General features: G+C 73.5%; 51 protein-coding genes and 1 pseudogene (1 of these 52 cut by a window edge). 30 read left to right on the top strand and 22 right to left on the bottom strand.

Annotated elements, in window-relative coordinates; genetic code table 11:
* Both TR48_RS04460 and TR48_RS04455 read right to left on the bottom strand, forming a co-directional pair.
* Positions 1-893, bottom strand: partial view of an alcohol dehydrogenase gene (locus TR48_RS04460; protein WP_042364540.1) — the 5' portion only. It extends 127 nt beyond the left edge of the window; 893 of the gene's 1,020 nt are visible here — the first part of the coding sequence; the start codon lies at positions 891-893; its stop codon lies beyond the left edge, outside the window.
* Positions 894-976: 83 nt separating this feature from the next.
* Positions 977-3,133 (bottom strand): ATP-binding SpoIIE family protein phosphatase, encoded by a 2,157-nt coding sequence (locus TR48_RS04455; protein WP_042364539.1) that lies wholly within the window; start codon positions 3,131-3,133, stop codon positions 977-979.
* 164 nt (positions 3,134-3,297) lie between these two features.
* Between TR48_RS04455 and TR48_RS04450 the strand changes: the two genes are divergently transcribed.
* Together TR48_RS04450 and TR48_RS04445 are read left to right on the top strand one after the other, a co-directional pair.
* Positions 3,298-6,072, top strand: coding sequence for a SpoIIE family protein phosphatase (locus TR48_RS04450; protein WP_084728778.1), 2,775 nt, complete (start codon positions 3,298-3,300; stop codon positions 6,070-6,072).
* Positions 6,073-6,429: 357 nt separating this feature from the next.
* Entirely contained in the window at positions 6,430-7,296 is an 867-nt protein-coding gene (locus tag TR48_RS04445; RefSeq protein ID WP_084728776.1) for a universal stress protein, read from the top strand.
* Between the two features lie 43 nt (positions 7,297-7,339).
* Here the strand turns inward: TR48_RS04445 and TR48_RS04440 are convergent, their stop codons facing one another.
* Positions 7,340-8,140 (bottom strand): ribosome hibernation promotion factor, encoded by an 801-nt coding sequence (locus TR48_RS04440; protein ID WP_042364536.1) that lies wholly within the window; start codon positions 8,138-8,140, stop codon positions 7,340-7,342.
* A gap of 369 nt (positions 8,141-8,509) precedes the next feature.
* On the opposite strand from TR48_RS04440, the gene TR48_RS04435 reads away from it, so the two are divergent.
* From TR48_RS04435 to TR48_RS04405, 7 genes are all read left to right on the top strand, one after another.
* A complete protein-coding gene (locus TR48_RS04435) occupies positions 8,510-9,085 on the top strand; it encodes a universal stress protein (protein WP_052442390.1) in 576 nt (191 codons plus the stop codon).
* 165 nt (positions 9,086-9,250) lie between these two features.
* Positions 9,251-10,192 carry an ATP-binding cassette domain-containing protein gene (locus TR48_RS04430; protein WP_236652005.1) on the top strand — a complete coding sequence of 314 codons (942 nt, stop codon included), beginning with the start codon at positions 9,251-9,253 and terminating at the stop codon, positions 10,190-10,192.
* Complete coding sequence (locus TR48_RS04425) at positions 10,189-11,019, top strand: ABC transporter permease (RefSeq protein WP_236652004.1); 831 nt, start codon at positions 10,189-10,191, stop codon at positions 11,017-11,019. Before TR48_RS04430 ends, TR48_RS04425 begins: the two co-directional genes overlap by 4 nt.
* A 311-nt stretch (positions 11,020-11,330) precedes the next feature.
* Positions 11,331-11,651 (top strand): hypothetical protein, encoded by a 321-nt coding sequence (locus tag TR48_RS04420; protein WP_042364534.1) that lies wholly within the window; start codon positions 11,331-11,333, stop codon positions 11,649-11,651.
* A complete protein-coding gene (locus tag TR48_RS04415) occupies positions 11,648-12,157 on the top strand; it encodes a DUF1269 domain-containing protein (protein ID WP_042364533.1) in 510 nt (169 codons plus the stop codon). Before TR48_RS04420 ends, TR48_RS04415 begins: the two co-directional genes overlap by 4 nt.
* A gap of 117 nt (positions 12,158-12,274) precedes the next feature.
* The gene (locus TR48_RS04410) at positions 12,275-13,105 is read left to right on the top strand and encodes an oxidoreductase (protein ID WP_042364532.1); all 831 of its coding nucleotides are present in this window, start codon (positions 12,275-12,277) and stop codon (positions 13,103-13,105) included.
* A 314-nt stretch (positions 13,106-13,419) separates the two neighbouring features.
* A complete protein-coding gene (locus TR48_RS04405; RefSeq protein ID WP_042364531.1) occupies positions 13,420-14,145 on the top strand; it encodes an HAD family hydrolase in 726 nt (241 codons plus the stop codon).
* A gap of 9 nt (positions 14,146-14,154) precedes the next feature.
* Here the strand turns inward: TR48_RS04405 and TR48_RS04400 are convergent, their stop codons facing one another.
* Positions 14,155-15,201, bottom strand: coding sequence for a zinc-binding alcohol dehydrogenase family protein (locus tag TR48_RS04400; RefSeq protein WP_042364530.1), 1,047 nt, complete (start codon positions 15,199-15,201; stop codon positions 14,155-14,157).
* A gap of 173 nt (positions 15,202-15,374) precedes the next feature.
* On the opposite strand from TR48_RS04400, the gene TR48_RS04395 reads away from it, so the two are divergent.
* The gene (locus tag TR48_RS04395) at positions 15,375-17,795 is read left to right on the top strand and encodes a glycoside hydrolase family 65 protein (RefSeq protein WP_042364529.1); all 2,421 of its coding nucleotides are present in this window, start codon (positions 15,375-15,377) and stop codon (positions 17,793-17,795) included.
* A gap of 39 nt (positions 17,796-17,834) precedes the next feature.
* Here TR48_RS04395 and TR48_RS04390 read toward each other — a convergent pair whose 3' ends face one another.
* The 5 genes from TR48_RS04390 to TR48_RS04370 form a co-directional block, all read right to left on the bottom strand.
* Positions 17,835-18,668, bottom strand: coding sequence for a universal stress protein (locus TR48_RS04390; protein ID WP_042364528.1), 834 nt, complete (start codon positions 18,666-18,668; stop codon positions 17,835-17,837).
* 102 nt (positions 18,669-18,770) lie between these two features.
* Positions 18,771-19,778 (bottom strand): Acg family FMN-binding oxidoreductase, encoded by a 1,008-nt coding sequence (locus tag TR48_RS04385; RefSeq protein WP_236652003.1) that lies wholly within the window; start codon positions 19,776-19,778, stop codon positions 18,771-18,773.
* An 89-nt stretch (positions 19,779-19,867) separates the two neighbouring features.
* A complete protein-coding gene (locus TR48_RS04380) occupies positions 19,868-20,719 on the bottom strand; it encodes a universal stress protein (RefSeq protein ID WP_042364527.1) in 852 nt (283 codons plus the stop codon).
* Between the two features lie 259 nt (positions 20,720-20,978).
* Entirely contained in the window at positions 20,979-21,509 is a 531-nt protein-coding gene (locus TR48_RS04375) for a hypothetical protein (protein WP_152627791.1), read from the bottom strand.
* 62 nt (positions 21,510-21,571) lie between these two features.
* On the bottom strand, positions 21,572-23,323 hold the full coding sequence (locus tag TR48_RS04370; protein WP_236652002.1) for a sensor histidine kinase: 1,752 nt from the start codon (positions 23,321-23,323) through the stop codon (positions 21,572-21,574).
* A 243-nt stretch (positions 23,324-23,566) separates the two neighbouring features.
* Here TR48_RS04370 and TR48_RS04365 point away from each other — a divergent pair, with 243 nt between their 5' ends.
* Complete coding sequence (locus TR48_RS04365; RefSeq protein ID WP_042364526.1) at positions 23,567-24,439, top strand: universal stress protein; 873 nt, start codon at positions 23,567-23,569, stop codon at positions 24,437-24,439.
* Between the two features lie 142 nt (positions 24,440-24,581).
* Positions 24,582-25,313 carry a response regulator gene (locus TR48_RS04360; RefSeq protein WP_042364525.1) on the top strand — a complete coding sequence of 244 codons (732 nt, stop codon included), beginning with the start codon at positions 24,582-24,584 and terminating at the stop codon, positions 25,311-25,313.
* 45 nt (positions 25,314-25,358) lie between these two features.
* On the opposite strand, the gene TR48_RS04355 is transcribed toward TR48_RS04360, so the two are convergent.
* A complete protein-coding gene (locus tag TR48_RS04355; protein ID WP_152627790.1) occupies positions 25,359-25,901 on the bottom strand; it encodes an Rv1733c family protein in 543 nt (180 codons plus the stop codon).
* A gap of 520 nt (positions 25,902-26,421) precedes the next feature.
* On the opposite strand from TR48_RS04355, the gene TR48_RS04350 reads away from it, so the two are divergent.
* The 3 genes from TR48_RS04350 to TR48_RS04340 are packed head-to-tail and all read left to right on the top strand — an operon-like array spanning position 26,422 to position 28,669.
* On the top strand, positions 26,422-27,396 hold the full coding sequence (locus TR48_RS04350; protein WP_042364523.1) for an Acg family FMN-binding oxidoreductase: 975 nt from the start codon (positions 26,422-26,424) through the stop codon (positions 27,394-27,396).
* A 38-nt stretch (positions 27,397-27,434) separates the two neighbouring features.
* Positions 27,435-27,785: an acetate--CoA ligase family protein gene (locus tag TR48_RS04345; RefSeq protein ID WP_042364522.1), complete on the top strand. Its 351-nt coding sequence runs from the start codon at positions 27,435-27,437 to the stop codon at positions 27,783-27,785.
* Positions 27,786-27,811: 26 nt separating this feature from the next.
* Complete coding sequence (locus TR48_RS04340; protein WP_042364521.1) at positions 27,812-28,669, top strand: universal stress protein; 858 nt, start codon at positions 27,812-27,814, stop codon at positions 28,667-28,669.
* A gap of 115 nt (positions 28,670-28,784) precedes the next feature.
* On the opposite strand, the gene TR48_RS04335 is transcribed toward TR48_RS04340, so the two are convergent.
* On the bottom strand, positions 28,785-29,342 hold the full coding sequence (locus TR48_RS04335; protein WP_152627789.1) for a hypothetical protein: 558 nt from the start codon (positions 29,340-29,342) through the stop codon (positions 28,785-28,787).
* A 185-nt stretch (positions 29,343-29,527) separates the two neighbouring features.
* Here TR48_RS04335 and TR48_RS04330 point away from each other — a divergent pair, with 185 nt between their 5' ends.
* The 5 genes from TR48_RS04330 to TR48_RS04310 all read left to right on the top strand — a co-directional run bounded on the left by TR48_RS04330 (position 29,528) and on the right by TR48_RS04310 (position 34,635).
* On the top strand, positions 29,528-30,043 hold the full coding sequence (locus TR48_RS04330; protein ID WP_042364519.1) for a hypothetical protein: 516 nt from the start codon (positions 29,528-29,530) through the stop codon (positions 30,041-30,043).
* 282 nt (positions 30,044-30,325) lie between these two features.
* Complete coding sequence (locus tag TR48_RS04325) at positions 30,326-31,189, top strand: universal stress protein (protein ID WP_042364518.1); 864 nt, start codon at positions 30,326-30,328, stop codon at positions 31,187-31,189.
* 112 nt (positions 31,190-31,301) lie between these two features.
* Positions 31,302-32,294 (top strand): ABC transporter ATP-binding protein, encoded by a 993-nt coding sequence (locus TR48_RS04320; RefSeq protein ID WP_042364517.1) that lies wholly within the window; start codon positions 31,302-31,304, stop codon positions 32,292-32,294.
* 5 nt (positions 32,295-32,299) lie between these two features.
* Complete coding sequence (locus TR48_RS04315; protein WP_042364516.1) at positions 32,300-33,469, top strand: ABC transporter permease; 1,170 nt, start codon at positions 32,300-32,302, stop codon at positions 33,467-33,469.
* Positions 33,466-34,635: an ABC transporter permease gene (locus TR48_RS04310; RefSeq protein WP_042364515.1), complete on the top strand. Its 1,170-nt coding sequence runs from the start codon at positions 33,466-33,468 to the stop codon at positions 34,633-34,635. Before TR48_RS04315 ends, TR48_RS04310 begins: the two co-directional genes overlap by 4 nt.
* An 83-nt stretch (positions 34,636-34,718) precedes the next feature.
* Here the strand turns inward: TR48_RS04310 and TR48_RS04305 are convergent, their stop codons facing one another.
* Positions 34,719-36,656 carry a transglycosylase domain-containing protein gene (locus TR48_RS04305; RefSeq protein WP_052442388.1) on the bottom strand — a complete coding sequence of 646 codons (1,938 nt, stop codon included), beginning with the start codon at positions 36,654-36,656 and terminating at the stop codon, positions 34,719-34,721.
* A gap of 495 nt (positions 36,657-37,151) precedes the next feature.
* On the opposite strand from TR48_RS04305, the gene TR48_RS04300 reads away from it, so the two are divergent.
* From TR48_RS04300 to TR48_RS04285, 4 genes are all read left to right on the top strand, one after another.
* Complete coding sequence (locus TR48_RS04300) at positions 37,152-37,853, top strand: response regulator (protein ID WP_042364514.1); 702 nt, start codon at positions 37,152-37,154, stop codon at positions 37,851-37,853.
* 158 nt (positions 37,854-38,011) lie between these two features.
* Entirely contained in the window at positions 38,012-39,511 is a 1,500-nt protein-coding gene (locus tag TR48_RS04295; RefSeq protein WP_042364513.1) for a sensor histidine kinase, read from the top strand.
* Positions 39,508-40,038 (top strand): hypothetical protein, encoded by a 531-nt coding sequence (locus TR48_RS04290; protein ID WP_052442387.1) that lies wholly within the window; start codon positions 39,508-39,510, stop codon positions 40,036-40,038. The genes TR48_RS04295 and TR48_RS04290 overlap by 4 nt, the downstream gene beginning before the upstream one ends.
* 441 nt (positions 40,039-40,479) lie before the next feature.
* The gene (locus TR48_RS04285) at positions 40,480-40,851 is read left to right on the top strand and encodes a hypothetical protein (protein WP_042364512.1); all 372 of its coding nucleotides are present in this window, start codon (positions 40,480-40,482) and stop codon (positions 40,849-40,851) included.
* A 54-nt stretch (positions 40,852-40,905) separates the two neighbouring features.
* Here the strand turns inward: TR48_RS04285 and TR48_RS04280 are convergent, their stop codons facing one another.
* The 3 genes from TR48_RS04280 to TR48_RS04270 all read right to left on the bottom strand — a co-directional run bounded on the left by TR48_RS04280 (position 40,906) and on the right by TR48_RS04270 (position 43,993).
* Complete coding sequence (locus TR48_RS04280) at positions 40,906-41,325, bottom strand: TOBE domain-containing protein (RefSeq protein WP_042364511.1); 420 nt, start codon at positions 41,323-41,325, stop codon at positions 40,906-40,908.
* 492 nt (positions 41,326-41,817) lie between these two features.
* Entirely contained in the window at positions 41,818-42,897 is a 1,080-nt protein-coding gene (locus tag TR48_RS04275) for an NADH:flavin oxidoreductase/NADH oxidase (RefSeq protein WP_042364510.1), read from the bottom strand.
* A gap of 43 nt (positions 42,898-42,940) precedes the next feature.
* Entirely contained in the window at positions 42,941-43,993 is a 1,053-nt protein-coding gene (locus TR48_RS04270; RefSeq protein ID WP_042364509.1) for an NAD(P)-dependent alcohol dehydrogenase, read from the bottom strand.
* Positions 43,994-44,112: 119 nt separating this feature from the next.
* On the opposite strand from TR48_RS04270, the gene TR48_RS04265 reads away from it, so the two are divergent.
* Together TR48_RS04265 and TR48_RS04260 are read left to right on the top strand one after the other, a co-directional pair.
* Positions 44,113-45,099, top strand: a complete 987-nt coding sequence (locus TR48_RS04265) for a helix-turn-helix transcriptional regulator (RefSeq protein WP_042364508.1) — start codon at positions 44,113-44,115, stop codon at positions 45,097-45,099.
* Between the two features lie 131 nt (positions 45,100-45,230).
* Entirely contained in the window at positions 45,231-45,476 is a 246-nt protein-coding gene (locus TR48_RS04260) for a hypothetical protein (protein ID WP_042364507.1), read from the top strand.
* Between the two features lie 64 nt (positions 45,477-45,540).
* Here the strand turns inward: TR48_RS04260 and TR48_RS04255 are convergent, their stop codons facing one another.
* From TR48_RS04255 to TR48_RS04245, 3 genes are all read right to left on the bottom strand, one after another.
* Positions 45,541-46,599 (bottom strand): NAD-dependent epimerase/dehydratase family protein, encoded by a 1,059-nt coding sequence (locus TR48_RS04255; protein WP_042364506.1) that lies wholly within the window; start codon positions 46,597-46,599, stop codon positions 45,541-45,543.
* A gap of 249 nt (positions 46,600-46,848) precedes the next feature.
* Positions 46,849-47,631 (bottom strand): dioxygenase family protein, encoded by a 783-nt coding sequence (locus TR48_RS04250; RefSeq protein WP_042364505.1) that lies wholly within the window; start codon positions 47,629-47,631, stop codon positions 46,849-46,851.
* 519 nt (positions 47,632-48,150) lie between these two features.
* A complete protein-coding gene (locus TR48_RS04245) occupies positions 48,151-48,438 on the bottom strand; it encodes a DUF1905 domain-containing protein (protein ID WP_042364504.1) in 288 nt (95 codons plus the stop codon).
* Positions 48,439-48,535: 97 nt separating this feature from the next.
* On the opposite strand from TR48_RS04245, the gene TR48_RS04240 reads away from it, so the two are divergent.
* Complete coding sequence (locus TR48_RS04240) at positions 48,536-48,850, top strand: hypothetical protein (RefSeq protein ID WP_152627788.1); 315 nt, start codon at positions 48,536-48,538, stop codon at positions 48,848-48,850.
* Positions 48,851-48,907: 57 nt separating this feature from the next.
* On the opposite strand, the pseudogene rho reads toward TR48_RS04240, so the two are convergent.
* From rho to TR48_RS04225, 3 genes and pseudogenes are all read right to left on the bottom strand, one after another.
* Positions 48,908-50,032 (bottom strand): annotated as a pseudogene (gene rho / locus TR48_RS04235) (transcription termination factor Rho); the annotation flags it as partial.
* A gap of 359 nt (positions 50,033-50,391) precedes the next feature.
* Positions 50,392-51,039 (bottom strand): CBS domain-containing protein, encoded by a 648-nt coding sequence (locus tag TR48_RS04230; RefSeq protein ID WP_042364502.1) that lies wholly within the window; start codon positions 51,037-51,039, stop codon positions 50,392-50,394.
* Positions 51,040-51,144: 105 nt separating this feature from the next.
* Entirely contained in the window at positions 51,145-52,362 is a 1,218-nt protein-coding gene (locus tag TR48_RS04225; protein ID WP_042364501.1) for a PucR family transcriptional regulator, read from the bottom strand.
* A 142-nt stretch (positions 52,363-52,504) separates the two neighbouring features.
* On the opposite strand from TR48_RS04225, the gene TR48_RS04220 reads away from it, so the two are divergent.
* From TR48_RS04220 to TR48_RS04210, 3 genes are read left to right on the top strand one after another with little or no spacing between them, the layout of a single operon-like run.
* The gene (locus TR48_RS04220; protein ID WP_042364500.1) at positions 52,505-54,052 is read left to right on the top strand and encodes a flavin-containing monooxygenase; all 1,548 of its coding nucleotides are present in this window, start codon (positions 52,505-52,507) and stop codon (positions 54,050-54,052) included.
* Positions 54,052-54,885 carry an SDR family NAD(P)-dependent oxidoreductase gene (locus tag TR48_RS04215; RefSeq protein ID WP_042364499.1) on the top strand — a complete coding sequence of 278 codons (834 nt, stop codon included), beginning with the start codon at positions 54,052-54,054 and terminating at the stop codon, positions 54,883-54,885. The genes TR48_RS04220 and TR48_RS04215 overlap by 1 nt, the downstream gene beginning before the upstream one ends.
* A 30-nt stretch (positions 54,886-54,915) precedes the next feature.
* Complete coding sequence (locus TR48_RS04210) at positions 54,916-55,980, top strand: alpha/beta hydrolase (protein ID WP_084728770.1); 1,065 nt, start codon at positions 54,916-54,918, stop codon at positions 55,978-55,980.
* 6 nt (positions 55,981-55,986) lie between these two features.
* Here TR48_RS04210 and TR48_RS42935 read toward each other — a convergent pair.
* A partial coding sequence (locus TR48_RS42935; protein WP_042364498.1) for a hypothetical protein occupies positions 55,987-56,276 on the bottom strand: 290 nt, incomplete at its 5' end.

Below are 56,276 nucleotides of genomic sequence, written 5' to 3'. Positions count from 1 at the left end.
GTGTCCTCGACGTCCTGGGCGGTGCCGGAGGGGTGGCCGCGGACGATCCGCGCGGGCATGATCAGCTGTCCGGGGTTGATCGTCAGCGGCACCGCGTCGATGCCGACCACCACCAGCTCGCCGCGGGGCGCGAGACCGTCCACGGTCGCACTGATGGCCTCGGAGTTGGCGGCGGTGGCGAGCACGACGTTGGCCCCGCCCAGCGACTGCAGGGCCGACGCGACGGCGGAGGGGTCGCTGCTGTCGACGTAGTGGTGCGCGCCCAGCTCCTTGGCGAAGTCCGCCTTGGCCGCGCCGCGCGCGATCGCGATCGTCTCGAACCCCATCGCGACCGCGTACCGCACCGCGAGGTGGCCGAGGCCGCCGATGCCGAGGATCGCCACCCGGTCGCCGGGCCGTGCGCCGCTGCTGCGCAGCCCGTTGAAGGTGGTCACGCCCGCGCAGCCCAGCGGCGCCGCGTCCTCGGCCGAGAGCCCGTCCGGAATGCGGGCGAGGGCGTCGAAGGGCACGACCACCGACTCCGCGTATCCGCCGTCGTACGCCCATCCGGGGACCTTGAGGTGGGGACAGACGATGAAGTCGCCCTGCCGGCACGGGGTGCAGACCCCGCAGCTGCCGCCGAACCAGCCGACCCCGACCCGGTCGCCCACCGCCCACACGTCGGGCGTCCCCTCGCCCACCTCGGCGATCCGGCCGGCGATCTCGTGGCCGGGGACCAGCGGGTAGCGCAGCCCGGGGAGGACGTTGTTGACCATGTACACATCGCTGTGGCAGACGCCGCAGGCCTCCACGGCGATGCGCACGTGCCCGGGGCCGGGCGGCACGAGCTCCCGGTCGACGACGGCGAACCGCTCACCCGCGGCCGCGACCTGTGCGGCTCTGTACGTTCCCATAGGCTTCCTCCTGTCGGGTCGCCCCCCGGGCCAGTAGACGCCCCGCCGCCCACCCGCGCACGCCGACCCGCGCCGTCGCCCGTTCAGTCTTCGGGGACGGACTGCTCGGCCCAGATCGTCTTGCCGCGCGCGACGTAGCGGGTGCCCCAGTTGTCGGCGAGCTGCGCGACCAGGAACAGGCCCCGGCCGCCCTCGTCGGTGTCGCCGGCGTGGCGCAGGTGCGGCGAGGTGCTGGAGCTGTCGGAGACCTCGCAGATCAGGGACCCGTCGCGGATCAGACGCAGCCGGAACGGCTCCCTTCCGTGGCGGAGCGCGTTGGTCACCAGCTCGCTGACGATCAGTTCGGTGAGCGGCGCCGCCTCGTCCAGCCCCCAGGACGCCAGCTGCCGCGAGGTCTCGGCGCGGGCGCGGGAGACCTCGGCCGGGTCGGCGGACAGGTCCCAGGTGGCGACCCGGTCGGGCGGCAGGATCCGGGTGCGCACCAGGACCAGGACGGCGTCGTCGCCGGGATCGCGGGACGTGAGCGTCGCGTCGACGGCGCTCTGGCACAGCTCGTCGAGCGACCTGGCGTGGGCGGTGAGCCCGGCGAGCAGGCGCGGCACGTCGAGGCCGGGCTTCGGCCGCCGCTCCTTGACGAGTCCGTCCGTCCACAGGGCCAGCACGCTTCCGTCGGCCAACTCGAGGTCCGTCGCCTCGAACGGGAGCATGGCCAGCCCCAGCGGAGGCCCGGGCACGAGGTCGACGGGGCGGGCGCTGCCGTCCGGCCGGACGACGATGGGAGGCGGGTGCCCGGCGCTCGCCACGCTGGCACGGCCGGTCACCCGGTCGTAGACGAGGCACAGGCAGGTGCCGCTGATCCCCGGCGTCTCGGGCTCCTCGGGGGTCCGGATGGCCGTCGGCGTGTCGATCTGCCGGTGCACCAGCGCGTCGAGTCGCCACAGCAGCTCGTCGGGCGGCAGATCCATGGTGGCCAGGGTGCGGATGGCCGTGCGCAGCCGCCCGGCGCGGGCCACCGCGTGGATGCCGCGGCCGGTGACGTCGCCGACGACCAGGGCGACCCGGGCGCCGGAGAGCGGGATCACGTCGAACCAGTCCCCGCCCACGCCCGCGTGGGCCTCGGCGGGCAGGTACCGGTGCGCGGTCTCCAGCGGGCTCGGGTCGGGCACGTTGCCGCGCAGCAGCAGGCTGCGCTGGAGGGTCAGCGCGGCGCGGTGCTCCTCGGTGTAGCGGCGCGCGTTGTCGATGCTGACGGCGGCGCGGCCGACCAGGTCCCGGGCCAGGGCCAGGTCCTCCTGGTCGAAGGGGCCCGGGAGCCGCCAGCGGTAGAAGTGCGCGAGGCCCAGGGTGACCGTGCGGGCCTTGAGCGGCACCGTGATCAGCGAGTGCGTGCCGGCGGCCAGGATCTTGGCGGCCCGTAGCGGGTCCTGGGCCAGCCAGTCGGCCGCCCGGTCGAGCACCGGCAGCAGCAGCGGCTGCCCCGACGCCAGGCACCGGGCGTACGGCGTGGCGGGGTGGTAGCTCATCACGGTGCCGACCGGGACGGACGCCTCCGGCGCGTCGTCGGTCACCGAGCGGTGCGCGGCCCGGCGCAGCACCGCCGTCCCGGAGACCGGTCCGAGCGGCGCGGGCGCGCCGCGCTCGACGCCCTCCAGGAGGTCGACGGCGACGAAGTCGGCCAGCCTCGGCACGGCGACCTCGGTCAGCTCCTCGGCGGTGCGGGTGACGTCCAGCGTGGAGCCGATCCGGTCGGCGGCCTCCCTCAGCGCGAGCAGCCGCTCCCGGGCGTGGTCGCGCTCGGTCACGTCGACGACGGCGGAGGCCACCCCGAGGATCCGGCCGTCGGCCGCGGTGAGCCGGAACGAGGTGACCGCCCAGACGTGGTCGTGGTCCGGGTCGGCCGCCGTCCGGGCCCGGTGCTCGGTGGTGAGCACCGGGGTGCCGGTGTGCAGCACGGTCCGCAGCCGGGTCGCTATCCGCTCGCCCTCGGCGCTGGCGATCAGATGCTCTGCCTCGGCGTCGGCGAAGAGCTCGTCGGCCCGCCGCCCGAGCACCTGCGCGGCGGGCGCGTCGAGGATCCGCTCCAGCGCGGCGTTGACCCGGACCAGCCGCAGCTCCGTGTCGTAGACCGCGAGACCGTTGGGCGTCCCCTGGAAGACGCTCTCGAGCACCTCCGTGAGGGCGGCGTCCGTGAGGCTGGCCTCGTCACGGCCTGGCGCCCCCGGGCGGCCGTGCTCGTGCATCGTTCCCGTGTCCAATCGCCGGCCGGCCGGCGGCTGCGAGCCGCAGCGTCGGCCCGGGGTCGTGGAACCCCTGCCTCCATCCTGCACGCGGGCGGAGAGGCGCGCGCTCCCGGAGCGGCTCCGGCCCGTTGGCCTCCCGCAGGCGGGCAGTGTTTCATAGGCGTATGGCCCGGTTCTGGGGTCGATCCCGGGCCCCCGAGGGGGCCGGTTCCACCGGTGGGAACCCGACGGACCGGGGCCGACCGCGCCCGGAGCGGGATCAGGAGAGCGACGGGCGCCCGGACCCGCGCCTTCCCCCCGAGCGACGTCGCCGGGCGATCCTCGGCATGCGCAGCGTCGCCGGACAGGTGTTCATCCTGCAGGTGGTGATCATCCTGGTGCTGGTGGTGGCCGCCGGGATCGACATCTTCGTCCAAGCCCAGCAGGACACCACGGTGGAGGCGCGTAACCGGTCACTCGCCGTCGCCCAGACCTTCGCCAACTCGCCCGGGATCGTGGCGGCGATGGAGTCCGCGCACCCGACCGCGCTGCTCCAGCCGCGCGCCGAGGCCACCCGCCTGGCGACCGGGGTCGACTTCGTCGTCGTCACCGACGACCACGGGATCCGCTACACCCACCCGATCCCCAACCGGATCGGCAAGAAGTTCGTCGGCGACATCGGCCCGGCCCTGGCCGGGCAGACGGTGACCGAGACCATCAACGGCACCATCGGACCGCTGGTGCAGGCGATCGTGCCGGTGTTCGACCCCCACCACAAGGTGATCGGCGCGGTCTCGGCCGGCATCACCATCAAGAAGATCAGCAGCGCCTCCCAGCACCGGGTGCCGGTCGTCCTCGGCGCGGGCGCCCTGGCGCTGGCGCTGTCCACCGCGGGGACGTGGCTGGTCGTGCGGCGCCTGCGCCGACAGACCCACGGCCTCGGGCCGGCCGAGATGACCCGGATGTACGAGCACCACGACGCGGTGCTGCACGCGGTCCGCGAGGGCGTGCTCATCGTCGGGGACGACGGGAGGGTGCTGCTGGCCAACGACGAGGCCTGCCGTCTGCTCGACCTTCCCCTGGGCGAGCAGGACAGCCCGCCCGTCACCGCGCTGGGCCTGGATCACCGGCTGGCCGAGCTGCTGGCGTCCGGACGGCCCGTCACCGACGAGATGGTGAGCGCCGGCGACCGGCTGATCGTGGTCAACGTCCGCACCACCGACCGCAACGGCGGGCCGCCCGGGATCGTCGCCACGCTGCGCGACTCCACCGAACTGCGCGCCCTGTCCGGAAAGGCCGACCAGGCCCGCAAGCGTCTCAAGCTGCTCTACGAGGCCAGCGGTGCGATCGGCACCACGCTGGACATCACCCGCACCGCCGAGGAACTGACCGAGGCGGTCGTCCCCCGGTTCGCCGACTTCGCCAGCGTCGACCTGGCGGAGGCGCTGCTGCACGGCGACGAGCCCGACCGGGGCCAGGTGGTGCACCTGCGCCGCGCCGCGCTCCACGGCGCCCGCCCGGACATGCCGTTCTTCCAGGTCGGCTCAGCCATCCCGCTGACGTCCGGCACTCCGCACGCCTGGGCGCTGGACGGGCGCTCGGTCCTGGAGGCGGACCTGTCCGACCCGGCGTCCGACTGGCGCCGCACCGACCCGGCCCGCACCGGGCGGCTCATCGACCAGGGCATCCACTCGCTGATCACGGTGCCGCTGCTGGCTCGCGGCACGCTGCTGGGCGTGGCGCACTTCTACCGCGCGCAGAAGCAGGAGCCGTTCGACGCGGACGACCTGTCGGTAGCCGAGGAGCTCGGGGCTCGCGCCGCGGTCTCCATCGACAACGCCCGCCGGTACACCCGCGAGCACCGGATGGCGGTCACCCTGCAGCACAACCTGCTGCCCGGCCGCCTGTCCGAGCAGAGCGCCCTGGACGTCGCCTACCGCTACCTGCCGGCCCACGCGGGCGTCGGCGGCGACTGGTTCGACGTCATCCCGCTGCCCGGCGCCCGGGTCGCGCTGGTCGTCGGCGACGTCGTCGGTCACGGACTGCACGCCGCGGCCACCATGGGCCGACTGCGCACCGCGGTGCACAACTTCTCCACCCTGGACCTGCCGCCGGACGAGTTGCTCGGCCATCTGGACGTCCTGGTCAACCAGATCGACCAGGACAGCGCCGCCGCCGACGGCGAGACCTCCATCACCGGCGCGACCTGCCTCTACGCGATCTACGACCCGGTCTCGCGGCGCTGCAGCATGGCCAGGGCCGGGCATCTGCCGCCCGCGCTGGTGCGTCCCGACGGGACGGTCGAGTTCCCCGACCTGCCGGCCGGGCCTCCGCTGGGCCTGGTCGGCGTGCCCTTCGAGACCGTCGAGCTGGAACTGCCCGAGGGCAGCCGGCTGGTGCTCTACACCGACGGCCTGGTCGAGGACCGCTCCCGGGACATCGACGTCGGTCTGGAGCGGTTGCGCGTCGCGCTGTCCCAGCCGGTCAGCACCCCGGAGGAGACCTGCCAGGCGGTGCTCGACGAGCTGCTCCCGGCCCACCCGACCGACGACGTGGCCCTGCTGGTGGCCAGGACCCGGGCGCTGCGGGCGGACCAGGTCGCGGTCTGGGAGGTCCCGCCCGACCCGGCGGCCGTGGCCGGGGTCCGCGCGAAGGTCGCCGAGCGGCTGGCCGAGTGGGGCCTTGACCTGCTGGAGTTCACCACCGAACTGATCATCAGCGAGCTGACCACGAACGCGATCCGCTACGCGGCCGGGCCGATCCGGGTCCGGCTGCTGCGCGACCGCGTGCTGATCTGCGAGGTCACCGACGGCAGCAGCACCTCGCCGCACCTGCGCTACGCGGCCAGCACGGACGAGGGCGGACGCGGGCTCTTCCTGGTCGCGCAGCTCTCCGAGCGCTGGGGCACCCGGTACACCGCCGACGGCAAGGTGATCTGGGCCGAGCAGCCGCTGCCGTGATCAGGTGCCCCCCACGGGCCGCTCAGCACGGAAGGGGCACCCCGCGCCCCGGCCGCCGCCGGGGCCCGCCCACGTGAACCGGCGTCCGGCACGGCGAGACCGCGCTACCGCGTGGCCCGTCACCGCCCGGACGCCGATCCCGGGCGCCGGCCGATCCCGACGCCCTGGCAGGGCCGGGGGAACCCTGCGCACCCGATCCTTCTCCCCGCCCCGGCCCGAGGTATGGGCCTGCCGGCCCTGCCCGGCCGCCGGACGGCCCCATTCCGCGCACGCGCATGCGGATGCGGGGCGGGGGCGCCGGGTCGAAGCTGGAGACGCCGGGCCGGAACCGGAGCCCACCCGTGACGGGAGCCAAGGATGAGCACTGCGCCGTCGAAATCCGTCCTCGTCGGACTCGACCAGTCCGACGGGGCGAGAGCGGCAATGGACTGGGCCGCCGCCGAGGCTGCGCTGCGCGGGGCGCAGCTGTTGATCGCCACCGCCTGGAGCGGGCTGGAGAACGAAGGCCCCGAGGGCGAGGAGTACGAGCCGAACATCGCCGATCCGGTCCACCGCGCCGCGACCCAGTTCCTCGAGGACGCCGCCGCCGACATGCGCAAGCGGCATCCCGGCCTGGACGTCGACACCGCGCTGATGGGCGACGAGCCCGTCGAGGGGCTGATGCGGCTGGCCGAGGACGCGGGGCTGGTGGTCGTGGGACGGCGCGGCATGAACAGCATCCTGCGGGCGCTGATGGGCTCGGTGAGCCAGCAGCTCGTGGCCCACTCCCCCGCGCCCGTGGCCGTGGTGCCCGAGTCGACCGCGCCGATCGCCGAGCGCGGGCCGGTGGTCGTCGGCGTGGCGCGCGACGTGTCGGAGCCGCTCGCGTTCGCGTTCGCCGAGGCGGAGACCCGGGGCGTGCCGGTGCTCGCCGTGCGGGCGTGGACGCTCTCCAACCCGTACATCGCCAGCAACCAGGAGGCGGTGAACGGGATCGAGGACGAGGAGGAGCGCGAACTGCGCACGCTGGTGGACCAGATGCGCGAGCCGCACCCCGGCGTCGAGGTCCGCACCCAGGTCGAGTTCGCCACCGCCGAGGCCGCGCTGATCAACGCCTCCGAGGGGGCCTCGCTCATCGTGGTGGGCCGTCACCGCCGGCACTCCCGCTACGGCCTCCCCTTCGGACGCGTGCCGCACCGCGTGCTGCACCTGTCGGACCTCCCGGTGGTGGTCGTGCCCAACTGACGCTCCGGCGGCGCCGACGCGGCTGACCGCTGCACCGGCGGCCTCAGCCGGCCGGAGCGATCAGTCCGTAGTGACCGTCGTAGCGGTGGTAGAGGATGTTGCCGCGCCCGGTCTGCGCGTCGGCGAAGAAGACGAAGGGCAGGCCGGTGATGTCCAGCCGCTTCTTCGCCGCGGGCAGGTCCAGCACGGGTGCGGCAGTCGGACTCACGGTCAACGGGGCGACGACGGGCCCGAGACGGGGCTCGGGGTGGACCTGGGCAAGCCGGTAGCCGTGCGAGCCGGTCCGGTAGATCACGCTGTCCTCACCGGTGGCGAGGTCGGTGAACAGGTGGAAGGCGTAGTCCATGCTGTCCATCTCGAACGCGGCCTCGTCCGCGGTCTCTTGGGCGAGGGCGAAGGACTTGTGCCGAACGACCTCGCGTTCCTCCGGCGGGCGTGGGAAGTGTTCGGGGCGGCGCGCAGGCTCCTCCCCGTGACGCCATTCGTGCTCGCCCGGCGTCGGCAGGGCGCCGCGCCGGGCTTCCCAGTGCCGACGCAGGCGGCCCACCTGGAGGGTGAGCCGGTCACGGAGCAGGTCGACGGCCTCGGTCATGGTCGCGGCGGCGACGTGGGCTCGGGCGGGGCGGCCGTTGACGTCGAGGCTGGCCTGGGCGAGGCAGGGACGCTCCGTCGAGGGGTTCCGCATCCGGGAGAGCCTGATCCGGACGTACAGCACCGGGTCACTGATCTCGTCGAGGACAGCCTGAACCTTGGCACGGGCACGCTCGGCGGTCCCGGGCGGCAGATCACCTTGAACCTCGACCTGGATTTCGGGCCCGGGGCGCTTCACTGGGGTTTTCGCCATGGCTGCGGCTCCGATTCTCCGGCGGTGTCCTCCGTCGACGCCCCCCCGCGGGCCCAGGCTGATCGCGCGCCGACAACACCACAGTGGGCGGAGACACGGCCGTGTCCAAGGTCCGGTCGGCTCCGGTCGCCGGGCCACCCGGCCCTGCTTGCCGGGCCGCCGTCGGACGTCCGGACGTCCGGCCGAGGCTCATACTGCCGGGCTTCTTCAGCACCGCCACCGTGCCGGGGACCTACGGTCCTTTCGGCAGGACCGGACGCCCCTCGTCCGGCGCGGTGGGCCCGGCCAGTCTGAAGATGGGCGTTTCGCGGAACCCGGGGCGGGCGGTCACCCCTCGGCCGGCCGTCGAGGCGAGGACGGTGATCGACCATGCAGGATCGGGACGCAGGACAGGTCGTCGTCGGCGTCGACGACTCGCTGGCCGGCCTGCGGGCGCTGCGCGAGGCGGTCGACCTGGCACGTCGTGGCGGCATGGAGGTGCGCGCGGTCCGCAGCTACCGTCCGCCGCCCGAGACGGGAGGGGGCTGGTGGTATCCCGGGATCGGCCCACGTGCCTTCTGCGACACCGCGAACGACGAACTGCGGGAGGGGCTCAGGCGGGACGCGATGGCGGCCGTGATGCGCGCCTTCGACCTCGCGATGGGCGGCGCCCCGCGGGACGTCGTGGTGTGCATCGAACCAGAGGATGTGCCGCTGTGCCGAGCCCTGCCCGCGGCCGCCCACCGGGAGGACGACGTGCTGGTCGTCCCCGTGCCCGGGCGGCGTCACTGGTGGTGGCCGCACGGCCGGACACTCGCCCGGCGCTGCCTCGACCGGGCCGTCTGCCCGGTTCTGCTCGTCCCGTCCCCTGAGGCCGCCCGCGAGCTCGACGGCCGCTGGACACCGTGGCGCCGCCTCCGGCGCCGCCGCGAACTCGCCGCGATCCTCGACGAGCTCGCCGCGTAGCGCACGAGCGCCCGGCGGGCGAGCCTCGACGCGGGGGCGGAGGATGGAACCTGGCCCCGGGCCCGAACAGCCCGGAGGACCGGGGCCCGACTCCGGAGCAGGTGGGTCCGCTTGGTTTCGTCGACAGCGATCAGCGCTCAGGGCCTCACCAAACGGTTCGGGTCGTTGACGGCACTGGACGGGGTCGACCTCGCGGTGCCGGCCGGGATGGTCTTCGGCCTGCTGGGGCCGAACGGCGCGGGCAAGACCACCGCGATCCGCATCCTCACCACCATCCTGCGCCCCACGGCCGGACGAGCCGAGGTCCTCGGCCACGACGTCGTGCGGGAACCGGCCGTCGTCCGGGGACTCATCGGTCTGGCCGGTCAGTACGCGGCCGTCGACCCCAACCTCACCGGTCGCGAGAACCTGCGCCTCATCGGCCGGCTCACCCGGCTTCCGAGAAGGCGGTTCCGGCCCCGGGCCGACGAACTCCTCGAACGCTTCGGTCTGGCTGACGCCGGTGACCGAACCGTCCGCACCTACTCCGGCGGCATGCGGCGGCGGCTGGACGTCGCCGCCGCCCTCGTGCCGCACCCGCCGGTGCTCTTCCTGGACGAGCCGACCACGGGACTGGACCCGGCGAGCCGACTGGCCCTGTGGGAGATGATTCGCGAGCTGGTGGGCACCGGCACCACCGTGCTGCTCACCACCCAGTACCTGGAGGAGGCCGACCGGCTGGCAGGCCGGGTGGCGGTCATCAGCGCGGGTCGGGTCATCGCGGACGACGAGCCCGCGCTGCTGAAGGAGCGGCTCGGCAACACCGTCATCGAGCTGCGGATGCCGGACGAGGACCGCGCCCGCCTGGCGACCGGGATGATCGCCCAGCGGTTCGCCCACGCTCCGGAGCAGCAGGACGCCGTCGTACGGATCGCCTCCCGGGACGGCTCCCGGCTGTTGCTGGACGTCCTGCACCTGCTGGACCAGCACGCGCTGACCCCGCGCAGCGTCACCGTCCACGAATCCAGCCTCGACGACGTCTTCCTGGCGCTGACGGGGCATCATGCCGGAAACACTCCCGCCGACGACCCGCCGCCGTCCGGCGCCCGCAGGGCCGGCTCGCCGTGACCGCCGGGCAGGTCACCGAGCAGACCGCCGCGGTGCGCGCGACCGGAAGCATGCGGGAGCGCGTGGCGGCCCCGGTCCGCGACGGGCTGGCGGTCGCCGGACGGAACCTCGTCGGCCTTGTCCGGGTGCCGCAGCTCCTGGTCTTCTCCACCATCCAGCCACTGGTCTTCGTACTGATGTTCCGCTACGTGTTCGGCGGGGTCATCGGCAGGAGCATCGTCTCGGTGCCGTACGTCGACTATCTGATGCCCGGGATCTTCGTGCAGACCGCCGTGTTCGGCGCGATGAACACCGCCATCGGGTTGGCGACCGACATGCAGACCGGCCTGATGGAGCGCTTCCGCTCGCTGCCGATGGCACGTTCTGCGGTCCTGTCCGGCCGCACGCTCGCGGATCTGGCCCGGAACGTGTTCGTGGTGGCCCTGATGACCGCGGCCGGATTCGCGGTCGGTTTCCGGCTGCACAGCTCCGTGGTGGCGTTCCTCGCCGCTGTGCTGCTGGTGGTGGCCTTCGGCTTCACGATGTCGTGGATCTTCGCCGTGGTCGGCCTGTGGGTCGGCGACCCCGAGACGGCCCAGGCCGCCGCCTTCCCGCTCCTGGTCCCGCTGGTCTTCGCCTCGGGGGCCTTCATCCCGGTCGACACCATGCCCGGCTGGCTCCAGGCGTTCGCCCAGCACCAGCCCGTCACCCGGACGGCTCAGGCAGTGCGAGACCTGGTGCTCGGGGCTCCTGCGGCCAGCGACATCTGGCTGGCGCTCGCGTGGGACGCGGCCATCATCGCCGCCTTCGCCCCGCTGGGGGTCTGGCTGTACCGCCGAGCCGTGTGACCGTCCTGCCCCCGACACCCTCGCAACACGGTCCGCGACCGCCTGACGCCGCAGGCGGTCCGGCGCGGCTCGTGCCCCTTCCTCGCTCACTCCTTCGGCCTGCTGCCTCCCTCCGTCGCTCCCTGCTCCCACGCTCTCCAGCCGGACGCGAACGGGCTACGGCCGAGCGGGCACACGGACAGGACCAAACGGCCCTCACGGCGTCCCGGACGACCCAAGCCGACGGGTGGACGATCGCGTCAAGCTGGGGTGTGACGCGCTCCCGCGCGAGACGCCCACGGGACAGAACGACCCCGACGGAGGTGGCGACGATGACTCAGCTGATCATTCCGAGAGTGTGGCTCACACAGGACACGCTGCTGGTCTCCACGGACACGCTGTCGGGGCTCGTCCGCGCGGTGGCGGCGGAGGTCACCGGCTGGGAAGGCCAGGGCGCCGATCCCGCCACGCTCCGTGCCTTCGACCAGATGCTGCAGAGCCTCGCCGACCGGATCGACGTCGAGTGCATCGCTCTGGCCTCAACGGTCGCGGAAGGCGATGGATGGCCCAGAGCACGAGAGCCGAAGGGAACCCGTCGCCTCGCGTATCCCAAGGACGCAAGGCGACCAGGACAGAAGGGACAGCAGACATGACGAAGCCTGACACGGTGTTCATCTACATCGGAACCTACCCGAGTGAGGGCGAGGCACTGAGCGATTTCGACGTCGTCAAGGACCTTCACGCCGAGGGCACGATCGGCACCTACGACGCCGCAGTCGTCACCAAGGACGCGTTCGGCAAGGTGCACGTCCACAAGGAGGAGATGGCCACCCGGCACGGCGCGTGGGGCGGCGCCGCCACCGGTGCTCTGATCGGGCTGCTCTTCCCTCCGACGATCATCGGGACCGCTCTCGTCGGTGCGGCCGTGGGCGGAGTGAGCGGCCATCTGTGGCGGGGCTTGTCCCGAGGAGACATCAAGGAGCTCGGGGAGATCATCGACGCAGGCCAGGCCGCCGTGGTCGTCGTCGGTGAGAGCAAGCTGGCGGAGGCGATCGAGAAGGCCGAGCTCACGGCAGCTCAGCACGTGGCCAAAGAGGTGGACCTGAGCCCGAACCAGATCGACACCGCAGTCCAAGAAGCAGCAGGGCAGGTCGCCTGACCGCAGACTCGGCCGGGCCGCCTCCCCGCGCGGCCGGTTTGTGGGCGGGATCCTTGGCTGACCGGACTCCAGGAACCCCGGGGTGCGGATGGACGCGGTGGCCAGGACGATGAGGACATGCCCACCAAGACTGTGCTCGTGACCGGCGCCTCGTCCGGCATCGGCGAGGCCACCGCGGTCAAGTTGCAAGCCCTCGGCTGCACCGTCTACGCGGCTGCCCGGCGCACCGGACGCATGGCGCACCTCGCCAACCGCGGCATCCGGGTACTGGAGCTCGACGTCACCGATCCGACCTCCTGCCGCGCTGCGGTGGACCGGATCACCGAGGAGGCCGACGGCGTCGACGTGCTCGTCAACAACGCCGGCTACGGCTCCTACGGCGCGGTCGAGGACGTACCGCTGCGTGAGGCGCGTGACCAGTTCGCCGTGAACGTCTTCGGCGCCGCCGAGCTGATACGACTCGTCCTGCCCCGGATGCGCGAGCGGCACAGCGGCCGGATCGTCAACATCAGCTCGATGGGCGGACGGATCCACACCCCGCTGGGCGGCTGGCACCACGCCACCAAGTTCGCCCTGGAAGGGCTCAGTGACTGCCTGCGGCTGGAGTTGAAGCCCTTCGGGATCGACGTGGTGCTGGTCGAACCGGGCAGCATCCGCACCGAGTGGGGAGGTATCGCCGCGAGCAAGCTCCGCGAGACTTCGGGACAGGGCCCGTACGCCCGGCAGGCCGTGGCCATGGCCATGACCCTCGAGGGCGAGGCCAACGCGCGTTTCACCTCCCCGCCGTCCGTCGTGGCCGACGCGGTGGCCCGCGCGGTGACGGACCGTCGCCCCCGTACCCGCTACGTCGTCGGGGCGGGCGCGCGACCGCTGATCCTGCTGCGGACCTTCCTGCCGGACCGGGCCTCCGACACCCTCATGCGCGTCGGTAGCCGCCTGCCCCGCTGAGCCGACCGCAATGGCCCAGGCGACCGAAGGTTCAGGTTCCGACGGGCTCGGAACGCGCGACAGCCAGGTCGTAGGCAGCCGCCTCCGACCGCGGCTCCGTCTCCCACTGCGCCACGCCGCGCGTTGCCTGTCCAGGGCCGTTCGGGCACCGGTCGGGGCGCGACCGGTCTCCGAACGAGGTCGAGCATCCTCTCGCCCGGCGCGATGGCCGGAGGACCGCTGAGGGCCGTTCCCTCGCGTGCACGGTCAGCAGCGGCACTCGACCGGCCCTGGTCCGGGCCGCGCGCGACGGTCGGCGGTGCTGTACTGGCCGTGTGATCGCGATCGACTGCCTCGCCGGCGCCGCCTTCGACACCGACGGCGTGCTCACCGACACCGCGGCGCTGCACGCCATGGCGTGGAAGGCGGCCTTCGACGACCTGCTGCGGGCACTCCCGCCGGACACCCCGGAGGCGGCGCGGGCGCCGTTCGACATCGCGACGGACTATCCGCGCCACGTCGACGGCCGCTCCCGCGAGGACGGGGTGCGGGCCTTCCTCGCCTCCCGGGACCTGACCGGTCTCGGCCCGGAGGCCATGGAGCGGCTCGCCACCCGCAAGGACCGGATCTACCTTGCGCTGCTGCGGCACCAGGGCGCGCCGCCACGGCCGGGCGTGGTGGACCTGCTGGTCGCGCTGCGCGAGCAGGGCGTGCCGACGGCGGTGGTGTCGGCGAGCAGGCACTGCGCGCGCGTGGTGGAGGCCGCCGGGCTGACGGATCTCTTCGACGCCCGGGTGGACGGGGTGGACGCCGCGCGGCTGCGCCTGGCAGGCAAGCCTGATCCGGCGCTCTTCCTGGAGGCGGCGCGGCGGCTGGGCGCCGAGCCAGGCCGGACGATGGTGGTCGAGGACGCGCTGGTGGGCGTGCAGGCCGGACGACGCGGTGGTTTCGCGCCGGTCGTCGGGGTGGACCGGGGCGCGGGCGCGGACGACCTGCGGGAGAACGGCGCCGACGTGGTCGTGAAGGACCTCACCGAGCTGATGCCGCTGCTGGGGCTGTGATCCCGGTCCTCACACCCTGAGGTCGAGCACGGCGACACCGGTCACCCGGTCGGCGGCGAGGTCGGCGAGCGCGCGGTCCGCGTCGGCGAAGCCGTAACTGACGCTGTGCACCTTCAGCGGCAGGCCGGCCACCTCCTCAAGGTAGGCCCGTCCGTCCTCTCGGGTGTTGGCGGTGACGCTGCGCAGGGTCCGCTCCTGGAACAGGTGGTCGGCGTAGTTCAGCACCGGGATGTCGGTCAGGTGGATCCCGGCCACCGCCAGCGTGCCGCCCCGGTCCAGGGCGGCGAGGGCGACCGGAACGAGGTCGCCGACGGGCGCGAAGAGGATCGCCGCGTCCAGCGGTTCGGGCGGGGCGTCGTAGGCGTCCCCGGCCGAGGCCACGCCGAGTTCGAGCGCCAGCCGCCGCGCCTGTTCGGCGCGGGTGAGCACGTGCACGGTCGCGCCGCGCGCCAGCGCCAGCTGAGCGGTCAGATGCGCGGACGCGCCGAAGCCGTAGAGGCCCAGCCGTCCGCCCGGCGGCAGCTCGGCGCGCTGCAGGGCACGGTAGCCGATGATGCCCGCGCACAGCAGCGGCGCGGTCTCGGCGTCGTCGCGCCCATCCGGCGGCAGCGGGTAGACGTAGCGGGCGTCCGCCGTCAGGCACCGGGCGAATCCGCCGTCTCGGTCCCAGCCGGTGTAGCGGGACTCGGGGCACAGGTTCTCGTGGCCCGCACGGCAGTAGCGGCAGACGCCGCAGGTCCCGGCGAGCCAGGCCACGCCGACGCGGTCGCCGATCCCGGGGCCCGGAGCACCGGACCGCCCTACGGGCCTCGGGCCGACGGCGACCACGCGGCCGACGGCCTCGTGGCCGGGGGTGCGGCCCGGGGCCCGCGGGGCGAGGTCGCCTTCGGCCAGGTGCAGGTCGGTGCGGCACACCCCGCACACGTCCACCTCGATCAGCAGCTCGCCGGGGCCGGGATCCGGGACGGCCTTGCGGACCAGCCGCAGCGGACGCGTGGCCATGGGGCCCGGCCGCTCGACGGCCCAGGCATCGGTCTCGCGTCCTGTCCCGACCACCGGCCCACCTGCTCCCGCTCGCCGTCCGCCTTCTTCGACGGTCCCCCCGCGCGCGACGCGCCGCAAGCCCGCGGCGACGGCATCGCCACGGGCGGCGGGCGGCGACGCCGAGGTGCGGCGGCTCACCCGGGCGGGGACGATGAGGGCATCTCCGACCAGCACCTGGAGCCACCGTGAGCGGCGACGCCTGGACCCTGCGGTACGAGGGTCTCGAGCCGTCCGAGGTGGGTCTGCGCGAGGCGCTGTGCGCGGTCGGCAACGGCTACTTCGTCACTCGGGCCGCCGCGCCCGAGGCGTCGGCGGACGGCGTGCACTACCCCGGCACCTACCTGGCGGGCTGCTACCACCGCGCGAGCTCGACCCTGCACGGGCGGACGGTCGTCAACGAGGACCTGGTCAACGGCCCGAACTGGCTGCCGCTGACCTTCCGGCCCCTCGCGGGGCGCGGTGAGGACGAGGGCCCCTGGTTCGGCGAGCCCGGCTTCGCCACCCGCGACCAGCGCCTGGAGTTCGACCTGCGCCACGCGGTGCTCACCCGGCGCCGCCGCTGCCGCGACGGCGCGGGCCGGACCACCGACGTCACCCAGCGCGTCTTCGCCCACATGGGACGGCCCCACCTCGGCGTGCTGGTCACCCAGCTGACACCGGTGGACTGGTCGGGAACGGTCGAGATCCGCTCCGGCTTGGAGGGCCGCGTGGTCAACGACGGCGTGGCCCGCTACCGGGGCCTGACCTCCCGCCACCTCGTCCCCGTCGGGCAGGGCGCCGAGGGCGAGGTCCTCCGGCTCCAGGTGGCGACGGAGGACTCCGGCCTGCGGATCGGGGTGGCCGCCCGCACCCGCCTGCGGTCGGGCGACACCGAGCCGCCCGCCGACGTCGCCGACCGGCTCGACGTGGCGGGCCGGGTCGACCGGACCTTCACCGTGGCGGTTCGTCAGGGCCGCACGCTGACCGTGGAGAAGACCGTCGCGCTGTTCACCTCCCGCGACGGTCTGGCCGCCGAGCCCGCCGCGAGCGCCGCCGACCTGGTCGCCGGCGTCGAGGACGCCGCCGAGCTGGAGCGCGGGCACCGGCTGCGCTGGCAGGAGCTGTGGCGCCGGTGCCGCGTCGGCGCGGACTTCGAGGGCGCCGGGACCGTCCACCTCTACATCCTGCATCTGCTGCAGACCTTCTCGGCGCACTCGGTCGACCTCGACGTCGGCCTGCCCGCCCGGGGCCTGCACGGCGAGGCGTACCGGGGGCACGTGTTCTGGGACGAGCTGTTCGTCCTCCCCTACTTCAACCGGCATCTGCCCGAGCTCAGCCGCGCCGCGCTGCGCTACCGGTACCGCCGCCTGGACCGGGCCCGGCGCGACGCGGCCGCGGCGGGCCGACGCGGCGCCATGTTCCCGTGGCAGAGCGGCAGCGACGGCGGCGAGGAGACCCAGGAGCTGCACCTGAACCCCGACTCCGGCCGCTGGCTGCCGGACCACAGCCGCCTGCAGCGCCACGTCGGATCGGCGATCGCCTACAACGTGTGGCTGTACCACCGGGTCACCGGCGACCTGCCGTTCCTCTCCCAGGCCGGGGCCGAACTCGTCCTGGAGGTCGCCCGGTTCTGGGCGGACGCGGCGGAGTACGACGAACGTCTCGGCCGCTACCGGATCCGCGGCGTCATGGGCCCGGACGAGTACCACGACGGGTATCCGTGGAGCGAGCGCCCCGGGCTGGACGACAACGCCTACACCAACGTCATGGCGTCCTGGACCCTGCACGCGGCGCGCGAACTCCTGGGAGAGCTCCCGGCTTACCGGCGCGGCGAACTGCTGGAGGCCCTCGGGGTGGACGCGGCGGAGCTGGCCGGCTGGGACCGGATCGCCCACCGGCTGCACGTCCCCTTCCACGACGGGGTGATCAGCCAGTTCGACGGCTACGAGCGGCTGGAGGAGCTGGACTGGGCCGCGCTGCGCGCCCGTCACGGCGACATCCGGCGACTGGACCGGATCCTGGAGGCCGAGGGCGACTCGGTCAACCGCTACCGGGCCTCCAAGCAGGCCGACGTGCTGATGCTCTGGTATCTGTTCCCGCCCTCGGAGGTGCGGCGGCTGCTCACCCGCCTGGGCTACCGGGTCGATCCGGGGCTGATGGAGCGCACCGTCGACTACTACCTGGCGCGCACCTCCCACGGGTCGACCCTGAGCGCCGTGGTGCACGCCTGGGTGCTGGCCCGGCGCGATCGCCGCGCCTCCTGGCGGTTCTTCCGCGAGGCCGTCGCCGCCGACGTCCACGACGTCCAGGGCGGCACGACCGCCGAGGGCGTGCACCTGGGCGCGATGGCGGGCGTCATCGACCTGCTGGAGCGCTGCTACTCCGGCCTGTCGGTGCGGCGCGAAGCCCTGGTGCTCGACCCGGCGCTGCCGCCCCAACTGGGTCAGCTCGACCTGACGCTGCACTACCGCGGCCACGGCGACGTCCTGGTGCGGCTTTCGCACCATCACGCCTCGATCACCGTGCCGCCCGGCATCGCGCCGCCGATCCACGTCGTCGTCCGCGGCACGGAGGCGACGCTGCGCGCGGGCGAGGTGGTGCGGGTCGATCTCCCCCCGGGCGGGTGACTCCCGTCGGGGCCGGCGGCGTGGCGGTCGGGCCGGGCGTCAGCTCGCGGGGACCACGGCCACCGGGCAGTTCGCGTGCTGGACTACGGCCAGGCTGACCGACCCGAGCCGCTTCAGCGGCCCGGCGCGGCGGCCCTGACGCCCCACGACGACGAGGTCGGCCTCGGCCGAGAGGGTGACCAGCGGCTTGGCGGCGCCGGACTTGACGCTCTCGAAGGTCACCGGCACCGAGGGGAACTCCTCCCGCCAGCCGGCCAGCACCTCGGCGAGGGTGCGTTCCTGTTCCGCCTCGATGTGGCCGCGCTCGTAGACCGGCGGAAACCCGCGTCCCTGGGTGATCAGCGGATAGCGCCAGGCGTGGACCGCGCGCAGGGAGAGCTCGCGGCGCTCGGCCGCCTCGAAGGCGAAGCGCAGGACGTCCTCGTCGGGGTCCTTGGCGTCCACGCCGACGACCACGCCCCCGGTCCGTTCCACGGCCGCGCCGCCCCGGTCGGGGACGACCACCACGGGACAGCCGGCCGTCCCGGCCGTGTGCAGGCTGGTCGAACCGACCAAGAGCCCGGGGAACCCGCCCGCGCCGCGGGCCCCGACCACGAGCAGCGCCGCCGTCTGAGCCGCGGCGGCCAGCACGTCGCGGGCCTCGCCGTCCACGGCCTCGACGGAGACCGCCAGCAGTCCGGGGCTTCGCTTGCGCACCACCTCGGCCAGCTCGTCGGCCGCCTGGCGGGCGTAGTCCGCCACGGCCCCGCCGGTCGCGGTCAGCAGCGTCAACCCGGCGCCGCGCAGCGTGGCCTCCGACTCGGCCCAGGCGACGGCGGGCCCGTCGGCGGCCTGTTCGTCCACGCCGAGCACGATGGGACCAGGACCAGACATGGCTTCCTCCCGGGGTGAACCCGCCCGTGTCGAAGACCGGCAGTTCCAGTGTGCCCCTGAGCGGCGAACCCACCAGCGCGGAGCGGCCGTGGCGCGGCGCGTTCAGCCCAGGCTCAGGATCTCGGCGACCGGCCGACGCGGGGTCACCGCGCCGGGCGGGCCGTAGCCCAGACGCAGGATGATCTGCACGTAGCCGGGGCCGGTCTCCGGGTCACGCAGCTGCCAGCGGGTGTCGGGCCACTCGACGGCCTGGTGCAGCACCGAGCAGCGCAGGCCGTTCAGCGTGGCCAGCAGCCAGACCCGTTCCAGGGCCATGCCGGTGCGGACCCAGGCGCTGCGGTCGTCGTGCGGGGTGGTGAAGGTGGCGAGCTGCGGCAGCGGCTCGAACCGCGCGGAGGCCGGGACGGCGTGCGGCGGGTGGCCGGTGAAGCTGCGCACCGGGACACGCGCGTCCCGGTCGAGCGGGCCGAGCGCCTCGACGGGGATCCCGTCGGTCGCGGGGGCTTCCACGCGGACCCAGCCGCGGGTCTCCGCCTCGCGCGTCAGGTCGGCGGCGGTGCGGCGCTCGGCGTCGGTGGTCAGCGCGAGCACCCGGCGGGTCTCGGCCTCCTCCAGCACGGCGAGCACCGTGCCCTCGTGGTCGGCGGCCGCCATCAGCTCGCCGACGAGCCGCTCCGGCACGTCGCGGTTGGTGAACGGCTGCCGGCTGCTGTGGCGCTCGGCGATCGCGGGGTAGAGCTCGGCGTCGGGGTGCGGACCGGCGCCGGGCGGGGGCCGGTCGAAGGCGAGAGCCGCGACCAGGTCCGGCTGCGCCGGGTCCGGCAGCAGCCGCAGGCGAGTCTCCAGGCCGAGCGAGGCGGCGGCGACGCGCAGGTTGAGCAGCGCGGCGCCGATCGAGACGTGCAGCGCGCGCCCGGTGGGATCGGTGACGGGCACCGCCCTCGACGGATCGCGGTCCACCAGCAGGCCGCGCCGGTCCTCGGTGGCGCGGAAGCGCCACGGCTGGCTGTTGTGCAGGGAGGGCGCCGCTCCGCCGGCGGCGGCCAGAAAGGCGAACCGATCCGGCGTCAGGGCGTCGGACGCGTCGGTGGTGTGGGAGTCGTCGGTCATGGCGGCCGCCTCCGGGTCTGTGGCGGATCTGGGGTTCGCCGAGCAGGGGTTCGGCAATCTGGGGTTGGACGATCTGGGGTTCGCCGAGGTCACCAGTGCGGGACGACGGCGACGGGGCAGGGGGCGTGGTGGACCACGGCATGGGCGACCGGGCCGAGCGCGGACACCGGTCGGTGCCGGCGGCGGCCGATGACCAGCAGCGAGGCCTTCTCGGCCTCCTCTACCAGGACGGCGGCCGGGTCGCCGGTGAGCTCGGCGGTCGTCGCCTCGGCTGCGGGGCGGCGGTGGCGGGCGGTGGTCACCGCGTCGTGCAGGGCGACGGCGTGCTGCCGCTGCACCTCGCGCCGCTCGGCCTCGCCCGGCTGGACGGGGCCCGCTCCCCACAGCAGCGGCGGCTGCCACACGTGCACCGCGCGCACCACGACCCCGTGCTCCTCGGCGTGGTGCAGGGCGAAGTCGAGTACCGGGCGGCAGTCGCCGCTCGGATCGACGCCGACCACGATCCGGTAGCCGGGCTCGGCGGCGGCCCGCTGCGGCACCAGGAGGACCGGCCCCTCCGACCGGGCGCCCACCGACTGGGCGACGGAGCCGAGCAGCAGCCCCTGGAAGCCCCCGCTCCCCCGGGTCCCGAGGACGAGCGTGCCCCCGTCGTCGGCGCTGCGCAGCAGCATCAGGTCCACCGGGCCGGTCACGGGCTCGATGTCGACGCGCAGCCCGGGATGGACCCGCCGCAGTTCGGCGGCGAGGCCGGTCATCGCCTCGAGAACCTGCAGTTCGGCCTGCTCGGCGCGTTCGTCCCCGGCCAGGATCCACAGGCTGTCCGGCCGCACGTGGACCAGCCGCAGGTGGCGGCCGGTCGCGGCGGCCTCCCGGCCGGCCCACCGCGCGGCGGTGAGGCTCGCGTCGGACCCGTCGACTCCGACGATCAGCGGAGGGGTCATGGCCGTCTTCCTTCCGTGCGGCACGGTGGCGGTGGCTCACCTCCCAGCCTTCGCTCCGGACGCGGTGGGACACAGGGCCGACCGGTCCCCTCCGGGCCCTCCGGCGTGCCGCGGCTCCGGCGCCGCGCCGGGCCACTCGGACCCCTCCCTCGGGCCCGAACGGCCCTGGTCGTGCAGCGGGGCCTGCCCCGGGATGCCGGGGCAGGCCCCGTCTTCGTTGTTCTCGGCTGAGGCGTCCTCGTCCGAACCGTTCCCGCGCTCAGGCGCCGACGGGCCGACGGCGCCGGACGCGCCAGGCGAGGACCAGCCCGAGGAGGGCGGTGCCTGCGCCCACCGCCTCCGCGATGACGGACGCGGTCTTCTCCGGGAACCAGATCGGCTCGTACATGTTGGGCAGCGGCCCGAGCGTACCGACGTCGACATAGCGGTAGAGCAGCACGGCGGCCACGCCTCCGGCGGCGACCAGGAAGGCGAACGCCCACGCCGCAGGCCGCCGGTGCCATACCAGCAGCACCAGCGCGGCGAGCGCCGCGAGGGCGGCCTCGACGCGGAACAGCGTGCCCTGGCTCACGTCGGCCGTCACGCCGTCGTAGCCGGGCGCGAGGTCCGCGTGCACGAAGGCGTCCACCGCCAGGACCGCCGCGGTGACCAGCGCGAGAACCCACAGCACCCCGGCCTCCGCGACGCGGCTGCTGTGCCGCACTCCTGCTCCGCTCACCGTCGTGTCCGCTATCGACATCCTGACCACCTCCAGGGCCTTGGCCGCCTCCGCTGTCCGGCGCTCGTCCATGGCCTACGCACCCGGGAGCGGATCGGTTCACGACGATCGGCAGGTAGGCCCGTCCGGAGCGCTCAGCCCTCCAGGCGCAGGGGCGCGCGCCAGGTCAGGCGGGTGCCGCCGCCGGGGGTGGTGTCGAGGAGGAGCGTGCCGCCGTGCTTCGCGGCGCGCTCCTCGAGGTTGACGAGGCCGCTGCGCCGCCCGCCCTCGGGCAGGCCGACCCCGTTGTCGGCGACGGTCAGCACCACCTCCGGCGCCGCGCCCCCGGTGACCCGGGCGAAGACGTCGACGGCCTTGGCCTCCGCATGCCGGGAGGCGTTGCTCAACGCCTCCTCCAGCACCGCGAGCACGTCGTCGGCCAGGTCGGCCGGGACGTCGGTGTCGAGCAGGCCTTCCAGTCGCAGCGAAGGCGTGAAGCCGAGTGTGGGCACGAACCGCGAGACGGTCTCGACGAGCCGGGCCCGCAGCCCCGCCGACTCCTGCGCGGAGGCGTGCGAGCGGAGTCCGAAGATCGAGGTGCGGATGATCTTCACGGTCTCGTCCAGGTCGTCCACCGCCCGGCCCACCCGTTCGGCCGCCCGCGGGTGATCGATGAACCGCTGGGCGCTCTGCAGGGTCATCCCGGTGGCGAAGATCCGCTGGATGGCGAGGTCGTGCAGGTCGCGGGCGATCCGGTCGTGGTCCTCCAGCAGCGCCAACTGCTCGGCGTCGCTGCGGCGGGCGGCGAGCTCCAGCGCCAGCGCGGCCTGGTCCGCGAAGGCCTTCAGCGGTGCCACGTCCGCGGCCGTGAACCGGTAGAGCCCCGCCCGGCGGGCCAGCATCAGGACCCCGCGCGGCCCCGAGGGGCCCCGGCCCAGCGGCACGGCGACGGCCGCGCCGAGCCCCTGCCAGCGCGGCGGCCCGGCCGTGACCCGCGGGTCGCGGGCGATGTCGGTGCTGGTGACGGGCTTCGCGGCGGTGAAGGCCGCGCCCATGAAAGTGCCCTCCAACGGCAGCAGGAGGCCGCGGTGCAGCTCCGCGTCCAGGCCCTCCGCCAGCTGGACCGCGAGGCCCGTACCGCTGCCGGTAGCCAACGAGAGGGCGATGACGCCGAGATCGGCCTCCAGGATCTCCAGCGACGCCTGGACCAGCTCGGCCAGGACGTCCTGCTCGGCGGCGCCGGACAGCAGCCGGCTGGTGATCTCGCCGCTCGCCAGCAACCAGCGCTCGCGCAGCCTCGCGTCCCGGTAGAGGCGGGCGTTGTCGATGGCGACCCCGGCCGCGACGGCCAGCGTCTGCAACACCGACTCGTCCTCGGCGTCGAACTGACCGCCGCCGCGCTTCTCGGTCAGGTAGAGATTCCCGAACACCTCGCCGCGCACCCGGATCGGCACGCCCAGAAAACTGTGCATCGGCGGGTGGTTGCCCGGGAATCCGACGGACGCCGCGTGCTCGCCGATGTCCCGCAGACGCAGCGGCTCGGGATGCCGGATCAGCTCGCCCAGGATGCCGTGACCGGTGGGAAACGGCCCGATCGCCTTGACCTGGGCGGGCGTCATGCCGGTGGTGAGGAACTTGGCCAGCAGGTCGTTCTCGCCGATGACGCCCAGCGCGGCGTAGCGGGCGTCCACGAGAGTGGCGGCGGTTTCGACGATCTGCTGCAACGCCTGGTCGAGGTCGAGCTCACGGCCGACGGTGAGCACCGCCTCCAGCAGCGCGTGCACCCGGTCCCGGGTGCCGCGGGCGACGTCGAGCCGGGACTGCAGCTCCTCGAGCAGTTGGTCCAGGCGCAGATCGGGAAGGCGCAGGGCCCCCGTGTCCGTCTCCGGCGGCGTTTCCTCGGACACCGGTTCCTCCACCCCGATGGCGCGGCGACCGGGTTTCCCGGTCAAGGTCACGGTACCAAGGCGATCCGGGCCCGGCGGCTCGAAAGCCAGGGCCGGTCAGCCCTTTCGCCAGTCGGCCGGGGCGGTGACAGCCTTGAGGTAACAGCGGGGGCGGGGCCCGACGGCTCCGTCGGTGCCGGCGTCGTCCCGAGGTCGGCCGCAGCGGTCGTCCCCCCGCCGTCGTCCCCCGAGCAGGAGGCAGTGATGAACGGTTCACCTAACGGGGCCGTTGTGGTCGGTCTCGACTCCTCCGACAACGCGCGCGTGGCCCTGGACTGGGCCGCCGACGAGGCCCTCCTGCGCGGCGCGGTGCTGCGCATCGGCCACGCCTGGAGCATGCAGGCCTACCGCCTGCCGGAGGCCTACAAGGCGGACATGGTCGAGGAGGCGCGCAAGGCCGCCGCGACCTTCCTCGAGAACACCGCCGAGGAGCTGCGCAGAGGCCGTCCCGGCCTGCGGGTCGAGCCGGAGCTGATCGAGGAGGGAGCCGTCGAGGGCCTGCTGCGGATGGCGTCGGCCGGCGCGAGCGTGCTGGTCACCGGCCGCCGGGGGCAGAACACCTTCCTCACCGTCCTGCTGGGCTCGGTGAGCGGCGGCGTGATCGCGCACGCGACCGTGCCGACGGTGCTGGTGCCGCTGGAGGGCGCCCCCGACCGGCAGGGCCCCGTCGTCGTCGGCGTCGCCCCGGGTGAGCCCGAGCCGGTCGGGTTCGCCTTCGAGGAGGCCGAACGGCGCGGCGTCCCGCTGCGCGTGGTCCGGTCCTGGATGTATCCGCAGGCGTTCCCGGGGTACATGGCCGTCCCGCCGCAGGAGCAGGCCCGGCGCGAGGCGGAGGAGACCGACGAGCTCGCCCAACTGCTGGCCCCGGCCCGGGTGGCGCACCCGGGCGTCGCGGTCGACGTCCAGGTGGTGCTGGGCCCGGCGGAGGAGGCCATCGTCAACGCCTCGGCCGACGCGTGCCTGGTGGTCGTCGGCGCGCACCGCCGGCACACCCACCACTTCAGCCAGCACATCGGCCGGGTCCCCCACCGCGTCCTGCACCTGGCCCCGGCCCCGGTCGCCGTGATCCCCCGCTGACCTGGTGCCGCGGACCCTCGGGACGGACGATGGGACCGTTCGGCCCTACCGGCCGTCCCGGACGCGGCGGGATCATCCAGTGAGCTCAGCCCCGCCCGCGGAGGCGGGCGGGGCGCACGCGACGAGGAACAGGGGCAGAGGGATGACGGGCGAAGCCTCGGGCGACGCGCAGCCCACCGGCACGATCCGGGTCTTCCTGCTGGACGACCACGAGGTGGTCCGCAGGGGCGTGCACGACATGCTTGACGCCGAGCCGGGCCTGGAGGTCGTCGGCGAGGCCGCGACCTGTGCGCAGGCCCTCGCCCGCATCCCGGCGCTGCGCCCCGACGTCGCCGTCCTCGACGTGCGCCTGCCCGACGGCGACGGCATCACCGTCTGCCGCGAACTGCGCTCCCAACTGCCGGAGCTCGCCTGCCTGATGCTCACCTCGTTCGACGACGAGGACGCCCTGCTGGATGCCATCATGGCCGGCGCATCCGGCTACGTGCTGAAGCAGATCAGCGGCACCGACCTCATCACCGCCGTGCGCACCGTCGGCTCGGGCCAGTCCATGCTCGACCCCGGCGCGGCCACCCGTTTGATGGCCCGCCTGCGCGGCCAGTCCGCCCCGACGCCGCAGCCGCCGGACGCGCTGGCCGAACTGACCGAACGGGAGCGCGACATCCTCACCCTCATCGGCGAGGGGCTGACCAACCGCGAGATCGGCCAACGCCTCTACCTGGCCGAGAAGACCGTCAAGAACCACATCTCGCGCATGCTCGCCAAGCTCGGCGTCGAGCGCCGCGTGCAGGCGGCCGTCATCGCGTCCCAGGCCGCCGACCACGCGGCGGCTCGGGGCACGGGCGGTGCCGCCCGGCCGGACGGCAGGTACTGAGCCGGACGGCAGGCACTGAGCCGGCCGCTGGTCCGTTGGCGGCACTCAGCGGCGGCGGGACCAGAGCGGCTCGTAGACCAGCCACTCCCTCGCCCAGGCCTCCTGGTCCATACGGTTGAACCGCGAGCGCGCGACCGCTCCGGCGCAGAGCAGCACCGCGTCCGCGCCGACCATCACGAGCAGCGCCGAGATCACGGCGGTGCCGACGACGTTGGCCGTCGTGGTGGGGCCGACGGAGACGTTGCCGCTGCCGTCCAGCCAGATCTGCACCTGGTCACCGGTGTGGTCGGAGGCGGGCACCCCGGCGACGCCCTGGTGCGTCGAGCCGTCCGGCGCGGTCCAGCTCACCTGGGCCAGATCGCCGCCCACCCCGGAGGGGTACGGCCGGCCGGTGACGCGGGCCTGCGCGAGGTGCAGGCTCTGCGCGACGCGCAGGGCGTCCGCGCGCCCCTGCTGGTAGAACCCCAGCCCGAGCAGGGCGCACAGCACGGCGACCGCGACGAGGCCCAGCGCCTGGATCTCCACCAGCGCTGAGCGCCACCGGTCGCTGCGTCGTCGCAGCGGGCTGCGACGACGAGCGCGCGCCATGGCGAGACGCGAACGTCTCGGCACGGGGGCGGACGGACGAGGATCGGCTGCTGGCGCGGCCATCGGACTGCCCTCCTTCGGTGCGTACGGCGTCGTTCGGAGCGGCGGACTTCGCCCGCTCGTCCCAGCCTCTCCCCACGCGCTCGAGCGGGGCAGGACCGGGCGGGCCCCTCCGGGGGACCGAACGTCCCCATCCGCCCCCGTCCGCCCCGATCCGCCGCACGCCGCGCCCGAGCGCGGCCTCCGCCCGGGCGTCCCCACCCTCTTCCGCCCTCCCCCCGCCAGCGGAGGGGACGCGAACAGGGCCCATCGGCGGGCCGGACGGCCCCGAGCGGCCCTGCTCCGCCCGGCGGGCCGCCCAGCAGGCTCGAAGCAGGAAGCGATATCGACCAGCACGTCACATCGCAGCGCCCTGCCCTGCCCCGCCATGCCGCACAGCGCCGCGACATGCCGTCCCCTGGCCCGCACCGCCGCGCACCGCCGCGCACCGCCACTCCACGCCACGTCGAAAGAGGCCGCCGTGACTCCCGCAACCCTGGACGCCGCCGTCCTGGAGGACCTCGTCTCCGCCGCCGTGGCCGCCCCGTCGATGCACAACACCCAGCCGTGGCGCTTTCGGCTGCGCCCGGAGACGCACACCGTCGAGATCCGGGCGGCGCTCGACCGCGAACTGCGGGCCGAGGACCCGGACGGCCGGGGTCTGCACCTCTCCGTCGGCGCCGCCGTGTTCAACCTCCGGCTGGCCGTGGCCCACCACGGCTGGGAGCCGGTGCTGCGCCTGCTGCCGGACCGGCACGAGCCGCAGCTCCTCGCCTCCGTCCGGCTGGCCGGGCGCAGGCCCTCCCCCGCCGCGGCCGAGCCGGGCCTGTACGAGCAGATCTGGCGTCGGCACACCAGCCGAAGCCCCTTCTCCCCCAGACCGCTGCCGGGCCCACTGTGGGCGGAGCTGGTCGACGCCGCGCGCGTCGAGGGCGCTCTCCTGCACCTGCCTGATCTCGACGAGACGCGTCGGCTGCTGGACCTGACCTACGAGGCCGAAGCCCGCACGATCACGGACGAGGAACGCCGCCAGGAGAGCCGCCGCTGGATCCGCTCCCACGGGGGCACCGGCCTCGGCATCCCGCCCGAGGCCCTCGGACCACAGGACGCGGCCGGTCGCCTCCCGATGCGGGACTTCACCGCGCTGCGCCCGCCGACCGGGCAGCCGGCGCGGGACTTCGAGCAGCACCCGCAGCTGGCCGTGCTCGCCACCGACCACGACCACCCCGCCGACTGGCTGCGCGCCGGGCTCGCGCTGCAGCACGTGCTGCTGCTGGCCACCCGCGACCAGGTCCGGGCATCGCTGCTGCACCAGGCCGTCGAGTGGCCGGACCTGCGCTGGATGCTGCGCGACCCGCGCAGCGGGCCGGAGCACGTGCAGCTCCTGATCCGCCTCGGGTACGGCCCCGAAGGCGCCCCCACCCCGCGGCGGACCGCGAGCAGCGCCCTCGGCTGAGCCCGTCCCCCTCCTTCCGGACGCGAAAGGCGACACCCATGGTCACCTCGCACGAACTGGCACGCCGAGCCGAGGCGTTGCTCGCGGACGGCACCGCCGTCACCATCCGCCCGCTCCGCCGCGAGGACCACGACGCGGTCCTGGACCTGCACGCGCACCGGATGTCGCCGGAGCACCCGCCCGTGGGCCTGGACCGGATCGAGGACCTGCACGCCCGCCTCGGCCGCATGGCCACCGGCCTCCCCCAGCTGGCCGAGGCCGACCTCAACCCGATCGTCTGCGGCCCCGCCAGCGTCGTCTGCGTCGACGCCCGCGTCCGGCGGGGACCCCGCCACGTCCCCGATCCCTGCTTGCGCCGCCTCCCGGACGCCCCCGGCGAGCCGACCTGAGCCTCTCCGGGAAGGATCCGACCGCCATGACGCTCCCGCTGATCGTCGGCTTCGACGGCTCCGACCCCAGCCTGGCCGCCGCCGAATGGGCCGCGACGGAGGCGACCCTGACAGGCGCACCAGTGCGCCTGGCCCTCGCCCACTGGCCACACCGCGACGACGTCCCCGTCCCCGATGCCTACGTCCAACTCCGTGACGAGGCAGTCGACTTGCTGAAGGCCACGGTCCAGGGAATGCGCGGCCGCCACCTCGGCCTGCGGATCGACTACGAGCTGCTGCCGGGCGACGCGCCGACCCAGCTCCTGCGCGCGGCCGAGTCCGGCAGCACGCTCGTCCTCGGCTCGCGCGGCACCGGCGGCTTCGCCGGACTGCTACTCGGATCGACGGCGCTGGCCGTGACCGCCCGCGCCGAGCACCCGGTCGTGCTCGTCCGCGAGGACGCGGAGCCCGAACCGCCGCGCCACGAGATCGTCCTCGGTCTGCGCCTCGGCAAAGGCGAACGGACCTCGGTCATCACCTTCGCGCTCGCCGAGGCGGAGCGCCACGCCACGTCGCTGCGCGTGGTGCACGCCCAGCAACCGGCCCGCTGGTGGACCACCGACCTGATCCCGCCCGGCGAGGCGCAGCGGACCGCACTGCGCAGGGACGCCGAGGAGCGGCTGCGCGACGCCCTACGGCCCCTCGCCGCGCAGTACCCGCACGTCCGTGTCAGCTTCGACGTCCGGACCGGCACCGCCGCCCACGTCCTGGTCGAGGCGGCCGACCACGCCGCCCTCCTCGTCCTCGGCCGCCGCCGCCGCGGCACCGCCCCGGCCCTCGGCCCCGCCGTCCACGCGGCCGTCCACTACCGCCTCAGCCCCGTCGCCATCGTCCCCCACGCCTGACCCGCGCAGGAGAGCAGCGCCATGGCCGCGCCTCGGTTCTGCCCTCCGGAGGATGTCAGGCCTCCGGAGGATGTCAGGCCTCCGGAGGATGTCAGGGCGTACCGCCCCCCGGCGTTCAGGCAGTGGTCTGGCAGTTCCGCTGCGCGGCAGAGGCGGCGGCGGTGAGGGCGCGGAAGGCGATTCCGGTGCCTGCGCCGTAGGCGAGGTGGGCGGCGAGGTCCCAGCCGAGGACCTTGGCGTCGTAGTCGCGGATCGGCTTGTAGAGGCCAGCGATCGGCAGGGCGGTGTAGTCGCCCGCGAAGAGCGCGAGCCCGAGCGGGAGGCCGTAGACAGGGCGCGGCGTGGGCAGCGAGCCCGCCAGGACGCCGTAGGCGGCGCCCGCCGCCGAGCCGTAGGCCCAATGGGCGACGGTGCTCGTCAGCCAGGCCGAGCGGTCGGGGAGTTCCCGCTGGGTGAAGCCCTCGACCAGGCGCTTGGCCACCTGTCCCGGGGTGGGGGCGTCCGCCCAGGTGTCGACCGGTGCGAACTCCCAGTCACGCGGGGCGTCCGTGCCGCCCGCGCGGCGGTACTTGAGGTAGTGGACGGCGTCCAGGCACACGGTTCCCACCGCCCCGGCCAGGGCGCCCGCCACCACCACCGCGAGCGGCGTCAGTCGTCGGTTTCGGATGCGCATGATCGCGAGCGTAGTTCGCCACCGGCGAGGGCGCGCGGCGAGACCTCCTCAGCAGCGGGTAGGGCCGGTCGGCCCTACCCGGGACGGATCCTGATGGAGTTCACTCACTCGGGGCGATCGCCGGCACGGGCCGCGCACCGGGCGCCCCTCCCTACCGAGGCACGTCGGACATGCGGAGGTGACGGGTGATCACCGTCGTCGGCCACGCCGATCTGAAGCCGGAGAGTCTGGCGCTCGTGGAGCGGAAGCTGCGCCAGGCACTGGACCGCCTCCCTGAAGGACCGGAAGGAGCCGTCGGCCTGGTACGGGCCGGCGCGGGAGCCGGGCTCGCCTTCGGACGGGCCATGGTGGGAGCCGGGCGGGCGCTGATCGCCGTGCTGCCCGCACGGGACGGCCTGATGACGCCCCTTCCCCGGAGCGACGCCGACGCAGCCCGGGAGCTGCTGCGCGTCTGCCTCTGCGCCCGCCTGGAGGCCTTCGACCCCGCCGAGCGCTCCTCCCGGATCACCGCGGACGAGCAGCTCGTCGCCGAGTGCGACCGCGTGCTGGCGGTGTGGGACGGGTCGTCGACCGACGGGTGCGACGCCACCGCCCACCTGGTCGCCTACGCCCGCGCCCGCGGCATCCCCGTCGAGATCGTCTGGCCGCGCGGGGCCGCCCGCCGGCGGGCGCGCCCCGTGACCTCGGCCGCGGCGCGGTGACGGGGCCGAACAGCCCTGGGTCTGAAACTGCCGGAGGTTGTCGCCACTCGGGTCTCCGAGCAATACGGAGACCACACGCCCCCGTCGCTAAAACAGCAGCAGCAGGCGAGCGCGGAACGCCGCACGGGCACGCCGGAGTCGGAAGGCTGAGGGCGGCACGCCGGGGCCGAACGTCACGGGTGTCGGGACCTGTGGCCCTGGGGCCGGGCCGCCGCCCTGGGCCAGGGTGATTGCCGGACCGGACGAGGGACGTCCGGCCGACACTGCCTGGAGGCACCCGCCATGACTGCTCGTCCGGTTCTCGCCGCCACCGACGGATCCCCCCAGAGCCTCGCCGCCGTCCACTGGGCCGCCGAGGAGGCCGTCCGGCGCGGGACCGCGCTGCGGCTGGTCCACGTCTGGCCGCGCCCGGTCGGCATCTACCTGGAGCAGCTCCAGAACGAGGGCGCGGAACTGCTCACGCACGTCACGCACGAGGTCGCCGGGCGGTACCCGGAGCTGGAGGTCGAGAGCGTGCTGCTCGGCGCGACGCCGGTCGAGGGACTGCTGGAGGCGGCCGCGGACGGTGAGCTCCTGGTGCTGGGCTCGCGCGGACTCGGCGGCTTCACCGGGCTCCTGGTGGGCTCGGTGTCGCTCGCGCTCGCGGGCCGCTCCCCCGTCCCGGTCGTCGTGCTGCGTCCCGACACGGCCGTCGCCGAGGACCGGGCACCCGGCCGGGCGACCGACGTTGTGGTCGGCGTGGGCGACGGCGCGAGCGCAGACGAGGTCCTCGGGTTCGCCTTCTCCCGGGCCCAGGAGCGCGGGGCGCGCGTCGTCGCCGTGCACGGCTGGGACGTACCCGCCCTGTGGGCCCCTCCGGGGACGATGGTCATCCCGATCGACTCGGCCACCATGGAGAGCGCCGCGCGAGAGCAGTCGGCGCAGGCGCTCAGCCCCTGGCAGGCCAAGTACCCGCAGGTGCCCGTCGTGGCCGGGACCGAGGTCGGCGGCGGCGCGAAGGCCCTCGTCGACGCCTCGGACGGGGCCGAGCTGGTCGTGATAGGCCGCCGGATCCGCAAGCACGCGACGGGCGCGCACCTGGGGCTGACCGCGCACGCGGTGCTTCACCACGCCCACGCCCCGGTCGCAGTCGTCCCGCACATCTGAGTCGGGCCCGCGGGCCGCTCCGCTGCCGGCCGTCCCACCTTGGGCCGGGCGGCCCGCCCGGGTGGCCCGCACGGCCCTAGGGTTCGGCCCTCCCCGCCGGGAGGGTGGAACCATGGCAACGCCGCAGGCAGCGCAGACGATCCGGCCGCAGCAGGATGCGGAGCCGCTGCTGGACTGCTCGAAGCTGGTGCGCAGGTTCGGAAGCCGCACCGCCGTGGACGGCGTCAGTCTGGACGTCGCGCCGGGCGAGACCTACGGACTCCTCGGACCGAACGGCGCCGGCAAGACCACGACGATCAAGATCGTCTGTGGGCTGCTCGAAGCCGACAGCGGAACCGTACGCGTGGCCGGACTGCCGGTGCGGGCGGCGCCGGGACCGGCCAAGCGGCTGATCGGCTACGTGCCGCAGGAGGTCGCTCTCTACCCCGACCTGACGGTGCGGGAGAACCTGCTGTTCTTCGGCCGCCTCTACCGGCTCCCGCGGCGACGGCTCGAACGGCGGGTCGAGGAGGTCCTCGAACTCATCGACCTCACCGCGAGGGGCGAGGACCGGGTGGACTCGCTCTCCGGCGGAATGCGGCGGCGCCTCAACATCGGGGCCGGGCTGGTCCATTCTCCGACGCTGCTCGTTCTGGACGAGCCGACGGTCGGAGTCGATCCGCAGAGCCGCCACGCGATCATGGAGAGCGTGCGCCGCTTCGGCGACCAGGGCATGGCCGTCATCTACACCACCCACTACATGGAGGAGGCGGAGCGCCTCTGCGACCGCGTCGGCATCATCGACCACGGCAGCCTGATCGCCGAGGGCACCCCACGCGAACTCGTCGCCCTGGTGGCCGAGAAGGACCAAGTCCAACTCGTCGCCTCCGGTGATCTCACTCGCTACGCCGAGGCCTGCCGCGCACTGCCGGAGGTCGAAGGCGCCGACGTCGACCGCTCGGACGAAGGAACCGTGCACGCCGTCGTGCGCGACGCGCGCAGTCTCCTGCCGCGCCTGCTCGACCTCGCCCACGCCAACCGGGTGCAGATCCGGAGCGTGGAGATCGTCGAGCCCGACCTGGAGGCGGTCTTCCTCCACCTGACCGGCACCGCGCTGCGGGAGTGAGCGCTGTGCGACCGGTACTCGCGATCGCGCTCAAGGACCTGCGGCAACGCCTGCGGGACCGTTCCGCGTGGGTGATCGTCTTTCTCGCGCCGGTGGTCATCACCGCGCTGATGTCCATGGCGTTCAGCGGAACGGCCGCCTTCCACGCCAAGGTGGCCGTGGTCGACCTCGACCACGGCACGGCCGCCGCGGGCCTGCTGCAGACGCTGCGCAGCCCTCAGCTCGCCGACACCGTCAGCGTCCGCAGCTACCCGGCCACCGAGGAAGCGGCCCAGGCGGTCCGACACGGCCCGGAGCAAGCGGGCATCGTCATCCCCGCCGGTTTCACCGCGGCGGTGGCGGGCGGGCGGCCCGAACCGGTGACCGTCCTCAGCAGCGTGGACTACCCGCTGCAGGCCCAACTGGCGAACGCGGTCGCCACCTCCTTCGTCGCCCAGGTGAACGCGGACCGCCTCTCCGTCGCCACCGCCCTGACCGCCGGCGCGCTGCCCGCCGACCTGCCCAGGCTCTCAGCACAGGCTGCCGAGCTGCGGCTGCCCGTGCAGGCGCGGCCGGCCGACGCCTCAGGCTACGCCCTCAAGGGTGTCAGCTACTTCGGGCCCAGCATGGGGATGTTCTTCGTCCTCTTCACCATCGGCTTCGCCGCTCGCGGCTACTTCAGCGAGCAGCGCCAGGGGACCTTGGACCGCATCGCCGCGGCGCCGCTCGGACGAGGCACGGTGCTTCTCGGCAAGTCCCTGGCGACCTTCGCCTACAGTCTCGCGGGCCTCGCCACCACTTTGACCGCAGCGCACTTCGTCTTCGGCGCCCGCTACGCCGACCCGCTCGGGGTGGCGGCCCTGTGCGTGGGGATGTCCGTCGCAGTGGTCTGCCTGACCACCCTGGTCATCGTGGTCTCCCGAACGGAACGTCAGGCCGAGCAGCTGTCCTCGGTCGTGGTCTTCGCGCTCGTCCTGCTGGGGGGAAACTTCGTCTTCGCTTCGGCGGGACCGGCGGCACTGCGTCGGCTGGCGTTGTTCACGCCCAACGGCTGGGCGCTGCGAGGCTTCACCGACCTCGGCACGGGCGTCAGCGGACTCGCCGCCGTCCGTGACCCTCTGCTCGGCATCGCGGCGTGCTCCGCTGTCGTCGCGCTGGTGGCCGCGGTGCTGTTCAGGCTGAGGAGGACACCATGAGGATCCTGGCAGTCACCCGGGCCACAGTGGTCCGCATCGCGCGGGACCGCGGCGCGCTGTTCTTCATGGTGCTGCTCCCCGTCGCCATCATCGTGGTCATCGGTGTGACCGTCCGCGGCTTCGACCAGTTCCGAGTCGGCGTCGTGGCGGCCGCGGACGCCGGGCCGGTCACTCGTGACCTGGTCACCACACTGACCGACGACCCCGCGCTGCGCACCCACGTCTACCCGGACCAGTCCACTGCCCGGACCGCGCTGCGCCGCAGCGAGACCGACGCTGTCGTAGTCGTCCCGGCGACGCTGGACCGGCAGGCGGCGGGCCCCGGGACGGTGACCCTCCCCATCCTGGTGGCGCCTTCGGCCACCAACGCCCAGGCCGCCGTCGCCGCTGTGGAGTCGGCCGTCGCCGACCACGCCGGGCGGGTGCAGGCCGCGCGCTTCACCGTGGCCGAGACCGGAGGCGCCTTCGACAGCCGACTGGGCCTCGCCGCCCGCACCGCCGCCGCCACGCCCTCGGTATCCGTCACACAGCGGACGGTGAACGGCCAGAGTTCCTACCTTCCCCTCGGCTACAGCTACAGCACGCCCACGATGCTGGTGCTCTTCGTCTTCATCAACGCGGTCTCCAACGGGGCATCGATCGTGCAGAACCGTCAGTCCGGCGTCTACAGCCGCGCGCTGGCAGCGCCGGTCGGTGCGGGCACCCTGGTACTCGGCGAGACGCTCGCCTATCTGTCGCTCGCCCTGGTGCAGTCGGCGCTGATCGTCTCCGTCGGCGCGCTGGCGTTCGGCGTCTCCTGGGGTGCACCTGCCGCGGCGCTGGCGCTGGTCGGGGTCTGGGCCCTGGTCGGGACCGGAGCGGGACTCCTCGCCGGAGCGCTGTTCCGCACCCCCGAGCAGGTGCACTCGATCGGCCCGGCGGTCGGCATCACGCTGGGCATGCTGGGCGGCTGCATGTGGCCGCTCGCCATCGTTCCCGCCTGGCTGCGGGCCGCCGGACACGTCGTGCCGCAGTCCTGGGCCGTCGACTCCTGGACGGAGCTGCTGTCCCGCCACGGGGGCCTGCACGCCGTCCTCGGCTACCTCGTGATCCTCACCGCCTACGCGGCCGGGCTCCTGTTGCTCGCCACGCTCGCGCTGCGCAGAAGACTGGCATCGGTCGGGTGATCCCGCACGGCGCGTGACCAACGCCGGTCTTGGAGGCGCAACCATTCCGCCGCCTCGGCCCTGTGTCGCACTCAATGCGCCCCCTACGGACGGGGAGTCGTGGGCTCCGGGGTCGGTGTGGCAGCGACGGTGAACGGGAGGTCGGGCTTGCCCTGGAGCGCTTGTGCCGTGAACGCCGTCCAGGCCTCGGTCGGGAAGTCGCTGCCGACGTCCGCGCCGACCGGGCTGAGCCCGGGGTGGATCGTGTCGGTGGCGAACATCGTTATGGCGGTGGCGAGTTGGCGGGTGTATCCGACGAACCAGTCGGGGTGGTACGGGTCGTCGGTGCCGGTCTTGCCCGCCTTGAAGCGCTGCAGGGGGGCGGTGCGACGGCCTGTCCCGTCCTTCGTCGCGGCCTCCGCCAGGATGCTGTTGACGAGCCCGGAGATCGCAGGTGGGATGGCCTGGACCGGGGTGGGGGGCGTCAGGCCGCCCACCGGAAGGCCGTCGTAGGTGATCCGGGTGACCGAGTACGGGTTGATGTGCAGACCCTGGTCGGCGAAGGTGCCATACATGGAGGCCAGCCGGACGGGGCTGATGGTGGAGGAGCCCGCGTAGAAGTCGGCGCTGTCCGAGGAGAGGCTGCCGCTGAGCGCGCCCAGTGCCTCGGCGGTGGACTTCACGGCCGGGTAGCCGACGTTCTCGCCGAGCTGGACGTACGGCGTGATCACGGAGTGCTGCATCGCCGAGCGGAGCGAGATGTCACCCCAGGAGGCGTAGCGGTCGTTCTGCTCCAACAGCGGGCCGGCGTTCTTGCCGGGCTTGCGGAGGGGGAACCCGTTCGCGCCGTAGATCTCGATGTCGCTGTTGCCGTTGAAGACGCTGTCCGGGCTGACGGCCGAGGCTGCGGTTCCGGGTCTGCGCACCGCACCGTGCGCCAGGGCGGCGGCGAGCACGACGGGCTGGAAGGTCGACCCCGCCTGGAGTCCGGCGCTGTCGGCGATGTCGTTGTAGGCCCCCTTGTCCCACCCCGGGCCTCCGTAGACGGCGAGGATGCGGCCCGTGGTGGGATCGACGCTGGCCGCACCGGCCTGGAGCGAGAGGTTCTTCCTGTCCTTCGGGTCGGCGGCGGAGGCCATCTCCTTGGTGACGGCGGTCGCCAGCTCCTCGGTGAGGGTGCGGTCGAAGGTGGTGTAGATGTGGTAGCCGCCGTGGGCGAGCTGCTGGTCGGTGATGCCCGCGTGCTGCTGGGCGTAGTCGGTGGCGAGCTGGTAGAGGTAGCCGGTCTGCCCGGTCAGGGCCGCCCGGACCCACGGGTGCGGAGTGGGGAAGGCCGAGTCGGGGTAGCGGGCACGTTCCGCGGCGGTCATCCAGCCGTCCTTGACCATCCTGTCGAGGACGTAGTGCCAGCGGGCCACCGCCTTGACCCGGGCGCGGGCGTCCGAGTCGATGTTCTGGTAGAGGCTGGGCTCGTTGACCGTGGCGGCGAGGAAGGCACCCTGCGAGACCGTCAGCGTGCGGGTGTCCACCCCGTAGTACGCCCGGGCGGCCGCGTCCAGTCCGTAGGCGTCGCGGCCGAAGTAACTGGTGTTCAGGTAGCCGGTGAGAATCTGCTGCTTGGAGTAGACGTCTCCGATCTTCGTCGCGATCAGCAGCTCCTGCAGCTTGCGCCCGATGGTGGGGCGCTGGCTGAGAAAGGAGTTCTTGACGAACTGCTGCGTGATGGTCGATCCGGACTGCAGCTGGCGACCCTGGACCATGTTCACCAGTGAGCGCACGATCCCCGTGGGGTCGACGCCGGAGTCGTGGTAGAAGTCCGCGTTCTCGGCGGCCAGGAAGTCACGCTGCACCGGCAGCGGGACCTGGTCCAGGGTGATGTTGACCCGGTTCACCGAACCGTGGGTGGCCATCACGGTGCCGTCGGACCAGTAGTAGACGTTGCTCTGCTGCAGGTTGCTCGGGTTCGGCGCGGGGATGGCGGTGGTCTCGTAGGCGTACCAGACGAGCCCGGCCAGCGCACCGAAGAGAAACAGGAGCGCCACGAGCAGGCGTTTCAGCCAGCGACGCAGCCGCCTCCGCCGCCGTATCCGGGGCGCGCGGCCAGCTTCGGGGTCGCCGGTGCGCGCCGGCTCCTGCGGAGCTGCGCCGCCCCGTTCCGCCGCGCGGCGCTGACGCCGACTCTTGCGCGAAGGCCGCACGATTCGCTCAGGCAACGGGAACTCCTTCAGGTCGAACCATGGGCCTGGGGGCGGGCCCCCGGCGGCGGGGCGGGGGACCGCGCCGCCGGGGGAGCTCGGGATGTCAGGGCGTCCCGGGACCGGGCCTCAGCACGGTGCTCCGGCGCACCGGCTCCCTGGTGCCCTGGCCGGACGTCGCGCCGAGGTGACGTCGGATCGCCGGGCTCACGAACGATCAGGCTGGTTCGGCCATGTGATCGCGACCGGCCGGGAATATGACCGAATCGCAACAGCCGGGCCTATGCGATCATCGTGTAACAGTCTTCGGGCGGGACGGTGGCCGCCGACGATACTGAGCGCATGTCCCGTGTCCTGCTCGTCGAAGACGACCCCGCCGTCCGTGAAGGCGCCCGCTTGGCCCTGCGCCGCCAAGGGCACGAGGTCGCCCCGGCCAGGACCGGGGAGGAGGGACTGGACCAACTCCGGTCGTTCCTGCCGGACGTCGTGGTGCTGGACCTGATGCTGCCGGGGATGACCGGGCTGGAGGTCTGCCGCCAGATCCGCGCGGACAGTCAGCTTCCGATCATCATCATGACGGCGTTGGGCGACGACGTGGACGTCGTGCTCGGCCTCGAGACGGGAGCGGACGACTACGTGGTCAAGCCCGTCCAGGCCCGGGTGCTGGACGCCAGGATCCGCGCCGTCCTGCGCCGGGCCGAGGCGACGCCGTCCCCCGGTGGCCGGGCCCACCCGGCCGAGACGCACGGCGACCTGAGCATCGATCGGGCCGCACTCACCGTCACCCGCGGGGACGCTCCCCTCCTGCTGGCCCCGTCGGAACTGCGGCTGCTGCTGACCCTGTCCGCCGCACCAGACCGGGTGTTCAGCCGCCAGCAGTTGCTGGAGGCCGTCTGGGAGCACAGCTACCACGGCGACGCACGGCTGGTGGACGCCTGCGTCAAACGGCTGCGCACCAAGATGGGCGAACCGCCGCGGCAGCCGCGCTACATCCAGACCGTCCGGGGCTTCGGCTACCGGTTCCACAGCCCCCGGCCCCGATGACCGAACCCTTGGCCTCTCGTACCTCGCCTTCGCACACGTCTCCTCCGCACGCCTCGCCCCGGCACACGTCTGCTCCGCACGCCTCGCCTCCGCACACCTCGCCCCGGCGCCGACGCCTGCCCCGTCCGTCGCTGCCGGGCGGCCTGCGCGTCCGGCTGGTGGCCGCGTTCGGGCTGGTCGCCGTGGCCGCCGCGCTCTCCACGGGTGCTTTGACGTTCCGTGAGGCGCGCACCGGCATCCTCCAGCAGAGCCAGGACACCGTCATCCGGCTCCTGCGCGACCGGGTCGACAACCTCGCCCCCGACCTCGCCTTCCCGCCCCGCCAAGGGGACCTGGACGGGTTCGCGACCTCCGTCGCCATGGCCGACCCCTCCCAGCAGTGGCGGGTGCTGGTGACCTACCACGGCCTGAGCGCGACCTCGACACCGCAGGACCGGTTCTCCGAGTTGACGCGCGACCTGCGCACGGAGGCGACCACCCACACGGCGACCGTCTTCCAGCGTGTCACCGCCGACGGCGGCCGCTCCTGCCTCGTGGTCGGCATGCCGGTCATGTTCGCCTCGGCGGACAACGGGCGCACGGCCACCGGCCTCACGGTCTTCGTGGTGGCGCCCCAGGACAGCGAACTGGCCTACGTCCAGGCCCTGGTCACGGCCGCGGAGCGGGCCACCGTGCCCGCGCTGGTCCTGGCGGTGCTGCTCGCCCTGCTCGCCGCCCGGGGCGTGCTGCGTCCGGTGCGGGAACTGCGCCACGCCACCCGGCGTATCGCCGAGGGCCGGCTCGACACCCGCCTCGCCGTCCACGGCTCGGACGAGCTCGCCGAGCTGTCCCACAGCTTCAACGAGACCGCCGCCGCGCTGGAGGAATCCATCGCCGAACTGCGCCGCATGGAGGCCAAGGCTCGCCGCTTCGCCGCGGACGTCTCCCACGAACTGCGCACACCGCTGGCGGCCATGTCCGTCGTCACCGACGTCCTCGACGAGGACGCCGTCGGCCTGGACCCCGACACCGCCATCGCCGTACGGCTCATCAGCCAGGAGACCGCCAACCTGGCCCGGCTGGTGGAGGACCTCATGGAGGTCTCCCGCTTCGACGCCGGCACCGCCGCGCTCCATCTGGACGTGATCGACCTGGTCGAGTCGGTCCGGCGCACCCTCTGCGCCCGGGCCTGGCAGGACCGCGTGGCCACCTGCCTGCCAGAGCCCCCGGCGCTGCGGGGCCGGGTCGACCCGCGCCGCCTCGACGTGGTCGTCGCGAACCTGGTCGGGAACGCGCTGCGCCACGGCGCGCCTCCGGTCCAGCTCACGCTCCGCGAGCTCCGGCGGCCGCCCGCCGCGGACGGAACGACACGGTGGGCGGTGATCGAGGTCCTGGACAGCGGGCCGGGCATCTCGGAGACGGTCCTGCCGCACATCTTCGACCGCTTCTACAAGTCCGACACCGCCCGCACCCGGACCGAGGGCAGCGGGCTTGGCCTCGCGATCACCGCCGAGAACGTGCACCTGCACGGCGGCACGATCCGGGCGGCCAACCACCCGGGCGGAGGTGCGCTGCTGACCGTCGAGCTCCCGCTGCCGGAGACGAACCCGGGGTCGGAGTCGGAGTCGGAACCGGGGTCGGAACCGGGATGGGAACCCGATGAGGAGGCTCGAGCATGAAGCGAGTGATACTGCTCGCCGCAGTCCTGCTGCTGTCCGGCTGCGGAATCCCCGCGACCGGCGTGATCCAGTCCGGCGACCCGGCCACCGGTGTCACGCCCGTGGGCCCGGTCCTCTACTTCGTCATCGACGGCCACCTCGTCCCCACCAGCTCTCCGATGGCGACCCCGACCGACACGGGCGTGGCCGTCAAACTCCTGCTCTCAGGCCCCGACATGCGGGAGAGGCGACTCGGCATGACGACCGCTCTGAGCGGCGTCGCCGCTCCCGCGGTCACGGTGAACGGCGCCGAGGTGACGTTGCAACTGCCCGCGGGCACCAGACCCCTGCCGTCGATCGCACTCCGCCAACTGATCTGCACGGCCGCCGCGGCACGCCTGGCCGACCCGGACACCACGGCGTCAGGCGTGACCGTGGTCGTCATCGGGCCCAACGGACGGGTCACCAAGCGCAGCAGCCACGAGTGCGTGCTCCTCCGGCCCACCCCCGCCCCCACCGCCACCACGATCCCCGGCCGCCGAGGCTGACGCACCACCGAAGCGGATGTCCGACCCTGTCCTGGGCGCAGGCGCCGATCAGACCCCCGCTCTCTGCCTTCTCCCCGGCGGGCCAACGTTGTCGACAGCGCGCCCGCCGCGACAAGGTCCCCACAAAGGCGCAGTTCGCCGCAGGGGTCAGGAGGTCGCCCTCTCGTACGTGCGGCGCGGGGAGCTCGACCGAGATCAGCAGCGAGTCGGCTGATGCGATCGCCGTTGCCGTCCCGACCCCATGCGGTCCCCCCAGCGTGGAGCAGGCATCGCCCTGCAACTCCCCGCCACAGCCGTGAGCGCGCTCCTGGCTGTGGCGGGACACAACTCCCCCGACGCGAGTGCCGGGCACCCCAGGCCGTCGTGGTGGCGGCGGATAATGTGCGGGGCGGGGAGAGCGGGTGCGCCGGTGGCGCCGATCGAGGGAGAGGCAGAGAACGGATGACCCTGGAGGAAGGCCGACGCGTCAGGCTGGCGGAGGACCTGGGGATCGGTGAGGCAGTCGCCGGTGAGCTCGGGGCCGTCGTCGGGTTCCTCTCGCTGGGAGCGGGCCTCGAAGGCACCGTCGAGCGGGTGACGGAACTCCCGGAGAACGAGGAGGTCCGGGAGTACCAGCGGCTCAAGGGGCTGTTCGACGACTACGGGCACACCATGCCGGCTGCGAGCCGAGAGCAACTGGAGGCGCAGATCGCCCTGCTGGAGCCGGAGTGGGCCGCGTACCGGGAACGCGGCAGCGGGGTGACCGCCCGGGTCCGATGGGACAACGGCTTCGTCCTCGACGGCGCGGACCAGGACATCCTCACGCCCCTGTGACGGACGCGGGCCGTGAGCTCCTGCTGGCCTCCCGCCGCCCGCAGTTGACGCTGGTCAGGCGGTGGCCAGGGCGACCTCCGTCGACTTGATCAGCGCGACCACCGAGGAGCCGACGGCGAGGCCGAGCTCGGTGACGGCGTCCTTGGTGATGGCGGCGGTGAGCTCCCCGCCCTGGACGGAGACCTTGACGGCGGCCATGGCGTTGCCGGTCGCGACGTCCGTGACGGTGCCGGGGATCTGGTTGCGAATGCTGAGCCCGGACACCGGGCCGGTGGCGAGGGAGACCTCGGTGGACTTCACGACCGCGCGCACAGCACCGCCCTCGTGCAGGCCCAGCTCCTTGACCGCATCCACGGTGATCGCGGCGGTGATCTCCTGGCCGCCCTGCAGCCTTGCCTTGACGATCGCCATGGCCTCACCGGTGGTGACGGAGGTGACGGTGCCGGGGATCTGGTTGCGAATGCTCAAAGTCATTACGGACGACCTCGCGGAAAATAGCACCACGTGCTTTTCTGGATTCACCCGCCACCCTACCGAAATTCCTCGGAGGAGGAGTTCAGACGGCATGGGCGATGGAATCGCGGAGTGTCCTCCTGCATTTCTTCACGGATTCCCGCGATCGCCTCGCAGCTGCGAGGCCCGCGCCCGGGGGACCCGCATGCGATGCCGATCAGTCCTACGCCCGGCCTCATGCCGGGGATTCCGAGGATCCCGGCCGGCATATCCGTTCCAGCGGGGGCCGACGACCTTATCCGTTCTGGCGTGGGAAACCTTCACCGAGCTGGGCGACCACGTCCGGCAGGCCATCGACGCAGCCCGCCGCAGCGGCCGCGCGGCGGGCTGACCCTGTCGAACAGGTCCGCGGCATTCGGTCGACCCCAGCCCCCTTCGAGGCCAGGACTCGCCGGCCAGGAGGCCGTCGACCGGCTTGGCCGCAGGCGGCGGACGCCTCGGGTCAGGCGCGGATCAGGCGCGGGCGTACTGGTCGAGCTTGGGGAGGGCGTGGCCGAGGGCGGCGGCCGCGTGGCGGGCCCAGTAGGGGTTGCGGAGGAGCTCGCGGCCCAGGAGGACGGCGTCGGCCTCGCCGGAGGCGAGGATCTGCTCGGCCTGGTGAGGGTCGGTGATCAGGCCGACGGCCGCCGTCGCGAGCCCGGCCTCGCTGCGGACCCGGGTGGCGAAGGGGACCTGGTAGTGCGGCTCCACCGGGATGCGCGCGTCCGGGACGTTGCCGCCGGTGGAGACGTCGAGCAGGTCCACGCCGCGGGCCTGGAGCTCCTTGGCCAGCAGGACCGTGTCGTCCGCGGTCCAGCCGCCCTCGTCGATCCAGTCGGTGGCCGAGACGCGGAAGAACAGCGGCAGTTCGTCCGGCCAGACCGCGCGGACGGCCTCGGTCACCTCCAGCGCGAAGCGCATGCGGTTCTCGATCGGGCCGCCGTAGGCGTCCGTGCGGTGGTTCGAGTACGGCGAGAGGAACTCGTGCACCAGGTAGCCGTGCGCGCCGTGGATCTCCGCGACCTGGAACCCCGCTGCCAGCGCCCGCTCCGCCGCCTCCGCGAAGCGGCGCACGGTCTCGCCGATCTGATCGACGCTCAGCTCGGTCGGCGCGGTCATCGCGCCGAAGGCCACGTCGCTCGGCGCGACGCTCTGCCAGGCGAGCGGGTGGTCCGCGGGGAGCGAGCCGCCCGGGGTGTCCCACGGACGCGCCGAGGACGCCTTGCGGCCCGCGTGCGCGAGCTGGATGCCGGGGACGGCGCCCAGCTCGCGCAGGAAGGCGGTGATCCGCCGGAAGGCGGCGGCCTGGGTGTCGTTCCAGATGCCCAGGTCCCACGGGCTGATGCGGCCCTCGGGGACCACCGCCGTCGCCTCGGTCAGGACCAGACCCGTGCCGCCCGCCGCGCGGGAGGCGAGGTGCTGGAAGTGCCACTCCCCCGGTGCGCCGGTGTCGGGCCCCTCGGCCGGTGCCGAATACTGGCACATCGGCGCCATCCAGACCCGGTTGGGCGCGGAGATGTCACGCAGGGCGAGGGGCTCGAACAGCAGGCTCATCGGGACTGTGCTCCTGAAGGCGGAAGGTGGAGAGGAGGAGAGGTCAGATCGTCGCGGTGTCGATCACGAAGCGGTAGCGCACGTCGCTGTTGAGGACGCGGGTGTAGGCCTCGTTGATCTGGTCCGCCCGGATCACCTCGACCTCCGCTCCGATGCCGTGCTCCGCGCAGAAGTCCAACATCTCCTGCGTCTGCGGGATTCCGCCGATCATCGAACCGGCCAGGGTCTTGTTGCCGCCGATGAGGGAGAAGACCGCGACCGGCACCGGGACCGGCGGCGCGCCGACCTGGACCAGGGCGCCGTTCGGCTTGAGCAGGGCCAGGTACGCGTTGAGGTCGATCTCCGCCGAGACCGTGTTGACGATCAGGTCGAAGGAGCCGGCCAGCTTCTCGAAGGTGGTCGCGTCGCCGGTGGCGTAGTAGTGGTCGGCGCCCAGCTTCAGGCCCTCGTCGCGCTTGCGCAGCGACTGCGACAGCACCGTCACCTCGGCGCCCTTGGCGTGGGCGATCTTGACGGCCATGTGGCCGAGGCCGCCGAGCCCGACGACGGCGACCTTCTTGCCCGGGCCCGCGCCGAAGCGGTCCAGCGGCGAGTAGGTGGTGATGCCGGCGCACAGCAGTGGCGCGGCCGTGTCCAGCGGGATGCCCTCGGGGATCTTGAGCGCGAAGCGCTCGGTGACGACGACCTGCTTGGCGTAGCCGCCGTAGGTGGGCTCGCCGTCGCGGCCGGTGTCGTTGTAGGTGCCGGTGGCGCCGCCGGGGCCGGAGCAGAACTGCTCGAAGCCCGCCTGGCACTGCTCGCACTCACCACAGGAGTCGACCAGGCAGCCGACGCCGACGCGGTCGCCGACCTGGTGCCGGGTGACGGCGGAGCCGACCGCGGCGACGGTTCCGGCGATCTCGTGGCCGGGCACCATCGGGAAGATGGCCGGACCCCACTCCTCGTTGACCTGGTGGATGTCCGAGTGGCAGATACCTGCGTAGGCGATGTCGATGAGGATGTCGTGCGGGCCGAGCTCGCGGCGCGGCACGGTGGTGCGCTCCAGCGGGGCCTTGGCGGCCGGGGCGGCGAACGCGGGGATCGTGCTCGTAGTCATGAGGAACAGGCTGCCGGGTGGGCGAAGCCGCAGCCAGACCCTCCGTGAACGTATGCCTGCGGTTCCTACCACTGGGAGGGTCACCCTGGTACGCACGATCGCCCGCATACTTGACTGACATGAGCCCCGACACCGCCCCGACGGACCCAGCCGCCCCGCAGGACACCCCCGCTCCCCTTGACCCGCGCGCCGAGCTGAGCGAGTTCCTGCGGACCCGGCGGGCGCGCCTGCAACCGGAGGACGTGGGCCTGCCCTACTTCGGCGCGCGGCGCCGGGTACCGGGGCTGCGCCGCGAGGAGCTGGCGCAGCTGGCCGGGGTCAGCGTCGCGTACTACACGCGGCTGGAGCAGGGCAACGCGCACAACGTGTCGGCGGCCGTGCTGGAGGCCATCGCGGACGCGCTGCGCCTGAACCGCGCCGAGCGCGAGCACCTGGAGCACCTCGCCAAGCCCGCGCCGCGCCGCGGGCGGTCGGCGACGGCGGTCCGCCCGGAGCGGGTGCGCCCGCAGTTGCAGCACCTGCTGGACGCGATGGACTCCGTCCCCGCCTACGTGCTGGGCCGCCGCTGCGACATCCTGGCCTGGAACCGGATGGCCGCCGCGCTGCTCGGCGACTTCGCTTCGCGGCCGCCGGAGCAGCGGAACATGGCGTGGATCGTCTTCATGGACCCCGCCTCGCACGAGTTGTACCTCGACTGGGAGGGCAAGGCCCGGGACGTGGTGGCGGGCCTGCGGATGCACGCCGGCCGCTCCCCCGACGACCCGCGTCTGGCCGCGCTGATCGGCGAGCTGTCGGTCAAGAGCCCCCTGTTCCGCCAGTGGTGGGCCGCCCACGACGTGCGGGGCACGGGCCCGTGCACGAAGGAGCTGCACCACCCGGTAGTCGGCCGGCTCACGCTCGTGAACGAGTCGCTGGTGCTGCCCGCCGACGCGGGCCAGATGCTCGTCACCTACGCCGCCGAGCCGGGCTCTGCCTCGGCGGAGGCCCTGCGGCTGCTCGCCAGCTGGACCGCGACCGCGCCTGAGTCGGCGCCCGGGACGACGCCCGGGGCGACACTCGACCAGGCGTCCGGCGCGGCGTCGGCGCCGACCGTCGACAACAGCTGACTCGAGCCGCGCTCCAGCCCGGTCCGACCCCGAGGTTCCGAAGATCCGGAACGGGGTGTTAACTAGGCCGCAAGCGCGGGCAAGAGCCTGTTGTCCCGCTCGTGTCGGGCTCCGAGAGGACGGTCCAGGGTATGCACCAGCAGCTGAGTCCACTCCATGCAGTCGCCCTGTACACGCTGCTCGGAGTCGCGGGCCTGTGGACCTTGATGGGCGTACGGGCCGTCTGGCTCGCCGCCTTCCGCCCGTGGGCCGTCGGCGTCAGCGGGATCGGCCTCGACCCGGACGAGCAGGTCGCTCTCTCCCGCGCGGAGCGCCGGGCCTTCGTGGCGATAGCGAACGAGCTGAACCGCGGGAACGCCGGTCTCCCCTCCGTGTAGCCCCTCCGGTTGCACCTCCGCTCCGAGTCGCCGCCGTCGTGAGGGCGTCGTCGGCCACCGCCCCTCAGCCCTCGCGGGCGTCGTGACCGTCGCGGGCGTCGTGGGCCGCCAGGATGGCCTGCTCCTTCTCCTCCGACAGGAACGGCGTCCAGGCGCTGAACTGACGGTAGTCCTCGAACGCCTCCTGCTCGCCGCCGGGGCCGAAGAGCCACGCGGCCGTCTCCCGGACGGAGTCCGTGATCGGGCGGCAGCGCACGCCCGCGGCCAGCGCCTTCGCGCTCGACGCGTCCCACACGGCTGCGCAGTCCCCGCGGTCGGCCGGGAGCCAGAGCGGGAGCTCGGTCCACGGTTCCACCTCGTGGTCGACGAAGATCCGGTCGTCGATGTAGGCGAGTTCCGCCTTGCCGCCGGTGGCGGCCACGCAGGCGGCGAGGAAGTCGCCCCAGGTGCCGTTGTCCGGCGCGCCGGAGACGAGGTAGTCCTCGACCTCGTCGCGCGGCGCGCCGGACAGCAGGTCCAGCCCGAAGGCGGCGAGGTCGCGCACGTCGATGAGGCGCAGGGCACGGTCGGGCGTGCCGGGGACGGCCATCCGCCCTCCCTGTGCGGCGCGGCGCAGCCACGCGGTGGTGCGGCGGGCGCGGTCGTGCGGGCCGACGATCAGGCCCGGTTGCAGCACGACGACGCGTCCGGGGAAGGCCGCGCGGACGGCCTTCTCGCAGCCGTCCTTCAGCCAGCCGTAGTCGCCGTCGTCCGGACCGGCGTCGGCGCGGCCGCCCTGGCGGGGCGAGAGCTCGTCGGTTGGTTCGGCGGGGAAGCCGGGGTAGACGTTGATCGTCGACACGAACAGGTACGCGTCCGCGCTCGCCGCGAGCGCGGCGGCGGACTTGGCGACCTCGAGGGGGACGTAGCCGCAGACGTCGACCACGGCGTCGTAGGGCCCGGCGGCCGCGAGCGCGGCGAGGTCCGCCTCGTCGGTCCGGTCGCCGCGCAGTGAGCGGACGCCGTCCGGATCGTTCTGGCTGCGGCCCCGGTTGAAGACCGTCACCTCCCAGCCGCGCCGCACGCCCTCCTCGGCGAACGCCCGCCCCACGAACACCGATCCACCGATCACGAGAAGCTTCATGACGAGCAGTCTGTGCGGCGGACCGGACCGGCGGAACCCTGCTCTGCGCTGGGCGAAAGAATTGCGCGGTGGGCGAACGACGGGCGCGGTTCCCGAGGGCGGGCCCACGCTGGCCCCCGCACCTCGCACGGGTGCACCTCGCACCTTCGCTCCTCGCGCACGCGCACGCCACCACCTCGCGGACGGGGGCCGCAGTCACGGCCGCTGACACAGGGTCGGCATGTCGCCGACACGTCGGTTCTGGCGTGCTCAGCCGAACTGGAGGGAGCGCTTGGACAAGCCCATCCAGAAGCCGTCGATGACGCTGCGCCCGGAGCCGAGTTCGTCCTCGGCCGCGCCGAGGGTGACGAAGAGCGGCGCGAAGTGCTCCGTGCGCGGGTGCGCGAGGTGGCCGGCGGGCGCCTTGTGCTCGAAGTCGAGCAGGGCGTCGATGTCCTGGGCCTCCAGGGCGCGGCGGCCCCAGTCGTCGAACTCCGTCATGATCGAGTGGACGCTGCCGTCCTGGGTGAGGGCCCGCAGGTTGTGGGTGAAGAAGCCGCTGCCCACGATGAGGACGCCCTCGTCCCGCAGGGGCGCGAGCTTGCGTCCGATCCGCATCAGCTCGGCAGGATCAAGAGTGGGCATCGACACCTGGAGCACGGGGACGTCGGCGTCGGGGTACATCTCGACCAGCGGGACGTAGGCCCCGTGGTCGAGGCCCCGGTCGGGGATGTCCTGCACGGGGCTGCCCGCGCCGCGCAGCAGCTTGCGGACGGAGTCGGCCAGCTCGGGCGCGCCGGGGGCGGCGTAGGTGACGTCGTAGTAGTGCTGCGGGAAGCCCCAGAAGTCGTAGACCAGCGGCACGGTCGTGGTCGCGCCGAGGGCGAGCGGCGCCTCCTCCCAGTGCGCGGAGATCATCAGCACCGCCTTGGGCTTGGGCAGCTCCGCGGACCACGCCGCGAGCTGGCCCGTCCACAGGGCGTCGTCGGCGAGCGGCGGCGCGCCGTGGCCCAGGTAGAGGGCCGGCATCTTCTCCGAGGCGGCGGTGGTCATGACTGTCCTCGTTCCCATCGGTCGGTCGCACACGACGATCTGGTTCAAATCTGAACTAATCTCGAAGCGTACTCCCTTGTTCAGATTTGAACAACTGCGCGCGCAGGCGCTTTGCTGCTGCCTTCCTTCAGTCTCCTCCCGCCGAAGTAGCGTGCGTCGCCGCTAGCCTTCCGTCGTGATCACACGTGGAGACTGGGGCGCGACGCGATCGTGGGTGGAAAAGCACCTCGCCGGCGGGGAGCGGCTCGGCGCAGGTTGAGCGTCGACGGGCCGACCGGCCGGCGGCACCTGGTGCTGCGGTCCTTCACGAAGCCCTTCTACGTCCGTCACGCGGACGGTCTGCTGTCCCGCGAAACCCGCGATCGCGGCCCATCGCGACCATCCCTCGCTGCTGATGACCTTGCTGCCCGGAGCCGTCCGGCTGGAGGAGCCTGACGCCGACCGCCGGTCCGATCTGTTGGCCGAGCAAGAGGTACCAAGAGGTACGCGTACGGTGCCGAACCCCGGCACACCCCGCTGCTACAGCCGGACGGTCAGCTCCACGGCCACGACGTCGCCCGGCGTCAGGCCATGAGGAAGGCGGACCGCCGCTTTGAGGGGGAGGAGGTAGCCGCCGTCCTTGGGGAAGAGGGAGGTGGTGAAGGCGGTGTCGCCGATGCGGGCCGAGACGGGGACGACGCCCCAGCCGTAGCTGGCTCGGGCTGCGACCTCGTGGATGTCGGCGGACTGTTCCTGCGGGACCGGGACGTAGAAGTAGGGCGCGGGGCCGCGCCATTCGATCACGCAGCCGGAGAAGGCGAGGTCCATGGGCCGGTCCGTTCCGCGGGGTGGGCGGGCTGAGGCTCACTCAGCGTACCGGCGCGGCGCGGCCGTACCCGGGCGTTGGACCCGCACACTTGTGGCCATGACCGCGACCTTGAGGCTGCAGCGCATCTTCCCCTACGCGGTGTGGGACCGCGGCCCGTGGGAGATCGAACTCGACGCCGAGGTGGTCGCGACGATCCAGGCCGGCGGGCGGCTGGAACTGGAACTCAAGGCCGGGCACCACACCCTGCTGCTGCGGGGCGCCGGGCGGCGCAAGAGCCCGGGGCGCGGGTTCATGGTCGCGGACGGCGAGCTGGTCGGCTTCGTCTGCCACCCGCAGCCCGTCTGGGGCCTGTGGGCCTACTTCGTGCCCACGCGGTGGATCGTGCTCCAGGAGCGTCGGCTGGGCGACTGATCGAACGGGCGGCTGAGCGCCGGGGCCGGGGGCCGGCCGTGGGGGCGGAGCCGCAGGTCAGGAGGCGCCCGCTCGTCCGGCGGCGATCCGGTGGAGCACGTCCATGTTGGTCGGGGACTGCTTCAGCTGGGTGAGCAGCAGCTCGGTCGCCTGCTGGGTGTCCAGCGCGCTAAGGACGCGGCGCAGCGTCCAGGTGGCGGAGGTGCGCTCGGGGCCGAGCAGCAGTTCCTCGCGGCGGGTGCCGGAGGCCTTCACGTCGACGGCGGGGAAGGCGCGCTTGTCGGCGAGCTTGCGGTCGAGCCGCAGCTCCATGTTGCCGGTGCTCTTGAACTCCTCGAAGATCAGGTCGTCCATCCGGGAGCCGGTGTCGACGAGCGCCGTGGCGATGATGGTGAGCGAGCCGCCGTCCTCGATGTTGCGGGCGGCACCGAAGAACTTCTTCGGCAGGTGCAGCGCGGCGGCGTCGATGCCACCGGTGAGGACGCGTCCCGAAGCAGGGGCGGCGGTGTTGTAGGCGCGGGCGAGGCGGGTGATCGAGTCGAGCAGCACGACGACGTCCTGGCCGAGCTCGACGAGGCGCTTGGCGCGCTCGATGGCCAGCTCGGCGAGCGCGATGTGCTCGCGGGCCGGCCGGTCGAAGGTGGAGGCGAGCACCTCGCCCCTGACCGAGCGCTCCATGTCGGTGACCTCCTCCGGGCGCTCGTCGACGAGCACGACCATGAGGTGGGCCTCCGGGTGGTTGCGGGCGAGGGCGGCGGCGATGGTCTGCATGACCACCGTCTTGCCGGTCTTCGGCGGCGCGACGATCAGGCCGCGCTGGCCCTTGCCGATCGGCGCCACCAGGTCGATGACGCGGGTGGCGAGCACGCCGGGTTCGGTCTCCAGTCGTAGCTGCTCCTCGGGGTGAAGCGGCGTCAACTCGCCGAAGACGGGCCGCCTCCGGGCCCGCTCGGGGGCGAGGCCGTTGACGGCGTCGACGCGGTTCAGGGAGAGACGGCGGTCGCCCTTGCCCTTGTTGTCGCTCGCGCGGGTGATTCCGGTGACCGTGTCACCGGGCCGCAGGCCGAGGCTGCGGACCTGAGCCGTCGACACGAACACGTCGTCGGGGCCGGGCTGGTAGCCCGAGGTGCGAAGCAGGGCGTGGCCGTCGCGGAGGTCGAGCACACCGGTGACCTGGACGAGGTCGAGGTCGACGTCCGGTGTGGTTGCCGAGGTGGCTGTGGTGGTGGTGATGGGTTCGAGTGTGGTGGTCATGGTGGGATCCACTTCTTGAGGGCGTGAGAGGTCCGGGCGTGGACGCCCGTGACCTGCGCATCGCGGGAAGTCCTCACGCGATGCGAAAACGTGCACCGGAAACGTGGTAGCGGAAACGTGGTACCGGAAAGCGCGGTGCGGTGCTTCGAGGTGACTACTGCTCTGCTTGCTCTACCGCGGTCAGAATCGCGGGAGCGGGAGCCGGGCGGAGGAGATTCACTCCGCTGCGGTCCATAGTAACAGGTACGGGCTGGCTTCTTGTCAAGTCCCCCGATTCGGGGAGCCTGTCAGCCCTCCAGCGCGAAGGTCACGTCCACGATGCCGTCGACCCCGCTCACGGCGAGCGCGACGGCCGGGATCCGGGAGGAGTCACCGAGCACGCCGCCGATGGTGGCGACGCCGTCCGCGAGGGCTACCGTCAGGTCGGCCGCGGCCTCCGCCCCGATCGTGCGGGCCAGGGCCGCACGGACCTCGCGTTCCAGGGCCGCGTCGTCGGCGAGGAAGACCCTGAGCACGTCCGCGCGGCTGACGATGCCGAGGAGCGTGCGCTCCTGGTCCACGACGGGGAGCCGCTTGACGCCGCGCTGGAGCATGGTCCGGGCCGCGCCGGCGACGGTCTCGTCCGGGCCCACGGTGACCGCGGGCGCGGTCATCAGGTCGTCGGCGACCAGCGCGGCAAGGCGGGCGGCCTGGTCGGGGTCGAGCAGGGCGGCGTCGCGTATGCCGAGCTTCTGGCGGCGGCCGGCCTGCTTGAGCAGCAGGTCCGCCTCGGAGACGATGCCGAGCACGCGCCGGGCGCCGTCGATCACCGGGAGCGCGCTGATCCGATGCTCGTCCATCAGCCGGGCCAGCTCCTTGAACGGCGTCCGGCTGGTCACGGTCACCACGTCCGCGGTCATCACGTCCCGGACGGTCCGGCTCTCTGTCTGGGTCATCGGGGTCGTCCCTCACGTCGTCGGAGCCCACGTCGTCGGAGCCGCGTGCGCCTCCAGCCTCACCGATGCGGCACGGGGTCGCCACTCCAACCGGCGGCCGACGTGTCAGGGCCGCCAGCGCAGGACTTCGAGGGCGGCGGCCACCTCGACGACGTTCTCGGCGAGCGGGCGCGGCAGCAGCCGGTCGGCGCGGGCGAGGCGGCGCAGCAGCGTGTTGCGGTGGACGTAGAGCAGGGCGGCCGCGTGCGAGGCGTTGCACTGGGCGGCGATGAAGAGGCGCACGGCGTCGGTGACCTCGGTCTCGGCGGTCTCCAGCGCGCCGAGAACGCGCCGGACGAAGTGTTCGGCGTTCTTCGGGTCCGCGGTCAGCAGGGCGACCAGCTCGACCTCCTCGTGGGTGGCGATCTGGTGGGGCGAGGCGAGCCGGGCGAGCATCCGCTGGACGGCGAGGGCGTCGAGATGGCCGCGCCGGAAGCCGTCGATTCCCTCGGCGGTCGAACCGACGGCGATCCGCACGTTCGCGTCCGGGAGCGCTGCGGCGCCGCCGCGCAGCAGCTCCGCGTCGGGGCGGCCGTGAACCCACACCCAGCGGGTCGCCGCGCTGGCGAGGACGGTGAGGGGGCGCGGGTCGCCCGCCGCGAGCGCGACCAGCTCGGCGGCACGGTCCAGGGACGCGAGGTCGGCCTCGGGGCCGTCGCTCCAGACCACGGCCGCGGTGTGCTCGCCCGCCAGCGGGTAGCCGAGGCGCTGCTCGGCGCGGCCGGCCGGGATCGGGGCGCCGTCGAGGAGCAGGCTTACGGTCTCCAGCCGCTCCGCATGGCTGCCGGTGGTGAGCTCCTCGCGCTCGCGCGCGATCTGCTCGGCGATGGCGGCGATGGTGTCGTCGACGAACGCCGCGATGGACCGGGAGGAGACGTCGAGCAGCTCGCGCAGCTCGGCGGGGTCGGCGGTGAGGCCGCAGCAGATCTCCGTCCAGCGGCGCACCGCCACCGCCTGCCCGGAGCGGTAGGCGTCCAGGGCGGTCTCGTTGAGGCCGCGTCGGACCAGGTCACGGGCGATCTCCAGCTGCGGCGGCCCGACGTTCGCGGGCACCCGGTGCCCGGGGGCCTGGACGTTGGCGGCGGCCCAGAACAGCAGGTTCGAGCGGTTGGCCCGGCGGGTGGCGGCCGCCAGGGCGGGATCGTCGGCGAGCTGCTTGTTGTGGGGGCCGGACAGCGTGGCCGCGTCGAGCTCCCGCAGCCACTCCTCCGGGGGTCGCACGGCAAGCTCCGCGCCCTGGCGGATGAGCTCGCGTACCCTCTCCGAGGGCGGTTCCCACAGCATGCGCCCACCCTACGGCCATGGTGGTGCACTTTGCTGCACAACCAAGCGCTTCAGGTGCAACCTGCCCATAGCCGAGGCCACGCGCATCGCCGACGATGATCGCCATCGGAAGTTCCGCATCACGCCGACGGGAGCCCGCGCCATGGCCGCGACAGACGAGACCGCGACACAGGAGACCGGGGACCGGCCGGCGACATCCTTCGACGTGCTGATCGTGGGCGCGGGGATCTCCGGCATCGGCGCGGGCTACTACCTCCAGCGCGAGCACCCCGGTCGCAGCTACGCCGTCCTCGAGGCCCGCGAGGCGTCCGGCGGCACCTGGGACCTGTTCCGCTACCCCGGCATCCGCTCCGACTCGGACCTGCACACCTTCGGGTACGAGTTCAAGCCCTGGCGGGACAAGGACGCGATCGCGAGCGCCGACAAGATCCTCGCCTACCTGCGCGAAACCGCCGCCGAGCACGGCATCGACCGGCACATCCGCTACCGCACCCGCGTGATCGGCGCCTCGTGGAGCTCGGCCGACGCCCGCTGGACGGTGAAGACCGAGCGCACCGACACCGGCGAGCGGACCAGGCTGACCTGCAACTGGCTCTTCGCCGCCGCCGGTTACTACCGCTACGACGAGGGCTACACCCCGTACTTCCCCGGGCGTGAGCGCTTCTCGGGCACCATCGTGCACCCGCAGCACTGGCCCGAGGACCTCGACGCGACCGGCAAGCGGGTGCTCGTCATCGGCAGCGGCGCGACCGCCGTCACCCTCGTCCCCGCGCTGGCGGAGACCGCCGCGCACGTGACCATGCTGCAGCGCACGCCGACCTACGTCATGCCGGTGCCGGCCCAGGACAAGGTGGCCAACCTGCTGCGCCGGCTCCTCGACGAGGACCGCGCCTACGCGCTGACGCGCCGCAAGAACATCGTCCGCCAGCAGGTGGTCTGGCGGCTGTTCCAGAAGTACCCCAAGGCGGCGCGCCGCCTGATCCGGAGCGTGAACGTCAAGCAGCTGCCCGAGGGCTATCCCGTCGACGAGCACTTCAACCCGCCCTACGACCCGTGGGACCAGCGGCTGTGCGCCGTCCCTGACGGCGACCTGTTCCGCACCATCCGGCAGGGCCGGGCGTCGGTGGTGACCGACAGGATCGCGACGTTCACCGAGAACGGCGTGCGGCTGGAGTCCGGGCGCGAGCTGGAGGCGGACGTCGTCGTCACCGCGACCGGGCTGAACGTGCAGGCGATGGGCGGCATCTCACTGACCGTCGACGACCGGCCGGTGAGCCTCGCGGACACCGTCGCCTACAAGGGCATGATGCTCTCCGGCGTGCCCAACTTCTCCTACTCCATCGGCTACACCAACTCCTCCTGGACGCTCAAGGTCGGCCTGCTCTGCGAGCACCTTTGCCGGCTGCTCGCCCACATGGACTCCCTCGGCTACGACACCGCCGTGCCCGTGCTCGCCGACCCGGCCATGCCCACCCGGCCGCTGCTGGACTTCGGCGCGGGCTACATCCAGCGCGCCATCGACAAGCTGCCCCGCCAGGGCGACCGCGCCCCCTGGCTGACCTCGATGAACTACGCCGGGGACGTGAAGCTGCTCCGGCACCTCCCCGTGACCGACCCGGAGCTGCGGTTCAGCGCGAGCCCGGGCGAGCGCGCCGCCGCCGGTTCCTCCGCCCAGGAGGTCTCCGCCTGATGGAGCGCTTCGACTTCACCCGCGGCACCGCCGTGGTGACCGGCGCGGCCGGCGGCATCGGCGAGCAGCTCGCCCACGCCCTCGCCCGGCGCGGCAGCGCGCTGGCGCTGGTAGACCGCGACGCCGAGGGGCTGCGACGGGTGGCCAAGGCGGTCGGCCAGCTCTCCGGGCGGCCGGTCGCCACCTACGTCGTGGACCTCTCCGACGACGCTGCCACGCACGCCCTCGGCGAGACGCTCGCGACCGCGCACCCGGACGCCACGCTGCTGGTCAACAACGCGGGCGTGGCGCTCGGCGGGACCTTCGAGCAGGTCAGCGAGGAGGAGTTCGACTGGCTGATGGCGGTCAACTACCGGGCCGTGGTGACGCTGACGCGGGCCCTGCTGCCGGTGCTGCGGGCCAACCCCGGCTCGCACCTGGTGAACCTGTCGAGCCTGTTCGGCCTGATCGCGCCGCCGGGCCAGGTCGCCTACGCCACCAGCAAGTTCGCCGTGCGCGGGTTCACCGAGGCGCTGCGCGGAGAGCTCGCGGGGCGGGTCGGGGTGACGGTGGTGCACCCGGGCGGCATCCGCACCCGGATCGCCGAGAGCAGCCGGTTCGCGTCGAGCGTGCCCGCCGCCGAGCAGGCCGCGGCACGGTCGGGGTTCGACCGGCTGCTCACCTACCCGCCGGAGCGGGCCGCCGCGGAGATCGTCACCGCCGTGGAGCGGCGCCGGCCCCGGCTGCTGATCGCGCTGAGCGCCCGCGTCCCCGATCTGGTCGCGCGGCTGTTCCCCGCCCGCTACTCCACGCTGCTGGGCCTTGTCCTCAAGGCCGCCGGTCGGCCAAAGTGAACCCGGTTTCAACTTCCCGGAGGTAGATACATGCACGGACCCGACTGGCAGCCGGACATCCTCGGCGACGGCTACGCCCAGACCACGCTCGACCTGGGCGGCGACCCGGACGGCGAGGGCCCCGTCAGCGCGGTGCTGGTGCGCCGCGAGCCACGGGCCGACGAGGACGTGCGCGGCGCGATGCTGTACGTGCACGGCTTCTCCGACTACTTCTTCCAGACCGCGCTGGCCGACTTCGCGGCCGCCCGCGGCCTCGCCTTCTACGCGCTGGACCTGCGCAAGTGCGGTCGCTCGCGCCGCCCGGGCCAGACCGCGCACTACGTCTCCGACCTCGCGCTGTACGACGCCGAGTTGGAGCGCTCGCTGGCGATCGTCGCCGCCGCGCACCCGGAGCTGCCGGTAGTACTGATGGCGCACTCCACCGGCGGCCTGGTGCTGCCGCTGTGGCTGGACCGCCGCCGCGCGGCCGGACGCGTCGCCCCCGTCGCCGGGCTGATCCTCAACAGCCCGTGGTTCGATCTGCAGGGCAAGCCGATCCAGCGCGGGCCGATGACGCAGGCGCTGCGGGTGCTCGCCCGGGTGGCTCCGATGGGCACGCTGAAGCTGCCGCCGAGCACCGTCTACGGCGACTCGGTGTACGCCGGGCGCAACGGCGAGTGGGAGTTCGACACCGAGATGAAGCCGCTCACCGGCTTCCCGGTCACGCACGGCTGGCTGAACGCGGTCCGCCGCGGCCACGCACGACTGCACCGGGGCCTGGACGTCGGCGTGCCGTCGCTGGTGCTGCGGTCGGACCGGAGCCACTGGACCGCCACCTGGTCCGAGCAGGCCAACCGCGCCGACACCGTCCTCGACGTGGACCAGATCGCCCGCTGGTCGGGCTGCCTCGGCCACGAGACCACCGTCGTCCCGATCCCGGGCGCCCGCCACGACGTCGTCCTGTCCGACCTCGACGCGCGCGAGCGCGCCTACGCGGAGATGGCCGCCTGGCTGGACCGACAGCAGCGGGCGAAAGCCAAGCCCGCCGAGCAGGCCCCCACGGAGAACGACGACGCCGGGAAGGACGCCGACGAGGAGGCCGTCGCCGCCTCCTGACCGGCCTCAGGCCTCGGGGGTCTCGCGCAGGTCGCGCAGGGTGGCGGTGAGGGTCAGGGCGAGCAGGACGAGTGCGCTCCCCGCCGCCACGGCCGGGCGGTCGGGTTCGGGGCGGCCGAAGGCGGCGGAGAGGGCGACCGAGCCGGTCAGCAGGCTGCCTGCGGTGAGGCTGTACAGGGCGAGGCGGAGCCGTCGCGCCGACGGGGCCGCGAGCGTCGCTCCGCCGGAGCCGGCGACGACGCGGCAGGCCTGGACCGCTCCGGCGGCCAGGCTCGCCCACCAGCAGGCCGCCGCGG

The sequence above is a fragment of the Streptacidiphilus neutrinimicus genome (assembly GCF_000787815.1).
In the GTDB taxonomy this organism is placed as follows: domain Bacteria; phylum Actinomycetota; class Actinomycetes; order Streptomycetales; family Streptomycetaceae; genus Streptacidiphilus; species Streptacidiphilus neutrinimicus.
Note: the sequence above shows the minus strand (reverse complement) of the source record. Positions and strands in the feature narration are given on the sequence as shown.

What these genes read in the sequence shown, in the direction of transcription:
- TR48_RS04455 (WP_042364539.1), bottom strand. Translation starts at nt 3,133, where the DNA reads ATGCACGAGCACGGCCGCCCGGGGGCGCCAGGCCGTGACGAGGCCAGC.
- TR48_RS04255 (WP_042364506.1), bottom strand. Translation starts at nt 46,599, where the DNA reads ATGAAGCTTCTCGTGATCGGTGGATCGGTGTTCGTGGGGCGGGCGTTC.
- TR48_RS04280 (WP_042364511.1), bottom strand. Translation starts at nt 41,325, where the DNA reads ATGACTTTGAGCATTCGCAACCAGATCCCCGGCACCGTCACCTCCGTC.
- TR48_RS04385 (WP_236652003.1), bottom strand. Translation starts at nt 19,778, where the DNA reads ATGACCGACGACTCCCACACCACCGACGCGTCCGACGCCCTGACGCCG.
- TR48_RS04380 (WP_042364527.1), bottom strand. Translation starts at nt 20,719, where the DNA reads ATGACCCCTCCGCTGATCGTCGGAGTCGACGGGTCCGACGCGAGCCTC.
- TR48_RS04240 (WP_152627788.1), top strand. Translation starts at nt 48,536, where the DNA reads ATGACCGCGACCTTGAGGCTGCAGCGCATCTTCCCCTACGCGGTGTGG.
- TR48_RS04345 (WP_042364522.1), top strand. Translation starts at nt 27,435, where the DNA reads ATGGTCACCTCGCACGAACTGGCACGCCGAGCCGAGGCGTTGCTCGCG.
- TR48_RS04355 (WP_152627790.1), bottom strand. Translation starts at nt 25,901, where the DNA reads ATGGCGCGCGCTCGTCGTCGCAGCCCGCTGCGACGACGCAGCGACCGG.
- TR48_RS04450 (WP_084728778.1), top strand. Translation starts at nt 3,298, where the DNA reads ATGGCCCGGTTCTGGGGTCGATCCCGGGCCCCCGAGGGGGCCGGTTCC.
- TR48_RS04340 (WP_042364521.1), top strand. Translation starts at nt 27,812, where the DNA reads ATGACGCTCCCGCTGATCGTCGGCTTCGACGGCTCCGACCCCAGCCTG.
- TR48_RS04300 (WP_042364514.1), top strand. Translation starts at nt 37,152, where the DNA reads ATGTCCCGTGTCCTGCTCGTCGAAGACGACCCCGCCGTCCGTGAAGGC.
- TR48_RS04435 (WP_052442390.1), top strand. Translation starts at nt 8,510, where the DNA reads ATGCAGGATCGGGACGCAGGACAGGTCGTCGTCGGCGTCGACGACTCG.
- TR48_RS04415 (WP_042364533.1), top strand. Translation starts at nt 11,648, where the DNA reads ATGACGAAGCCTGACACGGTGTTCATCTACATCGGAACCTACCCGAGT.
- TR48_RS04440 (WP_042364536.1), bottom strand. Translation starts at nt 8,140, where the DNA reads ATGGCGAAAACCCCAGTGAAGCGCCCCGGGCCCGAAATCCAGGTCGAG.
- TR48_RS04285 (WP_042364512.1), top strand. Translation starts at nt 40,480, where the DNA reads ATGACCCTGGAGGAAGGCCGACGCGTCAGGCTGGCGGAGGACCTGGGG.
- TR48_RS04275 (WP_042364510.1), bottom strand. Translation starts at nt 42,897, where the DNA reads ATGAGCCTGCTGTTCGAGCCCCTCGCCCTGCGTGACATCTCCGCGCCC.
- TR48_RS04210 (WP_084728770.1), top strand. Translation starts at nt 54,916, where the DNA reads ATGCACGGACCCGACTGGCAGCCGGACATCCTCGGCGACGGCTACGCC.
- TR48_RS04215 (WP_042364499.1), top strand. Translation starts at nt 54,052, where the DNA reads ATGGAGCGCTTCGACTTCACCCGCGGCACCGCCGTGGTGACCGGCGCG.
- TR48_RS04390 (WP_042364528.1), bottom strand. Translation starts at nt 18,668, where the DNA reads ATGTCTGGTCCTGGTCCCATCGTGCTCGGCGTGGACGAACAGGCCGCC.
- TR48_RS04290 (WP_052442387.1), top strand. Translation starts at nt 39,508, where the DNA reads ATGAAGCGAGTGATACTGCTCGCCGCAGTCCTGCTGCTGTCCGGCTGC.
- TR48_RS04445 (WP_084728776.1), top strand. Translation starts at nt 6,430, where the DNA reads ATGAGCACTGCGCCGTCGAAATCCGTCCTCGTCGGACTCGACCAGTCC.
- TR48_RS04410 (WP_042364532.1), top strand. Translation starts at nt 12,275, where the DNA reads ATGCCCACCAAGACTGTGCTCGTGACCGGCGCCTCGTCCGGCATCGGC.
- TR48_RS04365 (WP_042364526.1), top strand. Translation starts at nt 23,567, where the DNA reads ATGAACGGTTCACCTAACGGGGCCGTTGTGGTCGGTCTCGACTCCTCC.
- TR48_RS04310 (WP_042364515.1), top strand. Translation starts at nt 33,466, where the DNA reads ATGAGGATCCTGGCAGTCACCCGGGCCACAGTGGTCCGCATCGCGCGG.
- TR48_RS04250 (WP_042364505.1), bottom strand. Translation starts at nt 47,631, where the DNA reads ATGACCACCGCCGCCTCGGAGAAGATGCCGGCCCTCTACCTGGGCCAC.
- TR48_RS04225 (WP_042364501.1), bottom strand. Translation starts at nt 52,362, where the DNA reads ATGCTGTGGGAACCGCCCTCGGAGAGGGTACGCGAGCTCATCCGCCAG.
- TR48_RS04420 (WP_042364534.1), top strand. Translation starts at nt 11,331, where the DNA reads ATGACTCAGCTGATCATTCCGAGAGTGTGGCTCACACAGGACACGCTG.
- TR48_RS04245 (WP_042364504.1), bottom strand. Translation starts at nt 48,438, where the DNA reads ATGGACCTCGCCTTCTCCGGCTGCGTGATCGAATGGCGCGGCCCCGCG.
- TR48_RS04335 (WP_152627789.1), bottom strand. Translation starts at nt 29,342, where the DNA reads ATGCGCATCCGAAACCGACGACTGACGCCGCTCGCGGTGGTGGTGGCG.
- TR48_RS04320 (WP_042364517.1), top strand. Translation starts at nt 31,302, where the DNA reads ATGGCAACGCCGCAGGCAGCGCAGACGATCCGGCCGCAGCAGGATGCG.
- TR48_RS04360 (WP_042364525.1), top strand. Translation starts at nt 24,582, where the DNA reads ATGACGGGCGAAGCCTCGGGCGACGCGCAGCCCACCGGCACGATCCGG.
- TR48_RS04230 (WP_042364502.1), bottom strand. Translation starts at nt 51,039, where the DNA reads ATGACCCAGACAGAGAGCCGGACCGTCCGGGACGTGATGACCGCGGAC.
- TR48_RS04270 (WP_042364509.1), bottom strand. Translation starts at nt 43,993, where the DNA reads ATGACTACGAGCACGATCCCCGCGTTCGCCGCCCCGGCCGCCAAGGCC.
- TR48_RS04375 (WP_152627791.1), bottom strand. Translation starts at nt 21,509, where the DNA reads ATGGACGAGCGCCGGACAGCGGAGGCGGCCAAGGCCCTGGAGGTGGTC.
- TR48_RS04265 (WP_042364508.1), top strand. Translation starts at nt 44,113, where the DNA reads ATGAGCCCCGACACCGCCCCGACGGACCCAGCCGCCCCGCAGGACACC.
- TR48_RS04260 (WP_042364507.1), top strand. Translation starts at nt 45,231, where the DNA reads ATGCACCAGCAGCTGAGTCCACTCCATGCAGTCGCCCTGTACACGCTG.
- TR48_RS04325 (WP_042364518.1), top strand. Translation starts at nt 30,326, where the DNA reads ATGACTGCTCGTCCGGTTCTCGCCGCCACCGACGGATCCCCCCAGAGC.
- TR48_RS04220 (WP_042364500.1), top strand. Translation starts at nt 52,505, where the DNA reads ATGGCCGCGACAGACGAGACCGCGACACAGGAGACCGGGGACCGGCCG.